The sequence below is a fragment of the Lacrimispora sanguinis genome (assembly GCF_044987295.1).
Classification (GTDB): Bacteria; Bacillota; Clostridia; order Lachnospirales; family Lachnospiraceae; genus Lacrimispora; species Lacrimispora celerecrescens_B.
Genome location: NZ_CP173277.1, coordinates 1384117 through 1441787 on the forward strand (window position 1 = coordinate 1384117; position 57671 = coordinate 1441787).

Annotated in this window: 57 protein-coding genes (2 of these 57 only partly in view); 4 read left to right on the forward strand and 53 right to left on the reverse strand. The window is 41.7% G+C overall.

Annotated elements, in window-relative coordinates; translation table 11 throughout:
• From ACHZES_RS06480 to ACHZES_RS06640, 33 genes are all read right to left on the reverse strand, one after another.
• A protein-coding gene (locus tag ACHZES_RS06480) for an FAD-dependent oxidoreductase (protein WP_395548726.1) crosses the window boundary here: on the reverse strand, window positions 1–1213 show its 5' portion. It extends 650 nt beyond the left edge of the window; only the first 1213 of its 1863 coding nucleotides appear in the window; its start codon is at window positions 1211–1213; the stop codon falls past the left edge of the window.
• A complete protein-coding gene (locus ACHZES_RS06485; protein WP_395548725.1) occupies window positions 1207–1995 on the reverse strand; it encodes a hypothetical protein in 789 nt (262 codons plus the stop codon). The genes ACHZES_RS06480 and ACHZES_RS06485 overlap by 7 nt, the downstream gene beginning before the upstream one ends.
• A 199-nt stretch (window positions 1996–2194) precedes the next feature.
• Complete coding sequence (locus ACHZES_RS06490; protein WP_195841179.1) at window positions 2195–3019, reverse strand: MurR/RpiR family transcriptional regulator; 825 nt, start codon at window positions 3017–3019, stop codon at window positions 2195–2197.
• A 61-nt stretch (window positions 3020–3080) separates the two neighbouring features.
• On the reverse strand, window positions 3081–3365 hold the full coding sequence (locus tag ACHZES_RS06495; protein WP_395548724.1) for a hypothetical protein: 285 nt from the start codon (window positions 3363–3365) through the stop codon (window positions 3081–3083).
• Window positions 3358–4461, reverse strand: coding sequence for a substrate-binding domain-containing protein (locus ACHZES_RS06500; RefSeq protein ID WP_395548723.1), 1104 nt, complete (start codon window positions 4459–4461; stop codon window positions 3358–3360). The genes ACHZES_RS06495 and ACHZES_RS06500 overlap by 8 nt, the downstream gene beginning before the upstream one ends.
• 20 nt (window positions 4462–4481) lie before the next feature.
• Entirely contained in the window at window positions 4482–5648 is a 1167-nt protein-coding gene (gene mmsB / locus ACHZES_RS06505; RefSeq protein ID WP_154525782.1) for a multiple monosaccharide ABC transporter permease, read from the reverse strand.
• Window positions 5649–5650: 2 nt separating this feature from the next.
• Window positions 5651–7198 (reverse strand): multiple monosaccharide ABC transporter ATP-binding protein, encoded by a 1548-nt coding sequence (gene mmsA / locus ACHZES_RS06510; RefSeq protein WP_038284192.1) that lies wholly within the window; start codon window positions 7196–7198, stop codon window positions 5651–5653.
• A 94-nt stretch (window positions 7199–7292) separates the two neighbouring features.
• Entirely contained in the window at window positions 7293–8465 is a 1173-nt protein-coding gene (chvE, locus tag ACHZES_RS06515; RefSeq protein WP_038284193.1) for a multiple monosaccharide ABC transporter substrate-binding protein, read from the reverse strand.
• Window positions 8466–9028: 563 nt separating this feature from the next.
• The gene (locus ACHZES_RS06520; RefSeq protein WP_395548722.1) at window positions 9029–9484 is read right to left on the reverse strand and encodes a metallophosphoesterase family protein; all 456 of its coding nucleotides are present in this window, start codon (window positions 9482–9484) and stop codon (window positions 9029–9031) included.
• A 52-nt stretch (window positions 9485–9536) separates the two neighbouring features.
• Window positions 9537–9953 carry a hypothetical protein gene (locus ACHZES_RS06525; RefSeq protein WP_395548721.1) on the reverse strand — a complete coding sequence of 139 codons (417 nt, stop codon included), beginning with the start codon at window positions 9951–9953 and terminating at the stop codon, window positions 9537–9539.
• Entirely contained in the window at window positions 9950–11473 is a 1524-nt protein-coding gene (locus ACHZES_RS06530; RefSeq protein ID WP_395548720.1) for a DNA methylase, read from the reverse strand. The genes ACHZES_RS06525 and ACHZES_RS06530 overlap by 4 nt, the downstream gene beginning before the upstream one ends.
• 58 nt (window positions 11474–11531) lie before the next feature.
• Window positions 11532–11933: a YkvA family protein gene (locus ACHZES_RS06535; RefSeq protein WP_395548719.1), complete on the reverse strand. Its 402-nt coding sequence runs from the start codon at window positions 11931–11933 to the stop codon at window positions 11532–11534.
• A gap of 407 nt (window positions 11934–12340) precedes the next feature.
• Entirely contained in the window at window positions 12341–12799 is a 459-nt protein-coding gene (locus ACHZES_RS06540) for a cupin domain-containing protein (protein WP_395548718.1), read from the reverse strand.
• A 43-nt stretch (window positions 12800–12842) separates the two neighbouring features.
• On the reverse strand, window positions 12843–13928 hold the full coding sequence (locus ACHZES_RS06545; RefSeq protein ID WP_395548717.1) for an ethanolamine utilization protein EutH: 1086 nt from the start codon (window positions 13926–13928) through the stop codon (window positions 12843–12845).
• Window positions 13929–13952: 24 nt separating this feature from the next.
• On the reverse strand, window positions 13953–14225 hold the full coding sequence (locus ACHZES_RS06550; RefSeq protein ID WP_038282859.1) for a EutN/CcmL family microcompartment protein: 273 nt from the start codon (window positions 14223–14225) through the stop codon (window positions 13953–13955).
• A 13-nt stretch (window positions 14226–14238) separates the two neighbouring features.
• The gene (locus ACHZES_RS06555; protein WP_395548716.1) at window positions 14239–14856 is read right to left on the reverse strand and encodes a hypothetical protein; all 618 of its coding nucleotides are present in this window, start codon (window positions 14854–14856) and stop codon (window positions 14239–14241) included.
• 5 nt (window positions 14857–14861) lie between these two features.
• Window positions 14862–15497 carry an ethanolamine utilization phosphate acetyltransferase EutD gene (eutD, locus tag ACHZES_RS06560; RefSeq protein WP_395548715.1) on the reverse strand — a complete coding sequence of 212 codons (636 nt, stop codon included), beginning with the start codon at window positions 15495–15497 and terminating at the stop codon, window positions 14862–14864.
• Between the two features lie 4 nt (window positions 15498–15501).
• A complete protein-coding gene (locus ACHZES_RS06565) occupies window positions 15502–16167 on the reverse strand; it encodes a hypothetical protein (RefSeq protein WP_395548714.1) in 666 nt (221 codons plus the stop codon).
• Window positions 16168–16259: 92 nt separating this feature from the next.
• A complete protein-coding gene (locus ACHZES_RS06570; RefSeq protein ID WP_038282866.1) occupies window positions 16260–16559 on the reverse strand; it encodes a BMC domain-containing protein in 300 nt (99 codons plus the stop codon).
• A gap of 57 nt (window positions 16560–16616) precedes the next feature.
• The gene (locus tag ACHZES_RS06575) at window positions 16617–18092 is read right to left on the reverse strand and encodes an acetaldehyde dehydrogenase (acetylating) (protein WP_395548713.1); all 1476 of its coding nucleotides are present in this window, start codon (window positions 18090–18092) and stop codon (window positions 16617–16619) included.
• On the reverse strand, window positions 18079–18600 hold the full coding sequence (locus tag ACHZES_RS06580; protein ID WP_154525806.1) for a BMC domain-containing protein: 522 nt from the start codon (window positions 18598–18600) through the stop codon (window positions 18079–18081). Before ACHZES_RS06580 ends, ACHZES_RS06575 begins: the two co-directional genes overlap by 14 nt.
• Before the next feature lie 11 nt (window positions 18601–18611).
• Window positions 18612–19265: an ethanolamine utilization microcompartment protein EutL gene (eutL, locus tag ACHZES_RS06585; RefSeq protein ID WP_154525808.1), complete on the reverse strand. Its 654-nt coding sequence runs from the start codon at window positions 19263–19265 to the stop codon at window positions 18612–18614.
• A 31-nt stretch (window positions 19266–19296) separates the two neighbouring features.
• Complete coding sequence (gene eutC / locus ACHZES_RS06590) at window positions 19297–20202, reverse strand: ethanolamine ammonia-lyase subunit EutC (RefSeq protein ID WP_038282871.1); 906 nt, start codon at window positions 20200–20202, stop codon at window positions 19297–19299.
• Complete coding sequence (locus ACHZES_RS06595) at window positions 20202–21581, reverse strand: ethanolamine ammonia-lyase subunit EutB (RefSeq protein ID WP_395548712.1); 1380 nt, start codon at window positions 21579–21581, stop codon at window positions 20202–20204. The genes eutC and ACHZES_RS06595 overlap by 1 nt, the downstream gene beginning before the upstream one ends.
• Before the next feature lie 19 nt (window positions 21582–21600).
• The gene (gene eutA, locus ACHZES_RS06600) at window positions 21601–23031 is read right to left on the reverse strand and encodes an ethanolamine ammonia-lyase reactivating factor EutA (RefSeq protein ID WP_395548711.1); all 1431 of its coding nucleotides are present in this window, start codon (window positions 23029–23031) and stop codon (window positions 21601–21603) included.
• Window positions 23032–23059: 28 nt separating this feature from the next.
• Window positions 23060–23401 carry a BMC domain-containing protein gene (locus ACHZES_RS06605; RefSeq protein WP_038282876.1) on the reverse strand — a complete coding sequence of 114 codons (342 nt, stop codon included), beginning with the start codon at window positions 23399–23401 and terminating at the stop codon, window positions 23060–23062.
• Window positions 23402–23425: 24 nt separating this feature from the next.
• A complete protein-coding gene (locus ACHZES_RS06610; protein WP_395548710.1) occupies window positions 23426–24565 on the reverse strand; it encodes a 1-propanol dehydrogenase PduQ in 1140 nt (379 codons plus the stop codon).
• Between the two features lie 22 nt (window positions 24566–24587).
• The gene (locus ACHZES_RS06615; RefSeq protein WP_038282879.1) at window positions 24588–25166 is read right to left on the reverse strand and encodes a cob(I)yrinic acid a,c-diamide adenosyltransferase; all 579 of its coding nucleotides are present in this window, start codon (window positions 25164–25166) and stop codon (window positions 24588–24590) included.
• Between the two features lies 1 nt (window position 25167).
• A complete protein-coding gene (locus ACHZES_RS06620) occupies window positions 25168–25608 on the reverse strand; it encodes a EutP/PduV family microcompartment system protein (protein ID WP_038282880.1) in 441 nt (146 codons plus the stop codon).
• Between the two features lie 16 nt (window positions 25609–25624).
• Window positions 25625–25969 carry a BMC domain-containing protein gene (locus ACHZES_RS06625; protein ID WP_038282881.1) on the reverse strand — a complete coding sequence of 115 codons (345 nt, stop codon included), beginning with the start codon at window positions 25967–25969 and terminating at the stop codon, window positions 25625–25627.
• Between the two features lie 217 nt (window positions 25970–26186).
• Window positions 26187–28175 carry an FAD-dependent oxidoreductase gene (locus ACHZES_RS06630; RefSeq protein ID WP_395548709.1) on the reverse strand — a complete coding sequence of 663 codons (1989 nt, stop codon included), beginning with the start codon at window positions 28173–28175 and terminating at the stop codon, window positions 26187–26189.
• A gap of 22 nt (window positions 28176–28197) precedes the next feature.
• The gene (locus ACHZES_RS06635) at window positions 28198–28638 is read right to left on the reverse strand and encodes an aconitase X swivel domain-containing protein (protein WP_154525816.1); all 441 of its coding nucleotides are present in this window, start codon (window positions 28636–28638) and stop codon (window positions 28198–28200) included.
• A gap of 2 nt (window positions 28639–28640) precedes the next feature.
• Window positions 28641–29912 carry an aconitase X gene (locus ACHZES_RS06640; RefSeq protein ID WP_395548707.1) on the reverse strand — a complete coding sequence of 424 codons (1272 nt, stop codon included), beginning with the start codon at window positions 29910–29912 and terminating at the stop codon, window positions 28641–28643.
• Between the two features lie 178 nt (window positions 29913–30090).
• On the opposite strand from ACHZES_RS06640, the gene ACHZES_RS06645 reads away from it, so the two are divergent.
• On the forward strand, window positions 30091–30690 hold the full coding sequence (locus ACHZES_RS06645; protein WP_154525820.1) for a TetR/AcrR family transcriptional regulator: 600 nt from the start codon (window positions 30091–30093) through the stop codon (window positions 30688–30690).
• Between the two features lie 97 nt (window positions 30691–30787).
• On the opposite strand, the gene ACHZES_RS06650 is transcribed toward ACHZES_RS06645, so the two are convergent.
• On the reverse strand, window positions 30788–31597 hold the full coding sequence (locus tag ACHZES_RS06650) for an AAC(3) family N-acetyltransferase (RefSeq protein ID WP_395548706.1): 810 nt from the start codon (window positions 31595–31597) through the stop codon (window positions 30788–30790).
• Window positions 31598–31991: 394 nt separating this feature from the next.
• On the opposite strand from ACHZES_RS06650, the gene ACHZES_RS06655 reads away from it, so the two are divergent.
• Complete coding sequence (locus ACHZES_RS06655; protein ID WP_395548705.1) at window positions 31992–32432, forward strand: RidA family protein; 441 nt, start codon at window positions 31992–31994, stop codon at window positions 32430–32432.
• 368 nt (window positions 32433–32800) lie between these two features.
• The gene (locus ACHZES_RS06660) at window positions 32801–33457 is read left to right on the forward strand and encodes a CatB-related O-acetyltransferase (RefSeq protein WP_038282883.1); all 657 of its coding nucleotides are present in this window, start codon (window positions 32801–32803) and stop codon (window positions 33455–33457) included.
• An 86-nt stretch (window positions 33458–33543) separates the two neighbouring features.
• Here ACHZES_RS06660 and ACHZES_RS06665 read toward each other — a convergent pair whose 3' ends face one another.
• The 8 genes from ACHZES_RS06665 to ACHZES_RS06700 all read right to left on the reverse strand — a co-directional run bounded on the left by ACHZES_RS06665 (window position 33544) and on the right by ACHZES_RS06700 (window position 42201).
• A complete protein-coding gene (locus ACHZES_RS06665; RefSeq protein ID WP_038282885.1) occupies window positions 33544–35007 on the reverse strand; it encodes an extracellular solute-binding protein in 1464 nt (487 codons plus the stop codon).
• Window positions 35008–35075: 68 nt separating this feature from the next.
• Window positions 35076–35969 carry a carbohydrate ABC transporter permease gene (locus ACHZES_RS06670; RefSeq protein WP_089987703.1) on the reverse strand — a complete coding sequence of 298 codons (894 nt, stop codon included), beginning with the start codon at window positions 35967–35969 and terminating at the stop codon, window positions 35076–35078.
• Window positions 35969–36934 carry a sugar ABC transporter permease gene (locus ACHZES_RS06675; RefSeq protein ID WP_154525828.1) on the reverse strand — a complete coding sequence of 322 codons (966 nt, stop codon included), beginning with the start codon at window positions 36932–36934 and terminating at the stop codon, window positions 35969–35971. The genes ACHZES_RS06670 and ACHZES_RS06675 overlap by 1 nt, the downstream gene beginning before the upstream one ends.
• A gap of 26 nt (window positions 36935–36960) precedes the next feature.
• On the reverse strand, window positions 36961–38217 hold the full coding sequence (locus tag ACHZES_RS06680) for a Gfo/Idh/MocA family protein (protein WP_395548704.1): 1257 nt from the start codon (window positions 38215–38217) through the stop codon (window positions 36961–36963).
• 40 nt (window positions 38218–38257) lie between these two features.
• Window positions 38258–39340 carry a DUF4832 domain-containing protein gene (locus tag ACHZES_RS06685; RefSeq protein ID WP_038282889.1) on the reverse strand — a complete coding sequence of 361 codons (1083 nt, stop codon included), beginning with the start codon at window positions 39338–39340 and terminating at the stop codon, window positions 38258–38260.
• 13 nt (window positions 39341–39353) lie between these two features.
• Window positions 39354–40643 (reverse strand): acyltransferase domain-containing protein, encoded by a 1290-nt coding sequence (locus ACHZES_RS06690; protein ID WP_395548703.1) that lies wholly within the window; start codon window positions 40641–40643, stop codon window positions 39354–39356.
• A 10-nt stretch (window positions 40644–40653) separates the two neighbouring features.
• The gene (locus tag ACHZES_RS06695; protein ID WP_395548702.1) at window positions 40654–41976 is read right to left on the reverse strand and encodes a DUF4832 domain-containing protein; all 1323 of its coding nucleotides are present in this window, start codon (window positions 41974–41976) and stop codon (window positions 40654–40656) included.
• A 12-nt stretch (window positions 41977–41988) separates the two neighbouring features.
• On the reverse strand, window positions 41989–42201 hold the full coding sequence (locus tag ACHZES_RS06700; protein ID WP_025232274.1) for a hypothetical protein: 213 nt from the start codon (window positions 42199–42201) through the stop codon (window positions 41989–41991).
• Between the two features lie 461 nt (window positions 42202–42662).
• On the opposite strand from ACHZES_RS06700, the gene ACHZES_RS06705 reads away from it, so the two are divergent.
• Window positions 42663–43685 carry a LacI family DNA-binding transcriptional regulator gene (locus ACHZES_RS06705; RefSeq protein ID WP_154525838.1) on the forward strand — a complete coding sequence of 341 codons (1023 nt, stop codon included), beginning with the start codon at window positions 42663–42665 and terminating at the stop codon, window positions 43683–43685.
• A 219-nt stretch (window positions 43686–43904) separates the two neighbouring features.
• Here ACHZES_RS06705 and fsa read toward each other — a convergent pair whose 3' ends face one another.
• The 11 genes from fsa to ACHZES_RS06760 form a co-directional block, all read right to left on the reverse strand.
• Entirely contained in the window at window positions 43905–44558 is a 654-nt protein-coding gene (fsa, locus tag ACHZES_RS06710) for a fructose-6-phosphate aldolase (protein ID WP_038282897.1), read from the reverse strand.
• Between the two features lie 202 nt (window positions 44559–44760).
• Window positions 44761–45960: an ROK family protein gene (locus ACHZES_RS06715; RefSeq protein ID WP_038282898.1), complete on the reverse strand. Its 1200-nt coding sequence runs from the start codon at window positions 45958–45960 to the stop codon at window positions 44761–44763.
• Window positions 45961–46098: 138 nt separating this feature from the next.
• Window positions 46099–47412 carry a LysM peptidoglycan-binding domain-containing protein gene (locus ACHZES_RS06720; RefSeq protein ID WP_395548701.1) on the reverse strand — a complete coding sequence of 438 codons (1314 nt, stop codon included), beginning with the start codon at window positions 47410–47412 and terminating at the stop codon, window positions 46099–46101.
• An 89-nt stretch (window positions 47413–47501) separates the two neighbouring features.
• Window positions 47502–48068 (reverse strand): flavodoxin family protein, encoded by a 567-nt coding sequence (locus ACHZES_RS06725; protein WP_395548700.1) that lies wholly within the window; start codon window positions 48066–48068, stop codon window positions 47502–47504.
• Between the two features lie 14 nt (window positions 48069–48082).
• Window positions 48083–48619 (reverse strand): flavodoxin family protein, encoded by a 537-nt coding sequence (locus tag ACHZES_RS06730; protein WP_395548699.1) that lies wholly within the window; start codon window positions 48617–48619, stop codon window positions 48083–48085.
• A gap of 202 nt (window positions 48620–48821) precedes the next feature.
• Window positions 48822–49724 carry a glycyl-radical enzyme activating protein gene (locus ACHZES_RS06735; protein ID WP_395548698.1) on the reverse strand — a complete coding sequence of 301 codons (903 nt, stop codon included), beginning with the start codon at window positions 49722–49724 and terminating at the stop codon, window positions 48822–48824.
• Complete coding sequence (locus ACHZES_RS06740) at window positions 49717–51987, reverse strand: pyruvate formate lyase family protein (RefSeq protein ID WP_395548697.1); 2271 nt, start codon at window positions 51985–51987, stop codon at window positions 49717–49719. Before ACHZES_RS06740 ends, ACHZES_RS06735 begins: the two co-directional genes overlap by 8 nt.
• Window positions 51988–52091: 104 nt before the next feature.
• Window positions 52092–52856 (reverse strand): DeoR/GlpR family DNA-binding transcription regulator, encoded by a 765-nt coding sequence (locus tag ACHZES_RS06745; RefSeq protein ID WP_154525852.1) that lies wholly within the window; start codon window positions 52854–52856, stop codon window positions 52092–52094.
• Window positions 52857–52968: 112 nt separating this feature from the next.
• Window positions 52969–54873 (reverse strand): fructose-specific PTS transporter subunit EIIC, encoded by a 1905-nt coding sequence (locus ACHZES_RS06750; RefSeq protein ID WP_395548696.1) that lies wholly within the window; start codon window positions 54871–54873, stop codon window positions 52969–52971.
• Between the two features lie 386 nt (window positions 54874–55259).
• Complete coding sequence (locus ACHZES_RS06755) at window positions 55260–56156, reverse strand: PHP domain-containing protein (protein WP_395548695.1); 897 nt, start codon at window positions 56154–56156, stop codon at window positions 55260–55262.
• Between the two features lie 896 nt (window positions 56157–57052).
• On the reverse strand, window positions 57053–57671 hold the 3' portion of the coding sequence (locus ACHZES_RS06760; protein ID WP_154525858.1) for a DUF262 domain-containing protein. Its footprint extends 1169 nt past the window's final position; only the last 619 of its 1788 coding nucleotides appear in the window; its start codon lies beyond the right edge, outside the window — the gene reads right to left on this strand; its stop codon occupies window positions 57053–57055.

Genomic DNA, 57671 nt, shown 5'->3' on the forward strand with positions numbered 1-57671 from the left:
GAGGATTGTCTTTTAATACATAATGATTTTCCAAAGAAAGGCAGCCTGTTTGAGTCAGCTTCTCCTTCAGTGCCTGGTAGGGCACATCCTGCAGCGGAAGTTCCAGGCAAAGGGCCTCTTCCACAACAGTTGCTGCCGCTTCACCTGACTTTTGGCAATCGCGCATCATTCGCGTATGCGAAGCCATGTCGTGATCCAGTGATAAAATCCGCCCGGCTGCGATCACATTATCCAGTGCTTTTGGAATCATCACTTCCTTATCGATTGGCACCGAAACCAGGGTGGACCACATACTAAGTCCAACGACCCAATCACATAGAGTCTGACTTTCAAAAGCCATATCCTTCACATGGTTATCAATGTTTGTACTGGAAAAAAACAACGGTTCTGTAAGTTCCTTATCTTGTATTACCTGATCCATGCACAGCTGCCGGATTCCATCTATGGCAAATCCCTCACGAACTCCCAAAAGCGGGGACATTCCCATGGTGATCTGATCTTTCTGCCAGTTGCTGTAAACGGGATTATTAAGGGATGCGATGATGTGGCCGGCATATTCTTCCGGCAGCTCCTGGCGGACATAACCCGCATCTATGTTATCAAAAGTTACGCGGCAAGTATCTTTTTCGAAAAACTGCCGTACATTGGAAAATGGCTGTGACAGGCCATCGAATTCTCTTCCGCTCTTTTTAGCGGATCCGGCCATTCGGCAAAGGACCGCTTCGGCAGAGGCATCAATAAAGTAATCCCCTGAAGCTTCTTTCAGCCCGAAAGGAGTAAGGTACTGAATGCCTGCAATTGTTCTGCCATCTGTATAAATACCGGTCAAAGCGGAATCAAAGCTGATCTGACAGTTTGTATCCTCCAGTTCCTGTTCGTACACGTACATACGCATCAGTGGGTGAGACCCAAACACCTCAGGAAGACGATACTGCTTTTTTTGCTGTTCGATCTGTGCGTCATACTCTTCATAGATCCCGCCGGGTGACCCCTGATAGTAATGGAACATGGCCCCGCTGTGTACACCGCCCAGGAAATTCTGCTTTTCTACGATCAGAATGTGCCGTCCTTTTTTAGCAAGGCAGATTGCCGCAATGCTTCCGGCGGTACCGCCCCCGAGGATGACCGCGTCATAATGGTTAGAAAAAGAGACATTATCTCGTTGTTCCTTTGTTATTTCTCCATGTTCGAGAATCTGTTGAAACATCAGCATAAGTAATCCCTCCAGAATTGTTCCCCACGTTCTATCGCGTGCAGCAGATCTTCCGATAAGCAGGAACACAAGATGAAACCATTTGAATCAGAAATAACCGATGACTGCCTGCCCCTGACGCATATCCGATCCGCTGCCTTCAGCAAAAGATCGCTGCTGTCGGTTCGCGTGCAAGAAAACAACTCAAGGGCTTGTTTTCGCAGTTGCGGATATGTCATTTCGGTGTCTACCGGCATTTCAAGAATGTAATATCCGCCAGTCGGAAAATCATGAATCGCGGCATGAGGGCATATCACCGGGTCCTTTCCGTTCTTCCAGATCAGAAGGTTCAGACTTTCGGTTACGATTCCATCAGCAGCCTGCTGTGCAAATGCTTCGGTAGTGTCAACATAATTTTCTGCCTGTATGTGATAGATCTCATCTCGGCAGATCCCTGTGAGTGTGAGGTGATTCATATTTTGTTTACGGGATATGATGGAGAAATCGAATAATATCTGTAATTTCTGGTTTTCCACATATCTTCCCAAAGCGGGCATCCCTTCGGTTATTGCAAAATGTCCATCTTGAACAAGAGATGGATACTGTTCCATGCCGGCCCTGAATTTACGGGCTGCCTCTCCCTGTATCACTCTCTCCGGCATGGGATCTGCCCGCATACTGGCATAAAAATCACTTGCCAGCTGGTTTCCCCGATCCACAATCAGCGTTCCTTCCGGATCACATGAAGCAATTGCCAGTCCAGCCATGGTCGCACCATTCACAATGGTCTTATATTGTTTCAAAATTTAGGATCTCCTCTCTATATTTTTGCTTTTCTGTTAACAATATTATATAATTTTCACAAGTGCACTGCAACGCTTTGGGCCCAGCTTGTTCCTTATCTCAAAAGTTGGACTTTATACCTTTATCTGTGATTTATCACATAAAAAAAGCATACCCCGAAGGATCTGCTTTATGAATCGATATCTATCTGAACGGCAATCACTCATCCGATTTGGGATCGTTAGGAGATTCCGGCAGGGCTTTTTCTTGTTCTGTTCTCATACTTGCTTTATACTGCTGATATTGTAAAAACAAGGTTTCAATGGCAATAAAGTATCCGACGGCAGACTCGGTCCGATAGCCGTGATACTCGGAATAAAATTGAAAGTCCATTGTGTGTACATAGATGTTCTCGTTGCAGATTGAGGACAGTAAATTGTCCTTTAAGCGGGTGATCGAAATCACAGGAACATTTCTAGCACAAAGGTTCCGCGCGAACTCTAATGCAACCGGTGTTTCGCCGCTGAAAGAAATGATAAAAACCAGGTCCTGAGGGGTAACATTCTTCAGCAGGTAGGATAATTCACTCCCGCCCTGTATGCTGATGATATAATCACCGCTGCATTGGAACAACCGCCGCATTTCTCCAAGAACGTTGTTTTGCATATTACCTGTGCCATAGGCGAAAATATGCTTAGCACCGTAAATCAACTGGTTGATTTTGGTAAAGTCTTTGTTTTGCATCTCGGAAACGATCTGATGATAGAGCGAAATTAAGTCTTTTGGATCGTTGATGTAAATCGTAGACTTCTGCTTATAATCTAGCTTTAATAAGGTCTTCAGTTCTGCATAGCCGCTTAATGAGAGCTTCTGAGCAAAGCGCAGCACCGTTGTACGTGACACATTACAGGCGTCAGCCAATTCATAGATGGTGTAATCACAGCATGCTTTTCGATGAGTTGAAATATATTTCCAGATGATAAGGTCCGTTTCTTTCAGTTTATGATAATTCTTATTGACAAGCTCCTCAATTTCGATAATCATAGTTGCATTCCTCCTTGGGATCAGATTAGCCATAATCATATTATACTATGCATCAGAGGTATTACAACAAATTTTCCTTATCGTCTTCGTTTTTCCGGTCCGCTTCAGCCTCCCCCGGGCGCACAAATTCCTTTCGCAGCAGCTTTATCGCAGTCCATCCCACTAGCAATACGCCCACCACTAAGAATGTGACCATAGCTATCATTTGAACCAGATTTCGGCCCCCGGAAGACATGGAAAGCTCCGGTATCAACTGGTACCCAAGATAAACCAGATAGCCTCCGCCCACAAGCCGGAGGATGAGGGTGCTCTGAGGCGGATTGGATGAACCCTTCTTCTCACTCATTGGAATTCTCCTTTCGCATAAATTTCACAGATTCCCTTTCAACAGCCTCCGAATCAAAGAGGTAATTCCCATCAAAGCTTGGATTCTCTATGAGCTTTATCATATTTTCCGCTACTTTTCTCCCCAGAGCCTCCATGGGATGGGGAAAGGAGGTGATAGGAACCTCTCCCAAAGTCGCCAGATCAGAATTGTCAATGCTGACAAGAGATAAGTCTTCCGGTATGCGGATTCCCCTTTTAAAGCAGATGCCAGACAACAGGTTTGCCACCTCATCATTATAGCAGACAACCCCCGTGCAGCCCTCCAGCCGCTGGAAGAGATAATCCGCCCATGACTCCATATCTTTTAAGCTCTCGGAATCAATCCAAAGAATCCTCTTTCCGTCCAGCTTTAAATCTGCCTTCTCCATGCTCTGTGCAAAACCAGAATATCTCAAATGTCCCTGGCCGTCATCGCATTTAAAAATTCCCCCAATTTCCTTGTGCCCCGCTTGAATCAGATATTCTGCTGCTTTCTCTCCTACCTGCGCATCATTCAGTGATACGCAGGGAAGATTTAACTCCGGATAGCGGCTGTTAAAAAACAAAATCGGAACCTGCTGCCCCATCAGCTTCTTATAATAATGTAGATTCGGATTGGGCAGGGCACTTTTTGCTGGTTCCACAATCAAACCGTCAATCAGCCCTTTATCCAGAATCTTATCTAACGCCTCTCGTTCCCGCTCCGTCCGGTTTCCGGTAAATGCCACCTGCATGGTATAACCGGACTTGGAAAGCACCCGTTCAATCCCCTTAAGCACGGCCGGAAAAATATAGCTGTCCACATAGGTGCTGATAACCGCTATATTAAAATATTTTTCCTGACTTCCTCCACGGGCACAGACACCTGCATAAGTTCCGCTTCCCTGTATCCGCGTCACAAGCTTTCGCTGCTCCAGCACGTCGATCGCATGGCGTATCGTCTGCCTGCTTAAATGAAACTGAAGGCTCATCTCGTTTTCAGAGGGAAGCTTATCGCCCATCCCGATGCTGCCGTTTTCAATCTGTTCCTGTACCCATTGGACAACCGTCATATATTTTGCTTCCCGTGCCTGCATACTTCATCCCTATCTTTCAGCTATTTTTTTCTCTTTGATAATAAGTCTATCGTAACTGCCCCCAAAAGTACAGCACCTTTTACGATTTTCTGAATATCGGTGGACCAGCCGTAAAGGGACATGCCATTGTTTAAAATACCCATGATAAATGCACCGACAACGGCTCCGATAATCGTGCCCACTCCGCCTGTGGTCGCGGCTCCTCCGATATAACAGGAAGCGATGGCATCCATCTCAAACTGATCTCCCGCTTTTGGAGTTGCGGAAGCGTTTCTGGCGGAAAGAACGATTCCGGCAATGGCGCACAGGATGCCCATATTGGTATATACCCAGAAAAATACCTTTCCCGTATTGATCCCGGAAAGCTTTGCCGCTTTCGCATTGCCGCCCAAAGCATAGATCTGCCGCCCGGCCACAGTCTTGCTGGTAATGAAATGATAAAGGGCAACCAACGCGCCCATGATAACCAGAACGAACGGAATGCCGTTATAACGGGACAGTTTATAGAAGAAAAACCAGACAATCACAAGAATCACGCCCACCTTTAAAACGGACTGCCACAGGGGGTTGACCGGAAATCCATATTTCTTCTTTGTCCGTATGCTCCTTATTTCGGAGAATATAATAAGGGCAAAGGCAGCAAGAGCAACTCCAATGGATACAATATCCAAAGTCCCTTTGCCAAACGGGATTTTAACGGTAGGCAGAAAGCCTGCACCTATGTACGTATAGTCTGTGGGAAGGGGACCTTTTGTCTGAGCCTTTAAAAGGGTATAGGTAAGACCCCTGCCCATTAACATGGTTGCCAGTGTCACAATAAAGGGGGGAATAGAAAGCTTTGAGACAAAAAATCCAACAAACATGCCAGATAATGTTCCGATTGCCAGAGCTGCCAGAATCGCCACCCACATACTGGCCTTATAGTCCACGATCATAATGCCCACAGCAGCACCGCAGACCGCAACGATCGAGCCTACGCCTAGGTCAATATTTCCGGTCAACACGCACAGCAGCATACCGACCGCAAGGATGACAATATAACTGTTCTGCATAATCAGGTTATTAATGTTTGCCGGAGACATGTTCTTTCCGCCTGTCATTGCCGCAAAAATGAGAAATACCGCAATCAGGGCCAGTACCATGCCGTATTCTTTCATATTAATATTAACCGTCTTTTTCTTGTCCATCTCTATTCATCCTTTCCGTTATCTGCCATAATACATTTCATAATCTTTTCCTGGGAAACTTCCTCACTGGATAATTCACCGGATATGTGCCCCTCATTAATAACGTAGATGCGGTCACAGATGCCAATGATTTCCTGAAGCTCAGAAGAGATCACAATAATTGCCTTACCCGCTTTTGCCAGATCGTTGATTACGCAGTATATCTCGTACTTTGCTCCGATATCGATGCCCCGGGTCGGTTCATCCAGAATCAGCACATCCGGCTGGGTCATCATCCATTTTGCCAGCACCACCTTCTGCTGGTTTCCACCGGAAAGGGAACTGACCGTCTGGTTAATGGAATTGGCTTTTACGTTGATTTTCTTTCTAAAATCCTCCGCTGAAAGGTTTTCGGCATTGCCGTTTACGATGCCTCTTTTGGAAAAGAAGTTGCGAAGCGCTGCCAGGGTCATATTTCCGCGCACGCTGTCAATTAAGATAAGGCCATAACTTTTCCGGTCCTCGGAGACGTAGGCCAATTTGTTGTTGATGGCATCCCTTACGTTCCGGATTAGGACCTGCTTTCCGTTTATCTTAATGGTTCCGGTAATCTTCTGCCCGTAGGATCTTCCGAAAAGACTCATGGCCAGCTCTGTTCTTCCCGCTCCCATCAGTCCCGCAAAGCCTACCACTTCCCCTGATCTCACATGAAAGGATACATCTCTTATCATCTTCCGGTTCGGATCATCGGGATGATAAACATTCCAGTTCTCAACCTCAAAAATATTACTTCCGATCTCACAATTTCTTTCCGGAAAACGGTTCGTCAGCTCCCGCCCCACCATACCCTTGATGATTCGGTCCTCGCTGATCTCATCCTTTCCCTTTACCAGGGTTTCTATGGTCTTCCCATCCCGGATGACGGTAATGGAATCCGCCACATAGCTGACTTCATTGAGCTTATGGGAAATTATGATGCAGGTAATGCCATGCTTTTTTAAATCCAGCATAATATCTAAAAGCCGCCTGCTTTCCTCGTCATTGAGGGCTGCGGTGGGCTCATCCAAAATCAAAAGCTCCACCTGCTTTGCCATAGCACGGGCAATTTCAATGAGCTGCTGCTTGCCTACGCCCAGGCTGCTGACAGGTACGTTTAAATTTTCGTTTTCAAGACCTACTTTCTCAAGCATTTCCTGAGCCCGTTTATTGGTTTTTGTCCAATCCACCACTCCTTTAACCGTTGTCTGTTCATTTCCCAGAAATACGTTTTCCGCCACGGACAAGTAAGGGCTTAAGGCCAGCTCCTGGTGGATGATTACGATTCCCTTTGCCTCGCTTTGCTTAATGCTGTGAAACTGATTTACATTTCCATTGTATACAATATCACCGCTGTAGGTCCCATAGGGATAAACGCCAGATAGCACGTTCATCAAAGTGGATTTTCCCGCTCCGTTTTCTCCGCAGAGTGCATGAATCTCGCCCCGCTTCACCTTGATATTCACGTCATCCAAAGCCTTCACCCCGTAGAACTCTTTGGTGATATGGTTCATCTCCAAGATATGTTCAGACATCTCATCAACTCCTTTACTTTCTTATGTTACATGAAAGCAGGCGGCGGCTTTTCCGCCGCCGCCTGTCAATATTTCCATTCCGTTATTTCTTCTGTTACTGTGCAAGCTGTGCTTCCGTATAATAACCGCCGTCAACAATGACTTTCTTGTAATTGTCCTTATCAACTGCAACTGGAGTGCATAGATAGGACGGAACTACGATCTTGCCGTTATTGTACTGGGTGGTATCGTTGATTTCCGGCTTAGCTCCCTGGAGAACAGCCTGAACCATGGTCACGCACTTTTCAGCCAGCAGACGGGTATCCTTGTAAATGGACATGGTCTGGAAGCCTGAGATAATATTTTTCGTTGCCATCAGCTCCGCATCCTGTCCCGTAATAAGAGGCCAGTCTTCGCCAACTTTGTAGCCTGCGCCTTCAAGAGCCGCTTTGCAGCCATAGGCAAAGCCGTCAAAGGCGGAAGCACAGATGTCCAGCTTCTTGTCTGCGTAAAAGCCGGTCAGATAGTTCTCGCAGTTCTGCTGCGCTGTTTCCTGTGACCATCTTAAAATACAGGTATCCTCAAAGGAAGTACGTCCTGACTCACATACCAGGGTTCCATCATCCAGATAAGGCTTTAAAACTTCCATCAAACCGTTATATAAGAACAATGCGTTGTTGTCATCCGGAGAGCCCATGAAAAATTCAATGGTGTAAGATTTCCCCTCTGCCTTTGCTTTATCCAGTTCCTTTTTGTCTTTTATGTACTGTCCGATTGCCGTACCTACTCCCTTATTATCAAAGGTCGCATAATAGGAAACAGCGTCCGTATCCATTAAGAGACGGTCATAGGCAATGATAGGAATACCTGCGTTCTTTGCCTGCACTTCCACATTTACCAATGCAGAGGAATCAATGGAGGCAATAACCAGACAGTTAACACCGGATGCAATCATGTTTTCGATCTGTGAAACCTGCATCTGCACGTCGTCCTCTGCATACTGAAGATCCACTTGGTAGCCCAGGGCTTCCAGCTGCTTCTTCATGTTGGCTCCGTCGTTGATCCAACGCTCTGATGACTGGGTGGGCATTGCTACGCCGACCTTTCCGCCGCTACCTGTGGCTTTCGCTGCCTCGGTTGCCGCCTCTTTGGCCGTTGTGGTGACATCTGCTTTGGCTTCAGACGCCGGTGCGGCCGTGGTTGCCGTGGTCTGGGAACCGCCGCAACCTGTCAGCATGGCAGCGGAAAGGGCCGTTCCGAGAATGAGACTTAGAATTCTTCGTTTCATAATTTTACCCTCCTGTGGTATTGTTTTGTATATACAAGTTGCATCGTTGGCAACTTTGCATTTTTATTTACTTTTTCGGTTTTTATTATATATATAATTGACATTCATGTTATTTTGCTTAATTTATTCTTATATATGATTATGTTTTTAGTAATATTTTATAACTATAAAATAACTATATATTTTTGTTCATATTTTGTCAATACATATTTTGTCTTTTTTTCCATTTTCCGTTAAAGTTGTATGTACAGGTTGTTCCAAATCCATCAAGACATGTTTTCAGTGTTTATTCAACTGAGCCACATATGTCAAACCAATCTGGGACTAAGCCGCACAAAGACTGGTCCGAAGGACAAACAAAAAACACCGATTCGAGAAAAACTCGAACGGTGTCGTTTACTAAAAGTGGATTGGCGCTGGTAATACTTTATGCCATGCCTGAACTTTGAAAAGGGAAGCACTAAACTCTTATCCATTCATATACTTCGTTACTTTTTTCACCTTCAACTTATATTCTCCATTTTCACTGTAAAAGAATATTTCATCGCAGGCCAGGCGTATTCTTACTTATAAGGAATCATCACTTTTTCATACCGGTAGCTCCCTGCCTCCACAGTCATGCGGCACATTGTGATTTCCAAATCAAAACGCCGTTTCCCGCAGCTGCCGGGATTGAGAAACAGGACTCCCTTCACAATTTCTGCAGAATATTTGTGGGAGTGACCATAGACCACTACGTCCACATTTGTTAAGAATTTTGGGATATCTTTCTTGTCATGAACGATAAAGAATCTTACACCTTCAATTGTGACGGCAATGCTCTTAGGCAGGGCTTCTGCCCATTCTTTATCATTGTTACCGCGCACCATATAGGTCTCTCCGAACTGTCGTATAGACTCCACAATGGACGGTGTGTCAATATCACCAGCATGAATGGAACAATCAGCTTCAGCAAGTTCAGTTATAACATGTTCTCGCAGCAGACCGTGAGTATCGGATAGGATTGCAATCTGTTTCATGAGTTTCTCTTTCTTGATTTTGTTAATAGTCTTAGCTCTATTTATCCGTTATTCATTCATCACACGAATGAATATCTATGCTAATTATTTCATCAACAGGGATCACTTTGCCATCGGTCATAACGACAATCCGTTCATATACATCGATCTTTTTAACCGTATTGATAACAGTTACATATGCGCCGCCATTCTTCTTCGCATCCGGCTGAAAGTAGGTGATCGCGATCTCGGGGTGCTCTTTAAGCCGGTCTGCAATCATTTGCAGATTATTGCTCAAAGCATCCTTCATGGATTCGTCCAATTCCACTCTCTTATCCGTCAGCCTTGCAGTTTCTTTAATGGCGGCATCATAGCCGGTCAATGCGGCGAAAGGGGAAAACTGAGCTGCCCGGTCAATGGCTGCCATATGAGGGTGTGTCGCAGAGACATGGTGAGGCAGATGGATGATGTCATCATATGTTTTTGTCATGCCTTGTGCCCTCCAATCTGCTTATTCCGATCAACCGTGGTGGCGCCTTCCTCCAGATTCATCCCCTTTAAGATAGCGTTCTTGCCATATTTCTTTTTTATCTCTAACATTGCTTTCTGCATACTTTTCTCTCGTGCAAGTTCGGCTTCTTCAGCCTCTTCTTTCGCCTGCTCAGCCGCATAGTCTGTAAAGAGATCAAGCTGTTCAAAGCGATCCATCTTTTGAACGGTTGCCTCATCAACAACATGATTTGCCGTGATGTTGAGTCTCCTGACCAGAAGTTTTTTATCAACAATACGGTCAAACAACTTTGTGACGGCATCCAGGATTAACTTTGTAGAAGATGTCTGTCTGTCGAGATTTGTCGTGCCATGAGCAGATTTTGGAACGGCGCGGCCATAGTGGTCAATGGTAATTTCCCCTTGATATGATTTCTTTATATTCTGGTCCGACAGATTTTCAATATCATATCCCACTGTCAGTACAAGCTGATCGGTCACAAGCCTTTTATCCACCAGATCAAGCACCAGCAGATCAGTCATTTCCCTCACGATCAGCTTCGCCTTATCAAAGGTATAGGCACAATGCAGTACCTGTCCTGATCCAATGCTGTTTGTGCTTGGCTTATACGCTTTAATATCAGCGATCGTGCATGGTTCCCACCCCCATGCGTGGTCAATTAATAGTTCCGCATTGATGCCGAACAATTTGTACAGTAAATCTTCTTTATAATAATCGGTCAGCTTACCTAGTGAGCATCTTGCAATATCTCCCATGGTAAGGAGGCCATGTTCCTCCAGCTTCTTCGTATATCCTCTGCCAATGCGCCAAAAGTCTGTCAGCGGCCGATGTGACCACAACAAGCGTCGGTAGCTCATTTCATCCAGCTCAGCGATCTGCACGCCGTTTTGATCCACCGGAATACGCTTTGCCTGAATATCCATGGCGATCTTGCAAAGGTACAAGTTTGTGCCAATTCCCGCTGATGCTGTGATACCGGTGGTTTTAAGAACATCCAGAATCATTTTAGTAGCAAGATCACGGGCCGAAAGATTGTAGGTGTTCAGATAATCGGTGGCATCGATGAATACCTCGTCGATGGAGTAGACATGAATATCTTCGGGTGCGATGTATTTTAAGTAGATATTATAAATCCGTGTGCTGTACTCGATATAAAGCGCCATTCTCGGCGGAGCTATAACATAGTCCAGCGAGATACTCGGTGAAGATTTCAATTCCGTATCGCTAAAAGAAGCTCCGGAAAAGGATCGTCCTGGCGCCTTGCTTAGCCGTGCCGCATTTACTTCCTTGACCTTCTGCACGACCTCAAACAGCCTCGCTCTACCGGATATGCCGTATGCTTTGAGAGAGGGAGAAACGGCGAGGCAGATGGTTTTTTCGGTGCGGCTTGCATCAGCAACAACAAGGTTAGTGGTCAACGGATCAAGCCCTCGTTCCATACATTCGACCGAAGCATAAAAGGACTTTAAATCGATTGCAAAATAGGTTCTGTTCTTCATTTTATTCTCCGGTCTCCTCCTTATTAATATTAATTATAACATAGTGCCTTTCACTTTTTCAAAAGAACATTGTTTTTACAATTAACCAGATAATCAACAGCCATATCGACGCAATAGGAATTGCGTAATACCATTTTTTCGGCTTTTCATTTTTCCACAATCCTTCAGCCTCTTTTCGATAACGGTCAAAAACATCTTTCGGAATGAATTTGATGGTCAGCGCAATGAGCGCTGGCAATAAAATAATGTCGTCCAAATATCCCAGAACCGGAATGAAATCGGGAATCAAATCAATCGGCGAAAAAGCGTAGGTGACTGCTATTCCAGCCAGAATTTTGGCGACCAGTGGTGTATCCTTACTTTTCATGCACAAAAACACAGCGGGAATATCTGTTTTTAATTGTTTTGCTCGTTCCTTTATGTTCATATCATCTGCCTCGTAAACTTCAATTTGATTCATTATAGCATATTATTTGGATAAGGATATAAAAAATCACAAAGCGTTTGTTTGCTTTGTGGTTATAATCTGCCTTGATTTCTTCTATCCCCTGGTCGAACACTGGGTATTCATCATTTACTATAAATATGGTATACTTGATGATGTATGAAGAGGTTTAAGGAGGTGAAGGCTTTGGATACTAATTTACTATTTGATGGTTTTATAACTATTATCAATCTTTTGCTTATAATTGTCGGCCCAATATTATTTTTTTTAATTTTGTATTTTGTTATAAAAGCGGCAGTGAAGAATGCAATCCGTGAATCAAGGGACTCTAAATAGAGTTCCTTTTGTATATGTAAATAAAAAGAGTGAGCGAATAACCCCTACTCTTTTCATAAAAAGATTGGTCAGTATTTATAAAGCAATTATTTATTCTGCCAATCAGCCGGATAAGTTACATAGATAAATCTTGCCTTTCCTTCAACTGAAAACTGAATACTTGAACCACTTGGAATCAAAATCAATTCTCCTGCGCCTGCAGTTATGCGACGGCCATCTATGATAATAGTTAGCGTTCCTTCAATAATATAATCAATTTCATCATACCCTAAAGTCCAATCGAAGGTAGTATCTTCCATTACCATTAGTCCACAACCTAGTCTGGGACTTTCAGTAAGTGATACTAAATCTTTCGTATACACTTTATGATTCGGGTTGCCAGTGTCCAATCGATCTTCTTCACTTACAGAAAACAATGGCAGCGAAATGGACATTACACCACTAGAGTCAACATGTCTCTTTGAAGAAACATATAATTTATTGCTATATTCTTCCATTATGATACCACGAACTAACTTTTCAATTTCTGCTCTGTTTATATTCAACGTCTAAACCTCCATCCGTACTTAAATCTCTATCGTATTTACTTTATTCAATCCTAAATACACGTTTCGATAAAAATATGGCAACAAAAATGGCAGAAATACCACCGACTAGCTTGCCAATAATCATTGGAGTAATCAACTCCGGGGCAACACCAGCGGTAAATCCTAAATGATCACCAAATGTAAACGATGCTGAAACTGCAAAAGCGATATTAATCACCTTTCCACGTTTATCCATATCTTTTACTGTTTGGAACATGGCAATATTGTTGGCAAGAGATGCAATGAGACCTGCTGCTGCAATATCATTCATTCCTAACAAATGACCTAGTTTCATCAATGGTTTCTTGAATATCTTTGTAATCAGGAACACCAATCCATAAGCACCAGCTAAAGTAATGGCAATACCACCAACTGTTTGGAATCCAACTTCAAGTGTATCTTGATTTCCAAATACTTTGATACCTAATAGCAAGTCTAACCCGCCAATTGCCAACCCAATGGCTCCAACAGCCACTATGATTTTCCCAAAAACATTGAACCCTTTAATCATTCCTTCAGGAATTTTAAATAGTCCAATTGAAATTAAAACCGCTACAACTATGATAGGAATTAAATTCATAAAGACTTTAATGATTGGCATACCCATCATGATTCCTGAAACTAATGCTCCAATTGGAATTGTCACGATCCCACATAATACTCCTTGTGCCAGATACTTTGTATCTTCATTATTTATAATCCCCAATCCAACTGGGATTGTAAATACAAGTGTTGATCCCATCATGGCACCTAAAATACCACCTGAGAAAAGTACAATTGATGGGTCAGAAGTCATTTGCTGTGCTAAGAAAAAACCACCCATATCATTTGCTAACAGAGTTCCTGCAAACATTGCCGGATCTGCACCTAACAATTTGTATACAGGAACAATGATAGGACTCAGCCAATCTGATAACTTCGGTGCTAAAACAATGATACCAGCCATAGATAGTGCTAAGGAACCCATTGCCAGGATACCTTCTTCAAATTGTTTACCTAAACCAGTTTTATTACCCAGTGAACGGTCGATTGCACCAATGACCATTATAATTACCATAAGCCAAATTATGATTTCATTTATACTCATTTATTTCACTCCATTCAGTTTTTATTATTCCTTTGGATAGTCCACCGTGTCAATAATACCGACAATAACCATATCAACAGGAATACTTTTACCTTCAAAAGATAGACGACCAGAGCTGCCAGTCGTAATCAGTACAGATTCTCCAATACCCGCACCTACATGGTCAACTGCAACAACCAGAGCAGGATCAGCCTCATGTTCGTTTCGTTGTTTTTCAATAAGCAGGAACTTTAAACCATTTAACTTTTCATCCTTGCGAGTAGCCCATAAGCTGCCTACAACTTTTCCAATGAACATAGCATGCTCCTTTCTATACGATCTCAACACCTAGATCACGCAAATAATCCCTGGCCAATGCTGTAACAATGACGTTCTTATCCGTTTCAAAGATGTCTCCTGCATGTAAGTTCAGTTTCCGTACTTTTGCTACAGTAATAAGCTCTTTCCTATCACTTTTATCAACTTTATCGTTTACTTCCTGATTGATCGCGCCATTAATTTTTTCAAAATGCTTTAGCGGAAGTATAGAAGCACCATATCTCACCAATTGGTTTTTATAATTCTCAAGGACTTGCAGCAATGCCCGCGGGGCTACATGCTGACTTGCATGTAGTTCCATTCCCTCTTCTAAGAAAAAAACTTTCTTCCCATTTAATAAATGTTGAAAAATAATTACTTCATCTTCTGTTTGAGGAAGTCCCTGTGCAATGCGATTCATATTTAAAATAGTCAGCTCAGTAACGATTATGATATCCGTATCAGATTTATCTTTTACCGGCGCTATTTCATAGCCTCTATTTTCATAGTAAGTCCGAATACTTGAATATTCTTTTCCCAAAAAAACAACGGTCTTTCTATGTTCTTCCTTCTGCAAACGTTGTATGATAATATCAGTGATTTTTTGCACTACTGTTTCAATATTGTCCATCCATATCACCTCTTAACAATACACCCACGTACACCTTTACTATGACCGCAAGCATTTGCTTCATCGTAATCAATGTGCATATAAGTCTCAAACTTAGGACTTATTCTTACCATAACATCCTCAAATATAAGTGGTCTTTTGCTAAAAACCCGAACAGATACACTCTCATGATCTTTAACACCTAACTTTTCAGCGTCAGTATCCTTTACATGAATATGGCGTTTTGCAACAATCACACCACTATCCAAAACAATAGACTTAGAGCCATTCCTCACAATAATCCCCGGAGTGTTTTCAATATTTCCACTTAATTGAACTGGCGCATTTACACCCAGAGAACGTGCATCTGTTAATGAAACCTCCACTTGACAGTTTTTTCGCTCTGGTCCAAGAACTATCACATCCTGAATCGTGCCTTTCGGTCCTTCAATACACACCCGTTCTTCTGATGCAAATTCGCCTGGCTGTGATAAATATTTCGTTGGGTGTAATTGATACCCCTCATGAAAGAGGGTATCGATTGCCTCCCGATTTAGATGGATATGGCGTCCACTTGCTTCAATTTCAAAAGATTGATCCATTACTTTTTGTATACGAGAGACAACTGTGTCTACAATTGTGTCAATACTATAATCAGTCATATTATCACCCCTGTTTTACTGAACTTTCTATCATCTGCACCATCAAAACCCAACAATAATCCTTCAAAGTAGCTGCCATCGAAATACCTTTTATATAATCCTCATATTTCAGGCCTTCCTTCATTTCTTTCGCAATAAAATGCTCTAAATCTTGTAAATATGCATGTATCTCAAATAAAGCTATGACACACTCTTCATCTTTATAGGTTGGAACATAGGAATCTTCTGGATAGATGCTGTCAACGTATGGCTTTTTATCTTTCAATAACTTTTCAATTTCCTGTATTAGCTCTAACCTGTACGAAGCTAAAGTCTCCATTGTTATTGTTTTGACTACAATTAGGATCGTATTTAAAGCCACTACCAGCTCCGTATTCCCCATATCGTGACTCTTCTTTTGTAAAGTAACGATATGGCTTATAGCAATATTAATTTTAATTCTCAATTGATAAGTTAATTGACTTTTCCACTGGGTCACTGGGAAGGTTGCTTCTAGATTCTTAGTCTCAGATACTTCTGGTATTTTCATATATTCTATCGTAATACCCTTTAAATATTCTTTTGCGGAAGGTGTAATTACAGTCCCAGGTTCTAAAGCTAAGATTTTTGTTTCTTTTAAGTTCGTCGTACGTAGCAGTCTTTTTATTTTACTTTCCGTTAAAATGGCCATTAGTACTCACTTCCCCTCAATAAAGGAAAGGCTGGGCATACACTTTTATGATGCCTCAGCCTCACTTTAAATCTTGCACCTTTAAGCGTTCATCATGAGTTTGAAGCCTGTGAATCGTATTTTGGCAGGATTACATCTACTTCCGCATGCGGACGAGGAATTACATGAACAGATATTAATTCACCAACTGCTTCCGCCGCTGCAGCTCCGGCATCTGTTGCAGCCTTAACAGCTCCTACATCCCCACGAACCATAACTGTTACCAGTCCGCCACCTACTTGCTCTTTTCCGATTAACGTTACATTTGCCGCTTTAACCATTGCATCTGCTGCCTCTACTGCTGCTACCAATCCTTTTGTTTCAATCATTCCTAATGCGTTTGTATTAGCCATTGTCTCTTCCTCCTGGACTATATTTTATTAGTTATCAGTGATTGTGTTGCTCTTTGCCTATTTTAGCTTTTGCAGAACACGTTCAACGAGTAAGTCGATTAATTGATCCTTATTAAGTCCCAAATCTTCAACATTTTTCCCACTACCATCAAATTTATCTTCCCCGCGTATTTCATCTAATGTCCTGACGCCATAAACAACTCGGCGAAGATTAAATAAATTCTGCGGACCAACATTGTCAGAAGTAGAACTTCCTCCAATCGCTCCACAACCTAATGTCAAGGCAGGTCTAAGGTTTGTCGTTGCTCCGATTCCGCCTAATGTTGCCGAACAGTTTATAAGCAGTCGCGAAACCGGTACTTTTAAGGCAAAATCTTCTACAATTTTATTGTTTGCTGTGTGAATGACCATCGTGTGCCCTGCGCCTTCAAAATTTAAAATCTTAATACTTAAATCGCGGGCTTCATCCCAAGTATTTACCGTATAGAAGGCTAATATTGGTGTTAATTTTTCCCTTGAAAAAGGTGCAAGATCACCAACACGTGTTTCTTCGGCAATAAGAACTTTTGCATCTTCCGGTACAGAAATACCAGCTAATTCAGCAATAGCCTGTGCCGTCCTTCCAACAATCTTAGGATTCATGGTACCGTTTGGCCGTAGAATATACTTTTCAAGTTTTAGTGCATCATTTTTTGATAAGAAATATCCACCTTGTTTCTTGAATTCTGAAATCACTTTTTCTCTACTGATTTCTTCAACAATAATGGACTGTTCCGATGCACAGATTGTACCATTATCAAATGTCTTAGATTCAAGAATAAGCTCAACTGCTTTCGGGATATCTGCACTTCGCTCTATAAATGCGGGGCCATTCCCTGGTCCTACCCCAATTGCCGGCGTTCCGGAGGAATATGCTGCACGAACCATTGCAGAACCACCAGTAGCAAGAATTAATTTTGTATTTTCATTTTTCATTAATTCATTTGTTGCCTGAGTTGTAATTGTTGTAATTACACTAATAGCACCATCCGGTAACCCAACGCTTTTTCCTGCTTCATTTATGATGCGAACTGTTTCCTTGATACAATTTAATGCACTTGGATGAGGTGAAAATACAATCGCATTTCCTGCCTTAATGCTAATTAGTGCCTTATAGATCACTGTTGATGTCGGATTTGTTGAAGGAATCAGGCCTGCAACGACTCCAACAGGAACAGCTACTTCCATATATTTTGCTTCTCTATTGTTTGTAATTATACCTACTGTCTTCATATCTTTTATTGAGTTTAATAAATCCCTTGATGCAAAGGCATTTTTAAGGACTTTGTCCTGCCATTTACCAAACCCTGTTTCTTCTTGTGCCATTTTAGCCAGCTTCAAACGATTGTCAAAAGCTGCTTTTGCCATAGCCTTACAAATGGTGTCGATCTCTTCTTGAGATAATTTGGCTATTTCTATTTGCGCTTCTTTTGCTTTCTTTAGTAAATCCCTGGTTTCTTGAACTGAAACAAGATCTTTATCAATCAATCCCATTATGCTTAACTCCTTTATTCAGCAATGTTTCAATAAGCACTGCTTTGTTAGCAGATTTAATTTCTGACCTCTTTATGGTAGAAAGATTTGATTTATATGCAAGGGTACGTAAATCGGTCACTCTCATTTTTTCCAGCTGCCCTTTATCATAGGGCGAATCTTCATCTTTCTCTATTTCTTCTATAATCGGTTGATTTGATTCATCTGTATCCGAAGGATTATCTTCCTTTTTACCAAATGATTTCATCAACATCTGCTCAACTTGGTCATCCAAGCGTGGGATAACATGACTACTGATTAGACAATTCTTATCTGCCACAGCAACTTCACCTGCCTTAACCGCTGCTTTTACTGCCGCAATATCTCCAATAATATGAATTGTTGTCAATCCTCCACGGATTGTTTCACTTCCAAGTAGATTTATATCTGCCTCCTTTGCAGCTGCATCTGCTGCCAGGATTGCTCCTAATTTTCCACGTACTTCAATTAAACCTAAAGCTTTAGCCATATGAGAGCCGCCTAGTAACTAGTTGGGTTGTCTGCAACGGCTTCTACCGCCTTAGCAAATGATTCACATGCTGATCTGCAAGCAGATTGAGACCCTGTCAGTAATGCTCCTGCAAAGTTTGTTTCAGATGGAGGCCCATAAAATACACTCATTTTTACATCAGCAGCTTTCAGAGCCGAATCGATAGCTACCATCGCTTCAAGGGGTGGTGCTATTAAATAAGCAATGGCTTCTCCTTCCTTCACATTTGCTCCTTTTGAAAGATAAGAACCAGTTCTCGATACACAATGGGCAAAATAAATGATTGAGTTATCATCATTTGCACTAAAAAAGCTAGCTTCATTATTTATTACCTCAATCGCACGATCCAGACCGCTTCGTACCTCTGCCGGACTGGGACCAGCTAAAATACCGATAACTTCTCCTGCTAATTTTGTAGAAGCATTCGCAGCTCCGGCATACATACTTCTTGCATATACAACGGCTACATCGGATGCCTTCGTTGCTTCATCTAATGCCACATAGGTTACATCATCAGAATCAGAAGTAATAATCCCTAGACTTTTTTGATTTGATGCTAATTTTAATTCCTTTGCCAATCCATCATCCACATTTGGAATGATTTTTACGCTTAGAACATTTGCACCTAATCGTTCATTTTTCATTAGGAAACCTCCTTTTTAAATCAAACGTTTTTTATTTTTCTTTCAAATCTAATCCAGATACCTTTTTATCTAACATTCTCTTGATAATTTCAGCAATATATGCTCCTGCTTCTACCGCCGGCGTTCCTTGTCTGTGAATATTGGAAACTACTGTTCTTCTAGCTTCCGGCATACCAACAGTAGGTTTATAAGCGATATACGCACTCATAGATTCTGCTGTAACAAGGCCTGGTCTTTCTCCGATAAAAAGACAGACGACTTCAGCTCCTGTTGCTTCACCAATTGGATCCATAGCTGGGACGCGACAATGTTTTATAAAAACAACTTGTCCAAAGTCAAGTCCAAACATCTTGAGCCCTTGTTGTAAAGAAGGTAAAACATCTCTGATATTTGCCTCTATTGCTGCTGAACTTAAACCATCACCAACGATAACTTGAACTTTCTGATTTGGTTTCACAGCATTTTTTATTGTATTGATTGCTTCATTTGAAAACTTTCGGCCTAAGTCCGGACGTGTAACATATTCGTCTTTATCCTTGCATTCTGTAGCAACCTCTACAAATCCCATCTGTTTAATTAAGTCTTCATTCACATAGGAGAAAACAGCATCCTGGGCAGCCGCATGGTCAGCACGGAATCGAAGACTGGGCTCCGTCAAATATCTTGTACCTGTCCTCCACAATCCCAGACGAGCTGGTGTATAGGATTTCATTTTTAAATAACCTTCTTTATCCGCTGCATTTGGAACTAAAAACTGCTTGCGTATGTCTACTTCTGTAATATCTGGTATAAATCCCTCTTCAACAACACAGGAATTAGCAGTTTGCCTGGTGTTTACAGTTGCTTCTTTTGATGGACTGTTGATAACTGGCGGTACTTCATTTACCATTTCATTTAAAATCGATTTAATCATTTCTTTTAAGTTTAATTCGTCCATTAGTTACCCCTCCTCTGCTTCAAAAATACAGATGCATCACCAGCTTTAGAAGTTAAATGTCCATTTTCGCTGAATCCCATTTTTTCTAACCATTGTTCAAATTCTTTTATTGTCCGTTTATTTAACAATTCTCGAATGGAAGCACCTTCTTGGTATCCTGTGGTTTGATAATTTAACATAATATCATCACCAGCTGGAATAGACATAATAAAGTTAACACCAGCTGTTGCAAGTAAAACGGTTAAGTTCTCAGCATCATTTTGATCAGCCTTCATATGGTTCGTGTAACAAACATCGCACCCCATAGAAATACCAGTTAATTTACCCATAAAATGATCTTCCAGACCTGCGCGGATTACTTGTTTAGAGTCATACAAATACTCTGGTCCGATAAAACCAACAACTGTATTAACAAGGAAGGGATCAAAATATTTTGCAAATCCATAACATCTGGCTTCCATAGTCAGCTGATCTACACCATTGTGAGCATCGGATGAAAGCTCAGAACCTTGTCCTGTCTCAAAGTACATAACATTTGGACCAACTGCCGTACCTAGCTTTAAAGCCATGTCCTTTGCTTCTGAAAGCATCTTAGCCGTAATTCCAAAAGCTGTATTTCCTTTTTCAGATCCTGCAATCGATTGGAATACCAATCCGGTTGGTGCTCCTTGTTCCATTGCTTCCATCTGAGTGGCTACGTGAGCTAAGACAACATGTTGTGTTGGTATCTCCCACTCATTAATAAAATCATTGAATTTATGAAGAATACGCTTTACACTTTCTGTCGTGTCGTCTACCGGGTTTAGACCTATGACTGCATCACCAGATCCCATAGACAGACCTTCCATAACGGAAGCCATGATGCCGTCCACATTGTCAGTCGTATGATTGGGCTGCAGACGAGTTGAAAAAGTTCCCGGGATACCAATTGTCGTATTAGCAGTCTTAGTTACTATGATCTTCTGAGCACCCACTATCAAATCTAAATTGGACATAATTTTCGCAACTGCTGCAACCATTTCAGAAGTTAAACCATTAGATATACGATGAATATCATAGTTTGTCGTATTGCAATCCAAAATCCATTCTCTTAATTGAGCCACTGTCCAGTTTTTAATCGTTTCATAAGTTCTAAGATTCACATGATCAATAATAATGCGTGTTACCTCATCCTTTTCATATGGCACAGCAGGATTGTTAAATAAATCTGAAAGTGTTAAGTGTGATAAGACAACTTTAGCTGCAACTCTTTCTTCCGCGCTGCCTGCTGCAACTCCAGCTAATTTGTCCCCTGATTTTTCTTCATTTGCCTTACCCATAACTTCCATAACCGATGAAAATTGATAGGTTTTGCCAAAAAGTTTAGTTTTTAAAATCATTGTGCAACTCCTTTTATCATTAATTAAATACTAATGTTTTTACGATTACTGGTAAAACAGAGCCTTCTGCAATCGGCATTCCGATATCGATATAATCCCCATTTCGTACATGAACGCTATCAATACATACAAAAGGATAATCTTTTGGAAGATTTGCATAAAGGCTATGTCCTAATGCCTTTGCCATATCTTCTTTTACAATAATTACTAGCGGCAATTTCTCCTTAATCAACAAATCCAAACCTTTTATCATTTCTTTAGCCAGGCTTTGAATAAACTGGAAGGAAGGGCTATGTGCACCTTCTATCCCTAATCCAATCGTTTGTACTTCTCCATCCACCATAAACCATTTTACTTTTTCTTCAATAATACTCCCTAAGTTCCCACTATTATCGGCGCTTTCATCATCTTTCGATAACTGTAAGATGGGGATATTCTTAAGCGGAAGTATATCCTCTTTATAGGTGATTGTACTCCCGGAAACATCGGTGGTGTGTGATCCTGCTCCTACTACAGTTGCACGAATCGTCTCTACTGTTGGTATCAATTTTAAGTCAGTCATAAGAAGGGAACCACTTATTTTCTTGCCTAACAAAAGTCCAATATCACCATATTTAAATGGATTTTGTATCGGTTCTTTTGTAATACCATCTGCTACTCCACCCGAAAATGAAATACACTTCATTTGAATCTTTGTGCTCAATGCTTTGTTGGTTATCAGCAAGTCAAAATAAGGACTTTTTTCACCTAATCCAATGCTATTTTCCAGTACTTGTACAAATATAGCTAAGAGTTTATCTAATTCTTTAAGATTTATCTTTTCATTTAGATGAATTTCTAAAGCTTCTCTTTTAATGATTTCCTTCACTTTCGGTGAAATATAACGAATGATTTCACTTGTATCTACCTTTATTAAGCGGCCTCCAATATCAAAGCAAGCCGTATCCTCAATATCTCCATTGTTAAAGACCACCAGATTTGTTGTCCCGCCTCCAATATCGAAGTTTACCGCCGTTGTGTATTGGCTTTCCGAATAGGAATAAGTCCCTGCTCCTTTCCCGGCAATAATACTCTCTAAATCAGGACCAGCCGTTGCCACTACAAAATCACCAGCAAAACCACTTAACGCTTTCGCAACTGCCTGGGCATTCTCCTTTCGAACTGTTTCCCCGGTTATAATGACAGCACCAGTCTGAATATCTGACTTTGTAATACCTGCTTTTTTGTATTGCTGCTCTACAAATGCTTTTATACCGTCGGAATCTATTAGATTATTTTCTAATATAGGAGTAAAGATAATATCACTTTTAAATATCACTTTTTTATCTTTAATGGAAACTCTTGGAATTGTAAAAACTGATGCTATATTTTCAATTGAAAGTTCTGATAAAATTAATTGTGTTGTTGATGTTCCTATATCAATACCAACGCTTAATAACGTTTCAGTCATCTTATCTACTCCCTTTGAATATGTTTCATTAAGTGCTAGATAGAGGCACAACTGTAAAATCTAAAAGACTTTCCATCGTTTTCAAAATGTTTTCTAACGCAATCTTAACCGAGGAAACATCCCCAATAATAACCACTGCACCTGAAAATCTGTCAACAAAACCAATTTCAACTTCAGCGGCTTTTGTTGCTATATCTACAACGATAATCGCTGCTTCACTTGGTGTTATCGTTAAAATACCGACTGCTTCATTTTCAGATTGTATCCCAATCTTTTGATATAATTCTGCATCAGGTTTTGCAATAACATGTGCAACGGTGATTTGTTTACCAGGAACATATTCCTGTATAATTCTCTCATTTACCTCCAAGTAATCACCTCATTTATTCATAATTTATATAAATGATTTCCCTAGAATGCTAATTATATCCTCTTTCGTTGGAACGATCGGGTTTGTTGCTGTGCAGCGATCTGCAAGAGCGGCTTCTGCAATTACACTTTTATCTAATTCAAATTGATCCTTGTTCACTCCGTATTCAGAAAGACTCTTTGGAATGGAAAGTGCCTTTTCAAGTGAAAGGATTGCGTTAACTAAACTTCGTACACCCATTTGTGGATTTCCAGCATTTAATCCTAAGAATTTAGCTATTTTAGAATAACGACTTGCAACAGGGGTAGTATTTTTACTGTAATCTCCTTCAATAATTCCTGCATTATAACGAATAATATTTGGTAATAAGATACCATTTATTCTTCCATGTGGAATATGCCAACGTGCTCCTGCTGCATGTGCTATACCATGGTTTAACCCTAGTGAGGCTGTATGAAAGGCCATTCCAGCCATTGTTGATGCTATATGCATTTTTTCACGCGCCACTTTATCATTTCCATCTTTATAAGCTCTCTCTAAATAAGTGAATACATAGCATATGGCTTTTTCACTTAAGGCATCAGAGATATCATTGGCTTTCGTGGAAACATAAGCTTCTATCGCGTGGGTAAGAACATCAATACCCGTATCAGCAGTTTGCTTAGGTGGTAATCCTGCAATAAGGCCAGAATCTAAAATAGCTTCATCCGGCAATATTTGATCCGTAACCAAAGGATATTTTGTTCCCTTTTCAGCATCAGTAATAATCGAAAAATTCGTAACCTCTGAACCCGTTCCACTTGTTGTAGGAATCGTGACAAATCGAATCCCACGAAACCGATCCGTCAACTTACCAAAATAGAGCATAGCTTTTGCTGCATCGATTGCAGAGCCACCGCCTATTGCTAATAAAATTGTGGCTGAAAAACCTTTGCTGGATTCTAACCCGGCAACAATGTTATCAATTGGGGGATCTGGGATAACTTCAGAAAACACCATTGTTTCAGAACTGCTATCAATATAACTTTTAATATGTGAAAGTAACTCTGATGAAGCAATAAAAGAATCTGTTACTATCAAAATCTTTTCATTCTTGAAATCTGATAATCGTTTCAAGCTATCTTCACCAACGTACAATGTTGTTCCGAATCTTATTTCTTGCATTGCAAACTCCTCCTTTCTAATTTTATAAATCTTCTTTTTTCAAATCTATATGGAATACCTTTCCACCTCTTTCATAAAGCACATCTTTTATGCCTTCATTTACATTCGCAACACGTGCTACAGAAAAAAAGTAATCTGATAAGCGATTAACAAATATCAAAACTTCTTCATTCATATCATTCGTCCATTGGAACGTTACTATTTCTCTTTCCGCTCTCCTGGCAATTGTTCTGCAAATATGCAAAATACTTGCTGCTTGAGAGCCACCTGGCAAAATAAAAGACTCCACTTCTGGAGGAATATCTACATGTGCATCAATACATTTTTCAATCCACTCTGTTAAAGCAGATGTAACTCGGTAGGTTCCTTTTCCATTCGGCGTTGCCAAATCATTGCCACAATCAAACAAACACTGCTGGATCTGTGTTAATTCCTTTTTCAAAGAATCATTGTTTTTTATAAGTGTAACAGCATAGCCTACAAAACTATTTAATTCATCAATTGTTCCATATGCTTTAATACGTTCACTATCTTTTGCTAATTGCATGCCACCGATTATCCTAGTGTATCCTTTATCACCTGTTCTAGTATAAATTTGCAATTTATGATTCCTCCTTAGAAAGATAGGCTATCAACTCTGCTACTCCTTTATCTTCAACAGCAGAGAGACGAAAAATTTTCTCAACACCTGCTAACTCTAATCTTTTCTCAGCGCTTATAATAGCCTCTTCATTTGATGCCAGATCGATCTTTGTAATAATTCCTATACATGGTTTTGTAAAGTTTTGTGCAAAATAGGGCGAAAATGTCTGGCTTTGCTCTGTCACGCTACATATGAATCCAATGATATCTGAACTGGCAGCCATCATTTGTAACGCGCTATAAAATCTTCTATGCAATACAAACTCACCCGGTGTGTCTATCATCTGAGAATAGAATTCAACTGCTTGTGTCTTTTTATATTTAATCATCTCTCCTTGAATCCTTTGGCAAAGGGTGGTTTTCCCACTTCCTACTGATCCAATTAACATAATTTTCTTCACTTTCTATACCTACCTATTATGTTCTTGTTACTTTGGGGACAGAAAACTGCATAAATTCGCTTAAATAAATAACAACTTGTTCTATCGCAGATTGTACAGCCGCCACATCCCCCAGGATAATTACAGACCCACTGAACCGATCAACAAATCCTATTTTAATAGGTGCAGTCTTTTTAGCTATATCTACAGCGATGATTGCAACCTCTGGTGGGGTTATGGTTAAAATACCAATTGCTTGATACTTTTCTTCATTTAAGCCTAATTTCTCAAAGATTCGATCATCGGGACTTGCTATAATATGTGCTAATGTCACTTGTTTACCTGGTACCGATTCAAATATCTTTCTTTCTAATACATTCATATAGCCCCTCGTTTCATAGCGAAAGCATAACACACATGATATTCTTTGCTTTTATTGCCATATTATGTACTTTATTAGTAAATTCTAGTCTCTTAGATTTTTTTTATTTTTATTTCACTATGGTCAACTTAAAATACAGAAAAAAGCGCCTTCTGATTTCCCATGAAATCAAAAGGCGCTGCATAAAATTTATTCTATTTACGAAATATTTATAGAGTTACAGTTCTCTGGCAAGCTCGTATGAATTCCAGATGGAATACATAATATTATGTACCTTCTGGGAATCTCCAATATTGTGGACAGGTATATCCAAATCCTTCAGTTCATCATACAGTGAATGATTTTCACGGTAGCCGATGGCTGAAATAACTGTATCCACCGGGAATGAACGTTCTCCTTCCGGGGTTTCTGCAGTCACCTTACCCCCCTCTATACTCTTCACAGTACTGCTTGTAAAGACGTCCACCTCATGGAATGCCAGCAGATCCACAAGCATATCGTGATTCATATGTGGAAGCGCACCGTGACCGCCCAGAATGTCTTTCAGCATTTCGATGACTGTAACCTTGGAACCGTTCTGTGCAAGCCATAGAGCTGTTTCGCATCCAACCAATCCACCGCCGATCACAACGACATTTTTTCCTGCCTCGGCTTTTCCAAGAAGGATATCATCTGCGGTAGTCGCAAAAGCATTCGATCCAAACTTGCTCTGAATCGGCTTCGAACCGGTTGCCGTAATGATTTCATCTGGCTTGAAATTGGAGATATTTTCTGCAGTGATCTCACTGTTCATCTTGACTTCCACATTCAGAAGCTCAAGCTGTCTCTGATACCACTTAACAAGGGCTCTGTCATAGCGTTTGAAATGAGGAACACTTCCCGGAATCAGATTTCCTCCAAGGCTTCCGCTCTTTTCACATAGAGTAACGCGGTGTCCCCTTTCGGCCAGCACTCTTGCTGCTTCCATTCCTGCTATTCCGCCTCCAATAACAAGAACATGCTTCTTCTTATTAGCCGGTACGAGTCCATAAATTTTTTCTCTGCCACAGGCCGGATTCACGGCACAGCTCACAGGGGCGTTTGAAATTCTGCCCAGGCAGCCTTCATGGCAGCCGAGGCACGGTCTGATTTCATCTAGCCTTCCAGTTCTCACCTTTTCCGGATAATACGGATCAGTCAAAAGCTGTCTTCCAAGTCCGATGATATCGCAGGAATCGCCGAGGGCTTCTATTGCCATCTCCGGATTTTCCATTCTTCCGGCCAAAATAACAGGGACATCTACATTCTGCTTTACAAGTCTGCCGAATTCACGGTACATTCCATCTTCAAAATACATCGGCGGATGATTCCAATACCAGGAATCGTAGGTTCCCGCATCCACGTTCAATGCGTCATAGCCTGCTGCCACCAGAATTTTAGCAGCTTCGATTCCTTCTTCGATATCCTTACCAGCTTCTTCATAATCTTCTCCCGGCAATCCGCCGCGGCGGATTCCCTTCATGCAGCTTTTCAGACTGTAGCGAAGGCTGACAGGGAAGTCAGGTCCGCAGGCTGCTTTGATACCTTTCACAATATCCGTTGCAACCCTCAGCCGGTTTTCCAACGAGCCGCCATATTCATCCGTTCTGCGGTTGAATAGGGCGATGGCAAACTGATCCAGGAGATACCCTTCATGAACCGCATGGATCTCTACGCCGTCAAAGCCAGCTTTTTTCGCAACCACTGCGGACATGACAAATTTCTGAATCAAGTTCTTTATTTCTTCTATCGTCATTTCCCGGTGCTTGATTCGGGGATCAAATCTGTTTTCATTCTCTGACGGCGCGATAAACTTGGTAGCAAATCCGGGCAGCGCACTTCTCCCAAGACCTCCGGTAAGCTGAAGAAAAATCTTTGTGCCGTATGCATGGATTCTTTCATTCATCTGATACGCTTCATGAATAAAAGCCAGCGGATTCTGAGTCGGACATGGGAGACCGGGTTTGACCAAACCTTCAATTTCCAGATCCACACTACAGATTCCAGTAATAATCAATCCGATTCCGCCCTTGGCCCGTTCCACATAATACTCCTGCAGCCTTTGATTCATTGCTCCCAGTGCATCGGCATATCCGACAGGGCCCATTGGTGCCATGGACAATTTGTTTTTTATTTGTACGTTCCCGATATATGCAGGCTCAAAAAGCTCTTTGAATTTTGTACTCATGTGTTTCCTCCATTTCTCTCCATTAAAATAATGTTACAGCGCCATCTTCCGCGACTTCCACCGTCTGCCCATCCTGAACCGACTCCAGGAAGCGGTCACCCAACCCATCAACCGTAACGATCTTTGTGTTTTCCCAAATATCCGCCAGCAGAACACCCGAGATCGCCAGGGACTCGGCTGTTGCTGAAAACAGCATTGCTTTCGGCTGAATCCCCATAGCTGCGACGGTCTGAATCAGCATACCCGCCGTAGTGGAACCGATAACCTGTGGAATGCACAGGATGGCTCCGGAGAGATCCTTCTGAAACAGGTCCGGATTGTTCTGGTCAGTACACAGTGTCTGTTTACCGTTTGATACCAGCGCTCCCATATAGGATGAAAGCACATTGAATCCCTTTTTGGACACCATAGCGTTTCCCCTGACCTGTCCCGGTATGACTGCTCTTCCCTGAAATTTATCCATTGCTAAAAACCTCCCTTTACAACAAGATTTACAAGATCCTGGTCGTCTACGTACCGCGCTGAGGAATAAGTTCTCAGTTTATTTGAATTTGTAATAATTGGTTTTTTTGCACAAAGCGGGTTTGACATGTACATCAGAGGACAGATGTGAGACACCTTCACTCCTGTTTTCAGAAGCCGGTCATAATACTCTGTCCCTCTGAATCTTGCTATGACATCGGGTGCACTGGTTATGATGGTATCCACCACGATCTTATCCTGTCCGCTCTCCCTGAGGGCCTGTTCAAAAATTTCGGTCCATTCTGTCAGCTGGTTGAAGGAGGCATGGGGACATCCGATAAATGCCCTGTCAGGTTTTGCGTTCATATCTGCCCATAGAACCGGATAGGAGCTTACCACTCTCTGAAGCTCCGCGTCATCGATGACATAAACGGACGCATTCTCTCTGATCAGTTCTTCTCCGTATTTTTTCGCCTCCGGTGTCAGGTTTTCCGCATGGTAAAGCGCTACCGCACCGTTTGATGCAGTTGCTGCTCCCATATCCTTTAAGTAGTCCTTTACCGCCGGAGTCAATTCAGTTCCGAGAAACTGATCCAAGCCTTTTATGTATGGTACCTTTTCCACTACCTTCATTCCGATGGCGCTTCCCAGAATCTGTGGACGAGGAATTTTGGTTGTTTTCAGTTCTATGATCCAGTCAGCATTTCTTCCTTCATCGGTCAGGAAACCGAATTTCGGCGTCTTTCCGATAATCCCGCTGAAGAATTCCATAACGCCAGAGGTCCTGTTTGTTCGGGCTCCCAGTACAGAGTTGGCATAAACCACCGCCGAGGATTCCGCCCAGGCCAGATTGTCTCCGAAATTTGGAGTGTTGCCCACCTCATCAAAATAACAGGCACAGGTATAGGCATTTTCATCCTTCATTCCCAGCTTCACCAGCATGCTCTCGTATTCCTGCTGGGTGCCGTATAACAGTTGATACATCTCCTTCTCCTGCTGGTTAGCCGGTACATTCTCGTAGTCAAGAGGCTGGGGATCCGCAGTAAAAGGCAGCTTGGTCCTGATTCCGGCATCAATCATCTCTTTCATAATTCTTGACAGAGGCTTCAGGGCCGGCATTCCAAAGGAACACACAAGATGCACAGGTCCATCCAAAGGTACAAGGCATTCCGCGTCATACATTTCTCCGTACCTTACAAGTGTTTCCATCGTTTTTTGCAGAATATCTCCGTGTTTGCCATTGAGTATATCCTGCTCTTCGTTTGTTAACTTCATAATCTTCTTCTCCTTTCATTTATTTTGTTTTCAACAAGCATTTTTAACCGAACGCTGTTATGTTAATATTAGCACTTTGTTATTCTTTTGTCAATCAGGTCCAATGAGTTCACCTTGCATTTTTTTTTAAAAAAGTTTATGATTATAAAAACTGTATCTAATTGGAGCAAAATCATTTATGGCAAGAAAGAAAAGAGACGAGCAGGCCGCCCAGACAAAAAATAACATCATACGGGTCGCCTTAAATTTAATTCAAAAAAAAGGGTATCACAACATGAGCATCCGGCAGCTATGCCAGGAAGCCGGTATCTCTACGGGAGCGTTTTACCATCATTTTAGTTCCAAGGAAGAGATGATCAACAAGGGCTTTGCCCTGTACGACGATGCTTTGGATCTTCTGCTGCAGCACTATGAATTCCACAATCCCGTAGAAGACATAAAATTTATATTACTACACCAGACAAAATTTGTTATGGAAGAGTCAGCCAACCTGACAAAAGAACTGTATATCGCTCAGTTGTCAACGGATGTAAAATATTCCGTAAAGCCGGTAAGAAAATACTATCAGACAGTAGAAGAACTAGCGGGAAAAGCGTTAGAGAAAGGTATGATTCATACCGATATGACGGTGGATGAGCTCACTTCCTTTCTGATCCGAATCAACCGGGGTGTGATTATTGACTGGTGTCTCAACGATTATTCCTATGATCTTATGAAACAGGCAGAAAAGGATCTGATATTCGTTCTGGACAAGCTGACAGCTCCTTTATCCAACTAACACGACCATCAAAATATAATTTTGAAATGAGCCAGAAACTAACAGAGAGTTAGTTTCTGGCTCATTTTTTGAAACAAATCAAATTGAACATTCCAATCTAATACTTCAGGGGTTGATCATCATCAAATAAAAGTGGTTTTTCCTTCAACAGCCCTATGACCCAATCTGCCATAGGCTTCACTTCGACAATATAGGAAACAGCATCTCCAATTTTTACTTCCTTAGCAATCCCCATATGTATCATCGGAATAAGCAGCTTGTCATAATTCTTTGACACATCTCCACGAGTAGAATAATGACCACGAAAATCAATTTCACGGACATCTTTGTCTCCAAACAAAAGTTTGATTTTCTTTGATTGTGGGTTGATACGATCAGGAATATTCAGCCATTCTTCAATACTGTGAATAAATGTGTTGGTCTTAAGCGTGGCACCCAAAAATAATAATTGTGCTTCCTCATCGTAAAGTCCGCCGAAGCAACCATTTCGAGGACAAGGTGTATAAACATCTCTGTCACGCAGAACATATTCTTGTGCTCTGTTTCCCATGGCTGTCACCGAATGGGTAGGATGCATCGAGCGGATAGCCCCTGATTTTTTCATAAAAAGATTGGGCAGTATTCCTACACAGGCTGGTTCTGTTTTGGGATCATAGATACCGTCTTTTAAACTTTTGTCAGACCATGAATGGGTTGGAAATAGTAATAGTCCGTCTTTCATATATTCGATAAAAGCATCCAGAACCGAATCACCTCCACCTTCTACCACTCCAATCGCTTTCATAGAAGAATGGATGAGTAAAGTTCCATTTTTTCTAATTCCTGTTTGTTCAATATCTTTAATTATAGAGTTTTTCGTATGCATATGAGGTCCTTTCTCCTTCCAGAATTTCTTTATTATAATCATGGAATCAAACTTCCATTTCTTTTATTTCCATATTGGCTCTGTTCTTATATATCTCCGCTCCTTTTTGTAAAAGAAATTGGGAATTCTATGTATAATTTTTCTATCAACTTGTCTACAGATCTTTTATAAATAATGCTATGATATCAGATATATATAAGCTATGCAACAGGATGTAGTTATAATGATGATAAACAAATCCTAAACTAGCCAAACGCAATCATCTGTGTTTGTTTTATTGACAAATTCCACTATAATACATATAATTGTGACGTAGGAGGTGTTGGAATGGAAAGACTTATATATACCAGCAGCATTGAAAACAATAGATATTCCATCTCTGTATTTGTTAAATAAATTTCTATCAATGGATAACTTTATATTATGAAAATATATAGTGGTAGAAATTATTTTATCCCAATACAGAAAGGTCTATAATAAAATGAATCATAATGTAGTTAGCAGATTAAATTTGTCAAGAGTAAGTAAAGCAGTAGGTAATTATACTCACGTAACAAAAATAGAGCCTAATGCAGCATTTTTCACATTTTCTGGTCAAATTGGAGCAGATTTGGACGGTAATCTTCCTGAAGAATTTAATCAACAAGTAGACAATACATTTTTAAATATATCAAATCTATTAAAGAGTATCGATTTAACACCGGATAATGTTATTAAGGTTAATATATGGTCAACGGAACAAATTGACTGGGATTACTTTGATAAAGTATATGATGACTTTTTTGGTAAGCCTTATCCTTCTATGACTGTTGCCTATGTAAATGCCTTAGGGTTAGAAGAGATAAAATTAGAAATTGAAATATGGGCAGCAAAATAATTTTATTCTATACTCCCAGATGAAAATATTTTATAATAAAAAATGTCCTCGCTGATCTAAAAACAGTGAGGACATTTTCCATGCTGATTAATAAAAGTTTGCCAATCACTCATTTCTTTTTGAAGATGGCGATCCATGTACAGCCACGGAATGGGGTGGAAAAGTAAATCATATCATGATACAATTTAACCACCGAAAACAATACCATTGTTTTTTAGTTTATGCAGTGGGTAATGGCAAATAATAAATCAATTATCACTGCAGGCAAGGAGAAAATGCAATGAAAGAAATGCGTAAAAAAAGAGCGATAGCCACGGAACCGAAAAATACGTTCGGAGGTGATAATAAATAAAATAGGAGCTTTTTTTATGAACAATATTCCAAACCCAAATACGGTTTTTCCAAATGAATACAAAACATCATGTTTCTTAAAAAACGTGATTACTGCCCCCAATATTTTTGTTGGCGATTACACCTATTATGATGACCCGGTTGACCCGACTGCGTTTGAACGCAGCAATGTATTATTTAACTGGCCGGAATTTGGAGACAGCTTATATATCGGCAAGTTTTGTTCAATTGCCAGTGGCGTGCAATTTATCATGGGCAGTGCCAATCATCGCATAAGCAGTATCAGCACTTATCCATTCAATGTTTTTGGCGGTGCATGGGCGGAAAACACCCCGCCCCATCTCTCTCAACTTCCTTTCAAGGGAGACACCGTGATCGGCAACGATGTGTGGATAGGGCGGGATAGTGTCATCATGCCCGGCGTGAAAATTGGTGATGGGGCGATTATTGCTGCTTATTCCGTAGTGGTGAAAGACATAGAACCCTATACCGTCGCGGGAGGTAACCCAGCCAGGCCAATTAAAAAGCGCTTTGACGAAGAACTCATTGAATTGCTGCTTAAGCTCCAATGGTGGGACTTTGAACCAGAAAAATTGTTTGCATTCATGCCAATACTTTGCGATAATGATTTGGAATTGGTGCGGCAAAAACTAAAACAAACGTTAGAGCGATAATATAGCCCCATTATTGGGCAATGACGAACCTAAATCAAGAGGGCGAAGCAACGAATGCTTCGCCCTCTTTGAATGCTGGGTCATGTTTATTTATTCTTTGAAGCCTGGAACTCATCCATCTGCTTCTGCACCTCTGCCACGTATTCATCAATGCCTGCTTTTTTCAGTGCCTCCAAAGCCTTGGGATACTCTGTGTCAAAATCTACGAATCCGTAGAGAATCGGTGCCATCTGCTTTCCTGCCACCTCTTTGATTGCAGTTTCAATCACCTTTACCTTTTCGTTATTGAAGCGGAAGCCAAGCATATTGGAGGTGACTGCCTTATCGTCCCAGCTTTCATAGGTATCAATGTAACTCTGTTCGATTTCGGGTGCAAATAACTGATAATTCTTGTTACGGAACATCCATTCATAGAAGAATTCATCATTTACCAGCTTTTTAATTCTTCCGTCAACAATATCATAATCCTTCCCCTTCACGCCGTATAAAGCCATTAGGTAATTATCCTGTGAAGAGTAGAGCCAGTCTATGAATTTCATTGCTCCTTCCGGATTGGGAGCTGTCTGTGGTATGCAAAGAACTTCACCGCCGGTGGCTATGATATAGCGGGGATCCTCCGGTTTCAGGATATAGTTCTTTAATCTGGCATCTGGAGCATTGGCTTTCACGCTGCTGATAATCTCATTTTCTTTGCCAAGAGAGCCCTCTACCCATAAGTATAAGCCGGTCTGCATACGGGAATCCCTCTCATTGTATTTGGTCGTTAAATCATCGGAATATAAGCCTTCATGATACATCTGGCGGTTATACTGCGCAACCTTCTTGAACGCATCGGTTTCATAGTAATCATAAACCTTATTTGTGGTATCACCATATACAACGGTATCTTCATTGGCGCACCAGGTAAGCTGTTCATCGGCAAAATATCTGGTCAGGGGTTTAAAGATGGGGTCTGCCGGCCCTTTCATTTCCGGATACAAATTTTTTGCCTTTTCTGCAAATAGTTTCAAATCCTCTGTTGTCTTAATCTCTGTCATGCCACAAGCTTCCAGAATATCCTGGCGAACACATACCATCTGAAACATTCCGGAGGAAGGTGCATAAGCGGAGGGGATCCCATAAACCTCTCCGTTAATGGTAGCACCCTTTAACTGTTCTTCGGGAAGCACCTTTAACAAATTCTGGCCGTATTTCTCAATTAAGTCATTCAGAACAGAAGCCTGTTTTTTATTCACAATGGTGGCAAGATCAGGAAGTCCGTCCCAATATAAGTCGATGGGTTCCTGGGCTGCCAGCATGATATCTTTTTGTTCCCAATACTGGTCCCATGGAGTATAGACCATTTCCACCTTTATGCCTAAATCCTCTTTTATTTTCTCAGCAAACTCATTACTCATAAATTCTGACATTCTATCGCTCTCATCACCTGGATAAAGAATCGTTACGGTTTCAGTATTCGTGCCTTCTTTCGATACTCCCTTGCTGCTGCATCCCCCAAGTAAACCGATTGCCATTATCACGGCCGCCGTCATTATAAATAGTTTTTTCATTACAACACCCTCCTTTTTGTTTATGTTAAGCCTTTCACCTGGCCTGCCACTGATTTTTACTGCAAGGATTATTCCTTAACTGCACCTGTCATAATACCCTGTACGAAATATTTTTGTACAAAGGGATATAAGAAGATAATGGGTCCTATGGTTATAACCGTAACTGCCATTTTCATCGTTTCAGAGGGAAGTGTGATTCCTGCGGCAGCGCCGGAAGGAATACGCCCCGAACTAATGGCATTTACGTTTGAAAGAATCGTGTAGAGGTAGTACTGTAAAGGAAACAAATCCTTATCATTAATAAAAATCAGGGCATTCCACCAGTCATTCCAATACTGCAGGGCATACATAAGGCCTACGGTAAGCACTGCTGTTTTACTGAGGGGAAGTGCAATCCGCCAATAAATGAGCATATAACTTGCTCCGTCAATTTTTGCTGCCTCGTATAAGGAAGGTGAAATGCTCGAAAAATAGGTCCTCATAAGGAACATATTCCAGACACTGAAAATAGAAGGAAGAATCAGTGCCAGAATATTATTCTTTAAACCATAGTAATTCACACAAACCACATACCAGGGAATCAGGCCCGCAGAAAATACAATGGTGAAGTTACATAAAAAGGCAATGACATTACGGTACTTTAAGCTTTTAATCGATAATGCAAAGGCAATCATACTGGTTATGATCATAGCTCCAATCGTTCCGGCAGCCGTAACAAAAATAGTGACTCCATAAGACTTTAAAATCCGCATTCCACTGTTTGCAAAAATATAGATGTATGTATTAAGGGTAAATTTTTGCGGAATAGCTGAATAACCATGCATGACGATTTCACGTTCCGAGGAGAGGGACACTCCTAAGGTAAGAACAAGGGGATACAGACAAAGCAGCCCGAATAGGCCGATAAATAAATACGCAAGGATAGTAACCAGGTGATCGCCGAACGATTTGCTTTTTCTCATTAAAATAATCCCTCCCCGTCATTATATTTTTTTGCCAACCGGTTTGCAGCGGATACCAGAATCAGTCCCATGACCGACTGGAACAGTCCAATTGCGGTAGCATAGGAAAAGCCCAGGGTTCTCATACTCTGATATACATAAGTATCAATAACGGTTACCGCATCAATCAGCACCGGGTTGTTGCCGACAATACCGTAGATCATGCCGAAGTCACCGTAGAAAATGCGTCCAATACTCATAAGGGTCAGCACAACGGCCGTCGGTTTCAGCATCGGAATGGTGAGATACAAAATCCTCTGGAACTTGTTTGCTCCGTCCACTTTTGCAGCCTCGTATAAGGAGCCGTCAAACGTTGCCATGGCTGCCATGTAAATGATGGAGCTGTATCCGCTCCACTTCCACATACTGGCGGTAATTATGATACCCTTCCAGTACTTGGGTTCCGCATACCACTTCACCGGTTCCAATCCCAATGATCGCAGCATATTGTTGATCACGCCCACATCGGTGGAAAAAAATCCGTAGATAATTGTACCTACTACGACCCAGGAAAGGAAATACGGAAAAAACATAAAGCTTTGTGTCAGTTTCTTAAAGACATTGCTCCTGATTTCATTGAAAAATATGGAAATACTGATTGGAACAATCAATCCAAGTATAATTCCAAAGAAATTGATAAACAGTGTGTTATAAGTTACCCGCCAACCCATGCTGCTCTCGGAAAAGAAATACTTGAAGTTATTAAGGCCTACAAACTTGCTTCCAAAGATCCCATCCATTACATTAAAGTCGGTAAATGCCATCCAGGTTCCTGCAAAAGGAATGTAGCAAAACATAACCAGCACAATCAGAGCAGGCATACACATAAGATACAGGCCCTTGTTTCTTTTTATTTCACGCAGGAATTCTTTTATCCGATCTCCTTTAGGCCCCGGTGCTTTCTTTTGAATTCTTTCTGTTTTCATCAATCTTCACCACTCTTTTCCGTTTTTTAAGAGTTTCGCAGCCGGCTTTTTAATGCATCCACATCAATTATTTCACCGGTAATTCTGGATTGCTCTGCCGCATAAGCCATCACATGGCTTTCCACTGATTGGGTAATGGAGGATCTGCTGTTGTTGCTGCGTGCCTCCATCTGACTGATAAAATCATCCATCAGGGCCACATCTCCTCCTCCATGGCCTCCCTGGGGCTGACCGGTATGAATGATTCTCTGTTCAAAACCATCAATTGCATTGGAGGCAAATTTTGTCACCTCAATCTGGTTCAGACTGTCATCCCCTCTGATTTCCCCATTTTCGCACATAACCTTGATCGTCCGGCTGATTTTATTTGTAAAACCGCTTAAATTAAAGCTAACTGTTACATCATTCTTAAATTCAATTAATACCACCTGGTTGTCGCATACGTCGTTGTCACAGCGGTATACACACCGTCCATAGGGGCCCTCTGCCAAAGCTTTGTTTATCCCTTCCTCCGTCTGCTCCTGGGTAAGCACCGTAGCCGGCCAGCTTCCCACGATCGGTAAGTAGGCCTTACGGGCGTCAAAGCGGCAGTCTCCGGCAGCCTTACAGGTCAGGCACCGTTCGGAGCTGTCTATTGGAGCACTCTCTTCTTTAAAGTATTTTAAACTGCCAAAAGAAGCTATTTTTTTCGCCTCACTGCCCACCAGCCAGGCAAGGATATCCATGTCATGGCAGGATTTTTGCATCACTAAGGGGCTGGATAAATCACTTCTTCTCCAATTTCCCCTGACAAAGGAATGGGCAATGTGATAATTTCCAACATTCTCATTATGCTGGATGGTAATTACCTTCCCCAGCTCTCCGCTGTCGATAATTTCCTTAATTGCTGCAAAAAAATTCGTATACCTGAGCACATGGCACACAATAACCTTACAGCCTTTCTGATTTGCCTTATCCTGAATCATTAGACATTCCTTTGGATCGGGAGATATTGGCTTTTCAAGAAGAATATCATACCCAAGCTCCAGAGCATTAAGAACCTGCCTGCAATGGTCCTGGTCCATGGATGCAATAATGACGGCATCGGCAATTCTGCCCTTCTGGTAAAAATCCTCTATATTTTCAAACTGCATTTCAGACGGAATACCGAAATTTTCTGCTGCAGCTGATCTCCTTTCATCCTCCGGCTCCACCACCGCGACGATATCTGCCTTTTTTGTTTCATAGGCGTGTTTGGAATAAATCATGCCCCGCTGTCCTGCACCAACTAATGCAATTTTCAATTTTCTTTCCTCCTGCTTTTATTTTCTGTCGTCTATCGAATCAATCGGGAAGCTGAGGGTCCTCCAGCGGATAATAGCCATCGGGATAGAAATCATCCCAGGCATGTGCCAAATCCACTGCAGTGTCACTACACAACTCTACAGTCCCCATCCTGTAATATCCGTCCTTCTCCTCCGTCCGGATATCCAGCTCCATGGGACTGCCATCAGCAAAGAAAATCCCAACTGATAAGCAGTATTCACCAAGGGGCAGAGCCGGCAAAGCAACAATCTCATTGTGGGTGATATCTCCAACCTTCCAGGCATCTTTGTCAATGTGTAAGACAAATTCCTGCTGCTCCCCTTCCATCTCCAGCCGAAACCTCAGGCTGTAATCCAGGTAACAGGGCGCACTGCCCTTATTTACGAACCAAAACCGGAGAGGGAGAGCTCCCTTTGACGCGATCTTCTTTGGATAAGTCAGCCTTCTTATAGTAAAGTCATACCCCATATCCACGAGACGATTGGAGAGTCCGGCATGCCAGCGCAGGCTTTCCCGGCGGATATTCTCTCCTGGGTTCTCCTCTTCTATATGAAGCAGTACCGGCATACGCTGCCAGGTATTTTGAAGCCGGTACCCTGCAAATTTTTCACAGCAGCTGATCCAGTTATCTTCGCTGCAATTTACAATAAGGCCAAAAGGGTATTCATGATCCTTTAGATACTGCAGTAAGGCCTCTTGCTCAAGACTAACCAATAACGGGATGCCCTCAAAGGCTTCCAGATAAGCATTCCAGATTCCCTGGCTGTTATCTTCCGTAGAAACCGCAACACCAATAAGCTTTTTATTATTCAGGGCGCTAGCGACTCTCCTGATTAAGTGTATAAAACTTTCCTCTGAGCCCTTATTTAACCAGGCAGGTAGTACCTGTTTTATGGTAAGGACCGGATTATGTACCTCTGCCAGTGCTTCTTTTAACCGGTTTAAGTCATAGTTACCCCGATGAGGTTCCAGCTCCTCCCAGGTGAGTTCTACTATCTGGTACTGCCCTCTGCCAGGATTAACTGTGGCCTTAGAAAGTGGCATCGGCCGTATTTTATAAGTCTCATAGGGACTGAAATGTTCCAGTGCATATTTGCCCATGGGCAGCTCCTCCTTATTTTAAATGGCTGTCAGCAATCTGTCTGAAGCGTGCAATGTCTTCCTGTGTGATATAAGGCATTTGATCCGTTTGATCCGCTTCTTCCTTTAAAACCACCATACTTAAGTTATTAAAGCGCGCGCCTGTCGCCATATAAGCAGCCGCCGCTTTTTGCAGGGAGGTCTTAAGTTCCACCTTTGTTTCATCGGCTTTCCAGTCACCAAATACCTCATAACGGAGCATGGCATCTCCCTCTTTAATCGGATATAGATAAAATTGACGCTGGACCTTTATGATATTGCTGGTATCATAATCAAGCACCAGAGACAGTCTTGAATCATACAGCCAGCTTTCACTCCAAAAACCTTTGACCGGCAATTCCGGAAAATAAGTCTTGTAAAATTCCAGCGCCAGCACCATGGAATTCTTAAGTCTCTCAGGGTTATATCCCGGTCCGGAAGGCACATGGAGCGCCAGTAGCATATCTCCCTGATTTAAGGCTTCCGTCCATTCCTTCTTTATCAGCGTTACTGGATTCCTTTCCACAAATCCCATGGGACTAATGGGATTTGCTGTAATCTCCTCCTCCGTCTCCTGCCAGAGGGTAGTGAAGACTCCTGCCTTATCATAAACTCCGTTTATTCCATTGAACTGCCCGTCTCTGCGGAATTCCTCACCGCCATGCTTCAGGGCCGTTACCTTCCCAGAAACCTTATTCCGGTACATGGTAAATGTATCGCCAAAGCGGCAAGGAATAAACAGGAACCGGTCCATAAGAAAGATGGAGCAGGTATAAAAGTTCATATCCCAGGGAAAATCACTTACACTTACATCATCCCGAACCAGTTTCTCTAATTGTGATTTTATGGGCTGGAAAGGGATATCCCGGTAATAATGCTCCGGAACGCCCCGTTCCTTTAAAAGCTTTATGGAAGGAACCACACAGGCCAGCAGAAGAAGGAAAGAATAAAGCTCTCCGTACTCTGCCATGCACACAGGAGTCATATTTTTATAGTTATCTACATCACAGCGGTTTCTGGCAGAGCACATATCCCATACCAGGAATTTAGAGAAGTGAAACAGAATCGGGTCCTCTTCCACTGCTTTCGCCGCTTTTATAAGCAGCCGTTGCTCCTTCTCCGGAAGATTGAATTTCTCAAACACTTCCTTTAAAAACTTTCTTTCTATAAAATGGATATCCTCCTGCCCGGGGTAGCCGGCATAGAATTGCTCCAATCCCTCGGGCAGATTATCAAAACCGCAATAATCCACACATTCTTTGAATCCATACGATAAATGTCCCATACGCGTCCCTCTATTCTACGATTATTTTTCCCAAACAATAGTAACCTTCCTTTAAACCTTCAATTGCCAGCTTTATATTACCAAGCTCCGGTATCCCGGTCTCAATTCCTATTTCCAGAGAATACTCACCGGCCTTTCCTTCCAGGGCGAATTCTTCTTCCCAAAGGATATCCATGTCCGGCAGCCAGCTTCTGATATCCGTTTTACTGGTAAGGCTGATGACTTCCTTCTCATTTTTCAGGCGGACTACCAGGGGATACTTATGATAAATAGGAGCAACACCTGTATTGGCCCACAATCCTCTGACTCGGAGGCCTTCTCCTTTTTTTACCACCGGATTATATGAGAGCTTTCTTAATTCGAAACGGTATCCCATTTTATTGAGCCACCTTTTCACACTCTCCTTCCATGGCTCAGGGACCGTAGTGCCCTTGCTGTTAAAGGAAGAGATATGCCACTTTAAGGATTCCTCCACAATATAATCGATATCCCAGCCCTGGAGGTACCAGTCATTCATGTGCCAGCAAGCTTCAAACACTACCGGTGCCTTTTTCCATGCAGCCTCCATTTCAAAGTTGCAGATGTTTTCCGGATAAAAATCCAGCATATGAGACCATTCTTCCTGATGGAAACCTCCCATATCTCCCAGGCAATCCACCCGAAAGCCTATATTCTCTTTTCTCTCCCGAATTATCTTTACCGACTTCGGATCATGCAGGAGCGCTTGCAGCGGGGTTATCTTAAAATTGTCAACATAAGCACCCACCATCTGCCTGATGCTCTCCTCTTCCAGAAACTCGGTGCCTCCGCCTTCTCCCCAGGCTCCTACCAGTGCCATGTCTACCGAGCTTATGACCGGATGTCCGTCAAAATGCTGTGCAAATTCCGAAATAAATTCAGACCAGTATGTAACATAGGGAGAATGCAGCGGATCAACTCTCCAAAAGGGAAACTCTGGTTTCTCCCGGCATTCCCTTCGAAACCAATCCGGAATATCGTCCTCTTCTGCCAATGCATAAGGAGAACAGCGGACTATTGCCGTACAACCTAATGCTTTTGCCTCATCAAGTTTTTTCTCAAGGATATCCCACCGGTATCTGCCCTTTTCAACCTCCAGATCTTTCCACCGAACTCCGCAGTAGGTAATCCTGCTGTCTGGATGATTCCAGGTTCTGCTGTTATCGGTAAATTTGTATTTTTCCACCGGATTGCCCCGGTTATCATGTATTACTCCTTCCGGTTCCATCAAACCCGGAGCCGCAATAAAGCCAATCCCCGGATTTTCTAGGAGTTCGTCAATTATTTTAGGATATATCACATAGGTATCACTCATAGGCTTATCTCCTTAGGCTGTATAATTTGTTTGAAACAAGAGGCAGCCGCTGCTTTTATACTGTTCTGCCAGCTCCTGCAGTCTGACCGTATCACAGCAGAAGTACTCCGATAAACATTGATAGCAGTGTAACGTCCCGATTTGCTTTCCTAACAGCTTAAGGTTAAGAGCAATCTCGTTATTGCTTAATTCCTTTGCACACTTATGGCAGCGGACACTTTTCATCTCAACACTCCCCTTCTGTTTTGCTGATCAGCAGCGATCATTCTGTTAAAACTAGTTAGGTTCTTTTTATTATTGCTTTCTTTTTTGTTACTTTTTGTTACGTTTGTTTACTAAACCTTTTAGTTGGATTATAACATTTGCCCTGCCCTCTGTAAATACCATTTTTTAAATTATTATAAAAATTATTGTTAAAAACTTTACGAATGGCTTTGCAAATCTTTTAAATTCCTATCTTCTTATACCTTTTATTTCATATGTTTTTTTGAAACATTCCGGTGAATTATGACAAAAATCCTTTAATTGGAGTGATTTTCCCATAAATACCACTCAGTGGCTGGAAAATTGAGTATTGACAAACTCAGTAACATATTATTATAATTTAACTGTATGTAACATACATCCTTTTACGTAAACATACTAAACTAAAATTTCACTAGCTGTGATTAAGGGGGCAAACTAATTTGAGCACAATCAGAGATGTAGCCAATCTGGCAAAGGTGTCAATAGCTACTGTATCACGGGTATTAAATAACGATACCCAATACAAAATGACCGACGAAACCCGGGCCCGGGTATGGAAGGCTGTTACAGATTTGAACTATACGGTAAAATCCCCCGCAAACTCTTCCTCCGGTGACAATAAAGCCCATTCAGGCAATGCACTTGTAAAAATAGGCTGTGTCCTAAGTGTAACGAAAAACAAATATAACGACCCTTATTTTATGTCCATCCTGTCCGGCGTAGAAGAACAGCTTCAAAACAACGGATATGAACTTACCTTTATTAAGACCGGTGCCGAGCTGGAGGATAAAAAGGCCTTATACAGCGCCTTTAGCAATCCGGTCTCCGGTCTGATTCTGATGGAATCACTCAACAGTGAAATCTACCAGTTCATACGAAATCAGGTTCCAAACATTGTCGGAATCGATACCTGGTGGGAGGATATCGACAATGTAGGTTATGACCATTACAGGGTAGCAAGTGTGGCGGTGCAGCACTTAATTGACAAGGGACATAAAAAGATAGGCTTTATCGGCGGCAGCGGTATGAGCGGCAATATAAAATCCAGCCAGAGATACCGGGGCTATTACGCCTCCCTGCATGCTGCCGGTCTTACAGTAAATCCTGACTGGGTTATTGATTGTGCCTGGGATGAGAACCTCTGCATGGAGAAGGTCAGCCAGCTCTATCAGAAAGAAGATTCTCCCACCGCTTTCTTTGTAGCCAGTGATTTAATGGCCATGGCCGCCTTAAGCAGCCTTTATAAAATGGGAATAGCCGTACCGGACAAAGTAGCAGTAATCGGGTTGTCAAATATAGAAATATCCAAATATTCCAATCCTCCTCTGACCACAATTGAAATTCCTACAAAGGAAATCGGCATGGTTGCAGTCGATCTGCTCCTGGCAAGGATTAACGGGTATCAGCTTCTCCCAAGGAAAGTAATTCTGCCTACCAGCCTTGTTCTGCGCAACTCTACCTGATATCTTATGGGGATCCGGCATTATCATGGGAATCCGGTTTATCATGGAATTTTGTGTATTAAAAAGCCATAGGAAGAAAATCACGATCTTCCTATGGCTTTGGATTCATTTGAAGGAGTAAGGTACTAAATGTAAAAAGCGAAAGAAAAACCTTCCGGTTTCTCTTCCGCTTTTATTTTTAGATTTCTTTGTCAAACTCCGGCACCTGCCGGTATATTCTTATTCTCCAAATACAGCACGATAATCCGCCTGGAATTTTTCAATTCCCTGGTCTGTCAGCGGATGCTTCGTCATCTGCTCCAATACACTGTAGGGAACCGTGGCAATATCCGCCCCTGCAAGCGCACAATCAATGACATGAATCGGGTTCCTCACGCTGGCGGCAATAATCTCCGTTTCAATCCCTGAGATACTGAATATATCCACAATTGTCCTGATTAAATCCATTCCCGGCTGGGAGATATCATCGAGACGTCCCAAAAATGGTGAAACATAAGTGGCACCTGCACGCGCTGCCAGCAACGCCTGGTTTGCACTGAAGACTAAAGTCACATTGGTTTTGATTCCCTCTGCATTCAAAACCTTCACCGCTTTTAAGCCTTCGACTGTCATCGGAATTTTAACAACCATATTCGGATGGATTGCTGCAATTTCGCGCCCCTCTTTAATCATACCGTCAGCATCTATCGTCGTAGCTTTCACTTCCCCGCTAATTGGTCCGTCTACAATCGAAGTGATCTCCTTGATTACTTCCACAAAGTCTCTGCCTTCTTTTGCAATCAGTGACGGGTTTGTCGTTACCCCACAGATAATCCCCATATCATTTGCCTTTTTAATATCCTCTACCTTTGCTGTGTCAACAAAAAATTTCATTTTCTTTCCCCTTTCATTCGTCTTAATATTATTTTCATTTTATGTATTAATTCATTTAATTAATATATCCTATTAAACAATAACACTTTTAATAAAAATGGTCAATAGGTTATTTGAAATTGGCAAACAAAAAACAGCACCAAAGTCATAATACGCGCAAACGTTTCATGACTTTGGTGCTGCTTCAGCATAATTCCAATATTCAGTTCTGTATAAACTGTCCCGGGCTGTCAAAGACCCTGTCTATCGCCACGATCGCCGCACCGGTCAGGATGGGATCCCCCTGGTACGTACTAATGGAAAGTGTAAGTTCATCAAAAACATCAGGCAAAATTCCTTTTTGCACCGTTTCACGTACGGTCTTCTCCATTAATTCAGGGTTTGGACGTGCCATATCATCACCGATGATAATCCGGTCCGGGTTAATTACATTGACAATGTTTATGATTCCGACGCCAAGACTCTCACACGCCCTGCGGTAATGCTCTGTATAAGCGGTGTCACCGCTTCTGATTTGCTGCTCCAAATCCTCAAAATTACAGCCTTCCATACCGGCACGTTGTCCATACACTGTCTTTACAAGTTCCAGGGAGGAAGCGTAACGTTCCAGACAGCCTCTGTTTCCGCAGGCACATGGTTTCCCGTTTCTGTCTATCGTCATATGCCCAATCTCACCTGACGTCCCCAGCGCTCCTTCGTAGATTCTGCCATTCATCACGATTCCTGCGCCAATCCCCTGACCGGCGGCAATGTAAACCAGAATGTCATCATGGTAGGCTTCCTTTAAATCCCACATATGGGCATAGGCTCCGGCATTTGCGTTGTGCTCTAAGAACACCGGGATATCCATTTCCCTTTCAAAAAATGCCTTCAACTCAATATCTTTCCAGATATCCGCACCCGTTATCAATGCTATACGGCTTTTTTTCGCTATAAACGGCCCCGGCACTGCAAGCCCCGCGGCCAGCACAGAGTCCTTTCCATACTGCTGAATCAACAGGCGCATCCGCCCCACAATCTGATTTAAGATTTCTTCTGCACCAGGCTGCTTTTCCGGCTCGAAATCCACACGCTCTTTCACAATCTGCTTACCAGTCAAATCAAATAGTCCCACGCTGTAATGCTTTCTCGCAAGCCGCACGCCGATGACGCGGTAGCCGTCAGGATTAATAGACACTCCAATCGATCTGCGCCCTTTGCTGCCATTTAAAAAACCAACCTCTTTTACAATTCCCCAGTTTAAGAAATCTTTCATGATGTTGGTCACTGTCGCCTGTTTGAGCCCCGTAAGTGACGCCAGATGTGCTCTGGAGCATACGCCTTCTCTTCTTAAACTTTTCAAAAGGAGAGACCGATTCATCTCCTGTGTCACATCCTGGTTAATTCCCCGGTTCTGATTCATTCCGTCTTCCTCGCCGCTCTATAATATGCATCAGATATAGTTTCTGTCAGCTTTTCCTATTATATCACGATTTTTTAACAAACGTCAAATGCCGAAAGAGACGATAGCGAACAGTTAAACTTTGGGTATCACATATTACTAAGCAAGAACACACGACTGACAATTGATCCCCGGAAGCCTCTCTATGTAATATCTCGTATTAATAATAAACCACATTTGGGTACTGAATCTCATAATAGTCCAAATGGATACGCCTTGGAGTTCATACTCTTCTACCAATCCGGCTCTTGAATCAAAACTTCTTGCATCTTTAAACCATACTAAATGCAGAAATCCATTTTCCGTATAGAAGAAGTACGGTGACTGCGCTTCTTCATTAAATTGTATTATTATACCGTTATCCGCTGCAATTTCTATTGCACGACTATCGCTTATAGCAGCAGCTTCTGTGACACCAGGAACATAAGGAAGTACCCAATCATAACCTAGTGTTGTGATTCCAAATATAATTCTTTCTGGGGGAATAATGCTAACTGCATAATCTAACAATTCTCTTAAAACGTTAACCGGGAAAATAGAGTTTGGATAGCTATATGACAATGCCCAATCATAAGATGAAAATATAATTCCATCTACAGATTCCGTTAATTTTCCGTAGTCTATTTTTTCAAAACTGACATTTGGAGACTCAATATTCGCAATAGGCGTAACAGTGATCAGTATCTTGTAGCCCTCTGAATGAAATCTCTCAGAAGCTCTTCTCAAATATTCTGCAAAGCTATTTAAGTTTTCATAATTGATTCTTTCAACATAAATATTAATACCGCAAAAACCTTTTGTTTTCATTATTTGAAGAGCGCTCTCAATAAAATGATCCTGCACAGAAGGATTATTTAAAATAGTATTGGTCACTTCAGGATTGACTATTCCACCATCCGACAACGTGGAAACAAACATCATGGGTGCAACACCATAAGTTTTTGCCAGATCGATCAGTTCCGTGTCATCGGATATGAGAATAATCTCACCTTCATTTGTTACTCTATAATTGAATATAGTCAGATAAGTTAAAAACGGAAGCGTTTTTATTAAAATAGGTCTATCTATATAAGAAAATGTATAACCAATAGTGGTAATCGATCTAGTTCTATTCGTTTGATAACTGATAACTATCGTTTCACCGTTGTACAAAAATTTCCTGTCGGAAAGATATGGATTATTTCTTAATAATTCCATTGTCGTAGTATCATGCTGCTTAGCAATACTCTCCAGAGTATCACCAGCCTGGACGGTATAAAGTGTTTCAGGCTGAACAATCACAATCGTTTGGCCTATTGCCAAGTTGCCAGGATTTGTTAATCCGTTTTCCAATATTAATCTGTCAACAGGGATTTTATAATACTCTGATATTGAGTGGATGGTTTCACCAGGTTGGACAACATGTATGATCATGGCTTACCTCAGCTGATCTAATTAATTCTATTATATGCTGCCCTTACGTGTTCATAACTGTTCGATGGCTCAACTCAGAACTCTATAAATCAATATTGCATATCAAAACCTTCTGCCAATCGGATCGCATAAGTTTCTCCGGCCTTCTCTAATGCAGGAAGCATATAGCCTTTGTTATAACGAATTACCGGAAGCCTGTCATAAGCCCTCATACCCATATGTTTCAAAGTTTCCTCCATATTGTGAAGACATTCTACGGTTCCCAGTCCGGTACCTCCGGCACAGGCTACAAGAAGGCATCTTCTTCCCGCTAAATACTTATTGTGTGCGGCCTCACATCTGCGCAGACGATCCATGAATGCTTTCATGCACTCGGTAATATCATGCCAGTAAACAGCAGATACAAAGACAATACCATCTGCCTGAACCAGCTTTTCGTAGACAGCTGCAAAATCATCATTAATAATACACTGGCCTTTTGTTCTGCAAATTCCCCAGCCTTTTCCACAAGCTTTGCAATGCTCCATTTTCATTTGATTCAGATGAATTTCTTCTGCTTCATATCCTGCGTTTAGAATTCCTTTCATTACCTTGTCTTTTGCAGCTGCTGTAAGTCCATCTTTGTTCGGGGATGACCATACTACCATAATCGCCATAATTACATACCTCCTTATAATCTCCGCCCAAGTTCATATGCCTGGTTCGGATAATTCGTATTCTCAATATCAGACCGACGGCGGCAGCCGTAAGCCAGAATCTTACCGCAGTCCTGCCAGCCAAGATATTTGAGCGTCGTTTCGTAGGTTGCGGTTATACCATGAAATACCCATTCCTCAGGATATGCCGCAGTCACAATTAAGATAGCCTTTTTTCCCGTCCCCCGAATCAGGTTATTAATACCATGATAACGGTCTACTGCTGCTTTTAGCTGTGCCGAAACATTGTGATAGTAAAGGGGCGTTACGTAAGCAACCAGATCGGCTTCTATCAGTTTTGGGTAAAGTTCCAGCATGTCATCCTCAAATACGCAAGGCTTCTTTCCATATAGGCAATTGTCACAGCCGATACAGGGGTGTATCTTCTTAAAAGCAGTATCAAAGCGGAAAACCTCATGACCTGCTTCAACAGTCCCTTTCATGAAATTCTCCGCCATGAATGCCGATGTACCGTCCTTATGGGGACTTCCGGTTAAAACTACTATTTTCATACCTTTTAACCTCTATTGACTTTTTATGCTGCTATTGTAACATTTACAGGATATGTCAACAAGTACGCACCTTTAGTACATATACTTTACTTTAGTATAGTGTCAGGAGGGTTACGCAGAATTAATGCAGCTACGCCCATACTGGGTATGCCATGAAAAACAGGAAGGACCTCCTATCACGTTCCTTCCTGCTTTTCTGCTTCTATCCTCCGATTCTGGATTCCAACCCAATCTTCAACGCATATTGGTGATATTCCTCCAGATCTTCTTCATGAAGCATTTTTTCAGACATCTGGTAAACTCTTCCTAGTTTCTCGTATTTCGCTTTTCCTAGTGTATGATAAGGAAGAAGGTTTACGTTTTTAACTCCCAGCTGCTGTAAGTATTGTAAAGTCTTTTTTATTAATGCGGAATCAAAGTTGAATCCAGGAATAATCGGCATGCGAACAGTTAACTTATCCGGACACATCTCTACCAGATATATCAGATTTTCTTTGATCTGTTTCCCATTCCCTCCTGTAACCTTTTTTAGCACTTCGTCATCCAGATGTTTAAAATCATATAGAAAATGGTCGATATAGGCCTCAGCAGCCTGCAAGGTTTTTAAAGGATAATTTCCCGTAGTTTCTACCGCCGTATTTAATCCCTTTTCCTTACTTGACTTGAGGATAGCAATCAGCCCCTCCAGCTGTACAAATGGCTCCCCTCCGCTGATCGTGATTCCTCCACCATTGGAATTATCATAGTAATCCTTATCCTTCATCACTTCTTCCATGATGAAATCCAGTTCCATATCTTTTCCATAAAATTCGATTGCATCCTGCATACAGTTTTTCTCACAAGCCCGGCAATCGGTGCACAAATTCCTTTTATAATTGAAATTCCCGTTATTATCAAATGTAATTGCCTTTGCGCTGCATCCCTTTTCACATGAAAGGCACCCGATACACTTGGACTCGTTATATAACAATTCCGGATAAGATGTCTGTGTCTCAGGATTTGCGCACCATGGACAGTACATGGAGCATCCTTTTAAGAAAACAGTAGTTCGAATTCCCGGTCCGTCATGGGTCGCAAAGCGTTCGATATTGGTCACTCTAATCATACAATGCCCGGGTCAGCAGTTCTTCCTGAATATCCTTTGTCAAATTTACAAAGACCGCACTGTAACCGGCTACTCGAACAATTAAATCCGGATAATTATCTGGATTCTTCTGGGCATCCTCAAGAACGCCATAATCCACAACCGTTATCATGAGCTGGCAGCCTCCTTTCTTAAAGTATGTATCAAATAACATCTTAACTTTTTCTCTGTCTTTATTGAACATACGGGGGGTGAATTTAATATTCTGCACGCTTCCGCCGTGATATTTTGCGTTGAACCTAACCAGGGAATTTAAGCAGGCGGTAGGTCCGTTCTTTGCTGCTCCGCCCTGTGGATTATTGGCTGGATTTAAGTAAATACCTGTTTTCCTTCCGTCCAGGCTGGCAAATGTATCATGACCCCAATCTGTATTTGTCTGGTTATTTGAAATGACAATCAGAAAGTATCCCATGCCATAGTCAATTCCCTTCTGTCGGATCCCTTTGGCTACGAATTCAAATAAATCATTTGCCAGATTATCGCATTCCGTTTTGTCATTGCCGTATTTATCCTGATCCACTAAATCTTTTCGGATCCTTTCATACCCTTCAAAATTGGCAAGCTGTGCCTGATGCAATTCACTGAGACTATATTTTTCATCTATATATGCCAGCTTTTTGATCGCCCAAAGCGAATCGCTGGAATTGATGTTTCCGTATGTTTCATTGGTTCCGCCAAGGATTTCCACTCCCCCATCCAGCACTGCCTTCCTTCTATTGATACAATCATCCATCAAAACAGAGGTAAACAGAAATGAGACTTTTTCATTCATAATCTCATAGGAACGGTATTGAGCCTGAATACTTAAATCAAAATAATAATCTAACAATTCCTTATATTTATCATACAGTTCGTCAAAAGTCTTGAATTGGGAACATTCCGGAATCTCCACGGGTCCACTTTTTCTTTTCCCGTCCATAGGGTCTATTCCGCCGTTTAAGGTGATATTTAAGATTTTTAAAAGGTTCAGTAAAATATTTGGTGTCCCTACACTCTTCCCCTGAATGACAAATTCACCGCAGCCAAATGGTACGTACTGTTCCGCTATTTCCCTTTCCACACGCATGGAATACATAACTGCAGGTACATTCACATCATCATTGTATAAAGTAGGATAGGTAGCACCGCTTCCGATACAATCATAGGCCATATCCATCATGTATTCTGGAGTATCCTTGCTAAAGCGCAGCGTAAACTGAGGTTCTACATAACGTGTGTCTTTGCACACTCTCATACAGATTCGGGCAAATGTATCTGCTTCTCTCGGATGTTCCCGTCCTACACCGCCTACAATAATACGCCCGTTAACTGTGGTACGTCTGTTCTCAATCATTTTCCACAAGGATTTCAGGTACCGGTAAGAGTCTTCTTCGTCAATAATGCCATGATCCAAATCATGCTGTAAAAATGGTCCCAACACGTCATCCAGCCGCCCATAGTTAATTACTCCGGCACAAAGGGCGTAAATCCAAAACAACTGCAGAGCCTGGTGGAACGTGCTTGGTTTATTATTCTTAATATACCGCAAGTCATTTTCCATTAGTTCCAAATCGTTTAAACGGGATTGATCTGCACCGTTTTTTGCTTCTCTCACCAGTTCAATCTGACGTTCTATTACCTCCTGCAAAAGACAAAGGCTTTCATAACTGCATGTTAGGAATTCATTCTGTTCTTTTAAACGGATCAGTTCTTTTAAGCCTTCCAATCCATATTCCATCAGTTTTTTATAATTCAACATCATTCCCGACAACCTGGCTGTTGCCATCAAAGGATAGGAACAATCAATGAACCTTCCGACTGTATTCTCTGTCAATACCTCCTGACAGTACATTGCTTTCGTATCGTGATCCTGCCAGTATTCGTAAAGCATATCAACTCTTGCTTTTTCCTCTTCAGTCGTCAGCGTTTCTTTAAACGCTCTAAGCTTATGGAATACACAGTAATGGCCTACGCCTCCGATACTTGTTACACTGCCAAAGCCTATGGGCAAAAAATCAAGTCTACCTGCCAGCAGATCATCACTTTCAATCGAACGGAACAGAACTGGGTATATTGTTTTTAGGCAATTAATCTCTCTTCTCGCCTTATCAAACCCATCACTGTTCCTATGCGCCTCTGTATAGGCTTCCATAATAGACAACTGCGCCTGTGGTGTTTTTTCACAGGGAATTGGGATTGACACCTCAACGTTTTGAGCGCCGTCAATGTTAATTTTCTTTTTCACTGCAGAGTCTCCTCCTCTATCTAATATTACTTAAAAAATCATTTGTCGCTTTTATTTTAAAAAAGAGGGGCGCTTAACTGCGTCCCCTCTTCTGTCAATGTATTCTAACTGAGACAAACGGTAAAATTATCCGGTGCCTCACCTGTGTCAGGGAGACGATTGACATACACGTTTGTAAAATCTTCCAGACTTGCCCATGAGAACATTGCCTTAATATGATACTTGGAGTCATCAATCAGAAGATGGTTGTTCTGGCTCTTCTTCATGATCTCCTTTTTCATCGTCCCAATCTCCATGTCGAAAATGTAAACCTCGCCGCTTTCTGTATTAACCCCATTGGTACTGAAAAAAGCATGGTCAAAATTAAAATTTCGAATCATATCTATAGCCATGGATCCGGTACTCAGATCATAATCCGGTGAAAAACGACCGCCCAGCAGATAGATATCCCCCTTGTACGTAATGGGAATCTTCTTGATCAGGTAAATGCTTGGAGTTACAATTTTTACATGGTGTGCGAGCAGCTGCGGCAGCAAGTACACAGGGGTAGTCCCGGAGTCCACATATACGCAGTCTCCGTCCTTTACATTCATGACAGCCCGCTGGCAGACGATCTCCTTTGCCTCCGCACACAGACTCTCCTTGTTCACGGTGGGAACTTCGTTGAATACCGTCAATGTCGAAGAAACCTCTCTGCACATTGCCCCGCCACGCTCCCTGCTGACCAGCCCCTGTTCCTCCAGTTCAATCAAATCCCGGGTCACAGTGGATTTTGACACATTTAGCTGTTCCATCAGTTCCTTTATGGTTACAAAAGACTGTTCTTTTACAATGCTCATGATATGATAAAGCCTTTGCTGTGATAGCATAACGTCACCTCCTTCGTCATTATCATATCAGAGGAGGAAATCATATGTCAATCTATCATTCTTTCGATCGATCCTGACCTGTAAATACCTTAACTTTGCCACAGATGTTATATTATTTTTGTTTTAATCTAAGACGCTTTAAAGTCAAACATACAATTGCAGTCACTACAGTTCCTGCGGCCATACAGATCAGTCCCATAAACGGTTTGTTCACCGCACCCAGGATCAGCACAATAGGGCCGCCATGAGCAACAGAGTCCGTGATACCGAATAAGAACCCCATCGTACAGGCCACTACGGAGCCAATCATATTGGCTGGAATGACGGCCAGTGGGTCACCTGCTGCAAACGGGATAGCACCCTCGGAAATCCCCACAAGGCCCATGGCCAGAGCCGCCTTACCGTTGGCAGTCTCCTCCGGCAGAAACAGCTGGTGCTTACGGTCCAAGAATGTGGCCAGCGCCATACCCAACGGTGCAACCGGAATCGCCATAGCCTGTGCTCCCATAAACTGTGGCTGCCCCTCGGCAATTAAACCAACCGAAAACATGAATGCTACTTTACCAAAGGGACCGCCCATATCAAAGCCCTGCATAAGACCGATTGTAATGCCCAGTAAAATCATACTTCCGGCAGACATGCTTTCCAGCATGGAGTAAAGAGCCGTCATCAGAGAGGCGATAGGCGCTCCGATAATAAATATAAATACAAATGCGATGAAAAGTGATCCAATAATCGGAATAATCATGATCGGAACCAACGGCCTGATCATCTCCGGCCATCGGAATTTCTTCATCCACCTAACAAAGTATCCGGTCAGAAAACCAGCCACAATGGCTCCGATAAAGCCGGTTCCGGCTGAAGCACCGTAAAAGGATCCGTTGTTAGCAATCCAGCCGCCGATCATACCAGGAGCCAGAGCCGCCCTGTCACCAATGGCAAATGCTATGTAGCCGGCTAGAATCGGGATCATCAGTGTAAAGCCCGCACTTCCCACTGCTGAAATCTGATTCCAGAAGCTGTCTTCAGGAATTACCAAGCCCTGAGGTGTAGGTTTTCCTCCCAATGCCAGCGCGACCGCAATCAGCAGACCGCCGATTACCACAAACGGAATCATAAAGGATACGCCGTTCATCAACGCCTTGTACAGCATCTTTCCGCCAAACCCACCGGCAGGCTCCTCTTCCTTCCTGCTAGCTGCTTGAACGCGTTCTGTGGAACTCCCGCCAAAAATCGGGGTCTTTCCATCCAGAACCCTTCTGATCAGCTCCGCCGGATGGTCGATTCCTTCCTTCACAGTGGTGGTAATTACCTGTTTACCGCGGAAACGTTCCATGTCCGTCTCCTTGTCGCTGGCAATAATAATTCCCTCTGCCCTTTCGATTTCATCCCTGGTGGGAACATTTTCCGTACCGATGGAACCGTTTGTTTCCACCTTTATGGATACGCCCATCTCTTCAGCAGCTTTTGCCAACGCTTTCGCTGCCAGATACGTATGTGCTACTCCTACCGTACAGCCGGTAACCCCGATTAAAAACCGGCCTGTCTCTTTGTTCTCTGTCCGAACCTCTTCTGCGTTAAGTAACGACAAAATATCTTCCGGTCGTTTTGCCTCCTTAAGATTATCTAGGCAATCGCAATCCAACAGGCGGGAGGTAATACCGCTGAGCAGTGTGATATGTGTGTCATCCGCATTGTTCGGCATTGCGATGAGGAAAATAACACGGCTGACCGGGCTTCCCTCCTCAAACCGGATTCCCCGTTTAGATATACCGATTGCCACCGCCGGTCTCAGTACTGCGTCCGATTTTCCGTGAGGCAGTGCCACTCCATTCTCTAGGTTTGTGGGTACCTGTGCCTCTCGTTCCAATACATTCTGAATATAGTTGGCTTTATCTTTCAGTACATGTTCCTTATAGAGAAGTTCCGCCAACTCCTCTATCGCCGCATTTTTATCCTCTGCCTGCATGTCAATTTTGATCAGTTTAGGCGAGAGAAACTTTGTTATATCCCCCATTTTGAATCCTCCTGATTATAATAATAGTCTGCGGTTTCGTATCTTTCTATGTATCATGTTCCGGCTCCACCCATTTAATACTGCTGTTCGTACCTCCTTTGCTCTATTTCAGGTGCCACTTCCCCGCCGTATTCAATGAATAAACTATAGCACCATTTCGATTTATTGTCAATCATTTTGATTCATATTGATTCATTTTACTTCTTTACGGTTCATGGTAATGTCTGGTAGTGGAAAAGTGATATATTGGGGCGAAATAAAAAACTGCCGCAAACAGCTGATTTTTATTCAGCCATTTGCGGCATTCCATTTCTAGAAAACGTTCAACAGTCTATTAGGCAGGAACGGTTGGTTCATATACTTAAATTCTTACTTACTAATATTTTTCACTTAGCCATCTCAGAAAGTTTTCTCTTGAACTGATGATAAATATCTATTTCTTCATGACAATTCATACTGCCCAGTTTGATGGCCGGCTTTGTTTTTCCATGAAAATCGCTGCCTATCGTTTTCAGTAAATGAAATTTCTCCGCCTGCTCATTATAATAAGCAACCATGTTTTCATCATGATAACTACTGTATACTTCCATCCCATCAATACCACAAGCAACAATGCCTTCTAGAATCTTTTGATTCTGTCCGATATTAATCCCAGGATGAGCAAGAACAGCTAAGCCTCTTGCTTTTCTAATCAATTGTATGGCTTCGTTCAGTCCCATAAACTGAATAGGTACATATGCTGGCTTCCCTTGGGAGCAAAAGTCCCAATAAAAATTTACATAAGGATTATCGCTGCGCTTCCCGTTCTTTCTATATGGCTCCAGAAGGGGATTGTTTTGATTTCTTAGATCCGCAAGAGCAGCTTCAGCAATCATTTCACCCGTCACTACACCTTCTATGGCAAGATCTAAAACCTTTTCTATTTCGAAATGAATTCCTAAATCTTGTACTAATTCTATAAGTTTAGAAGAAGCATCCTGTTCTTTCTTTAAGATATCCATTTCATTTTTTTCAAATTCAGTTAATGTTGGATCAATCCCATATCCTAATAGATGCAGATTTACTCCTTCAAATTGGCAATCAAGCTCAATAGCACAAATAAATTCAATCCCTAATTCATTTGATGATTTTTGAGCCTCTGCTATCCCTCGTACGGAATTATGGTCAGCTAATGCAACGGTCTTTAGACCATGTTGCTGACACAGCTGCATGAGTTGTGAGGGTGTGTACTCACCATCGTTACTAATATTAGAATGCATATGTAAATCTAACTGATTAGCCATTTCAATCCCTCCTTGCCACTTTTATTAATTTTCTTAATCAGGTTAGAGTTCATCCATGTTGCTCTGATAAAGTAATCAAGCTAAACCTTATAACTTAACTTTACTAAAAATCCGTTTTGTTTGCAAGCTATATCTTCCTACCTGGATCTGCCTGCCGTGGCTCAGCTTTGAACAGCTCCCGAAAATCCATGTTCTACGAAGATCACCGTTGTATTAATATGAAAAAAAGCACCTTCTGATATTTTCTAATCAAAAGGCACTATTCTCAAAACTGAAATCATACCTTCTTTGCACTTGATTCTTCAAGTGTCCCGTCTCTATAAAGTTATAATTTAAGCCACAGGCTTTATGCCTGTGGCTTATTGTTTAAGTGGAGATAGTGGGATTCGAACCCATGACCTCTTAAATGCCATTCTAGCGATCTCCCAACTGAGTTATACCTTTCATTTTCTACCTATCTATGATAGTAATTTAGAAAGTTTACCTTCAGCTTATCCTATGTCATCTGTGGAAACAAAGAAAAAATAGGGCTAAAAATCGCATTTTTTCTCTGTTTTTTCTTATATTTAAATCAAAAATCACAACATCTTGTGGCTTAATCCTACTTTTTATACTCGTTAAATACGTCATCAAAATCACTGTTTTAACATTCCTTGAGGTTGTGATAAGATGCCAGGAGGGCATAGTTGGGCCTTGGCAGAACTTATCCTCTTGGCATATCAAACAAATTATGTTTTTTCCTGGTAATAACATGAGAAGAATCCCAAAAACGATATAGCTATAGGATTTGGATGTTCGCAATTTATTTTTATTCTCCTCTAACTATCTAGTATTTTATGCATTTTAGAGGTTCTTGCAAACATATCCATTAATTACTTTTAAAAATCTGACGTGTTCTACCCTTTATTTTTCAAAATGTTAAACATTTCATCTTTATGTCTATTTGCTTTTTCTTCTGTCCATTTCCCATCACCAAGTCTTGTCATTTTTTCCATGACCTTTAATTTAAGACTTTGACTGATGATACTCGGATATGAATTGATTTTTCCAGCAGGTGGTAAGTTAGAAAACTTAGAATTCCCCGAAACAGTTATTAAAGCTAGATTCCCGAATCCGTTCAAGTCATCTTGTTCCCAACATTCTCCCTCAACCGGATGTTGCGGTTGGAAATGCTCAATAGAACTTCTAAACTGGAATTGCCAATCCTCTTGAAATGGTGATATAATTTCTTTTCTGTTATAAGAATAACCATCTCGATAAATCAAATAATCAAGATATGAAAATACAATTCGTTCAATACCAAAACCATTCTTGTTTGGGTAATCGGAATCATTTACCTTTTTATTACAATAGTTTTCTAACAATGCAACTAAGTCAGTTGCCTCGTTATCTACCAAACTTGATAATATAACGGTAATCCAGTGCATAGTTTTTGGTGATGTATAAGTAATACGTAAACAAGATTGAAGAGTTCTTAGCCTCTTATTATAATTACCCTCTTCATTAAATGTACCA

Coding starts and splice junctions, on each gene's coding strand:
- ACHZES_RS06745 (WP_154525852.1), bottom strand. CDS start 52,856: ATGCTATCACAGCAAAGGCTTTATCATATCATGAGCATTGTAAAAGAA.
- ACHZES_RS06730 (WP_395548699.1), bottom strand. CDS start 48,619: ATGAAAATAGTAGTTTTAACCGGAAGTCCCCATAAGGACGGTACATCG.
- ACHZES_RS06645 (WP_154525820.1), top strand. CDS start 30,091: ATGGCAAGAAAGAAAAGAGACGAGCAGGCCGCCCAGACAAAAAATAAC.
- ACHZES_RS06635 (WP_154525816.1), bottom strand. CDS start 28,638: ATGGATAAATTTCAGGGAAGAGCAGTCATACCGGGACAGGTCAGGGGA.
- ACHZES_RS06525 (WP_395548721.1), bottom strand. CDS start 9,953: ATGACAAAAACATATGATGACATCATCCATCTGCCTCACCATGTCTCT.
- ACHZES_RS06520 (WP_395548722.1), bottom strand. CDS start 9,484: ATGAAACAGATTGCAATCCTATCCGATACTCACGGTCTGCTGCGAGAA.
- ACHZES_RS06565 (WP_395548714.1), bottom strand. CDS start 16,167: ATGGCCATTTTAACGGAAAGTAAAATAAAAAGACTGCTACGTACGACG.
- ACHZES_RS06630 (WP_395548709.1), bottom strand. CDS start 28,175: ATGAGTACAAAATTCAAAGAGCTTTTTGAGCCTGCATATATCGGGAAC.
- mmsB (WP_154525782.1), bottom strand. CDS start 5,648: ATGGACAAGAAAAAGACGGTTAATATTAATATGAAAGAATACGGCATG.
- ACHZES_RS06570 (WP_038282866.1), bottom strand. CDS start 16,559: ATGGCTAATACAAACGCATTAGGAATGATTGAAACAAAAGGATTGGTA.
- ACHZES_RS06495 (WP_395548724.1), bottom strand. CDS start 3,365: ATGAGTGAGAAGAAGGGTTCATCCAATCCGCCTCAGAGCACCCTCATC.
- ACHZES_RS06750 (WP_395548696.1), bottom strand. CDS start 54,873: ATGGGGGATATAACAAAGTTTCTCTCGCCTAAACTGATCAAAATTGAC.
- ACHZES_RS06725 (WP_395548700.1), bottom strand. CDS start 48,068: ATGGCGATTATGGTAGTATGGTCATCCCCGAACAAAGATGGACTTACA.
- ACHZES_RS06755 (WP_395548695.1), bottom strand. CDS start 56,156: ATGGCTAATCAGTTAGATTTACATATGCATTCTAATATTAGTAACGAT.
- fsa (WP_038282897.1), bottom strand. CDS start 44,558: ATGAAATTTTTTGTTGACACAGCAAAGGTAGAGGATATTAAAAAGGCA.
- ACHZES_RS06735 (WP_395548698.1), bottom strand. CDS start 49,724: ATGATTAGAGTGACCAATATCGAACGCTTTGCGACCCATGACGGACCG.
- eutA (WP_395548711.1), bottom strand. CDS start 23,031: ATGACTGAAACGTTATTAAGCGTTGGTATTGATATAGGAACATCAACA.
- chvE (WP_038284193.1), bottom strand. CDS start 8,465: ATGAAACGAAGAATTCTAAGTCTCATTCTCGGAACGGCCCTTTCCGCT.
- ACHZES_RS06660 (WP_038282883.1), top strand. CDS start 32,801: ATGAACAATATTCCAAACCCAAATACGGTTTTTCCAAATGAATACAAA.
- ACHZES_RS06665 (WP_038282885.1), bottom strand. CDS start 35,007: ATGAAAAAACTATTTATAATGACGGCGGCCGTGATAATGGCAATCGGT.
- eutD (WP_395548715.1), bottom strand. CDS start 15,497: ATGACTGATTATAGTATTGACACAATTGTAGACACAGTTGTCTCTCGT.
- ACHZES_RS06575 (WP_395548713.1), bottom strand. CDS start 18,092: ATGGGATTGATTGATAAAGATCTTGTTTCAGTTCAAGAAACCAGGGAT.
- ACHZES_RS06490 (WP_195841179.1), bottom strand. CDS start 3,019: ATGATTATCGAAATTGAGGAGCTTGTCAATAAGAATTATCATAAACTG.
- eutL (WP_154525808.1), bottom strand. CDS start 19,265: ATGAAAAATGAACGATTAGGTGCAAATGTTCTAAGCGTAAAAATCATT.
- ACHZES_RS06610 (WP_395548710.1), bottom strand. CDS start 24,565: ATGCAAGAAATAAGATTCGGAACAACATTGTACGTTGGTGAAGATAGC.
- ACHZES_RS06670 (WP_089987703.1), bottom strand. CDS start 35,969: ATGAGAAAAAGCAAATCGTTCGGCGATCACCTGGTTACTATCCTTGCG.
- ACHZES_RS06720 (WP_395548701.1), bottom strand. CDS start 47,412: ATGATCATACATGTTGTCCAACCTGGTGAAACCATCCACTCAATATCA.
- ACHZES_RS06690 (WP_395548703.1), bottom strand. CDS start 40,643: ATGGGACATTTATCGTATGGATTCAAAGAATGTGTGGATTATTGCGGT.
- ACHZES_RS06625 (WP_038282881.1), bottom strand. CDS start 25,969: ATGAATGTATTAGAAAGAAAGATATTTGAATCGGTACCAGGTAAACAA.
- ACHZES_RS06595 (WP_395548712.1), bottom strand. CDS start 21,581: ATGATTTTAAAAACTAAACTTTTTGGCAAAACCTATCAATTTTCATCG.
- ACHZES_RS06550 (WP_038282859.1), bottom strand. CDS start 14,225: ATGTTCATTGGAAAAGTTGTAGGCAGCTTATGGGCTACTCGCAAGGAT.
- ACHZES_RS06640 (WP_395548707.1), bottom strand. CDS start 29,912: ATGAAGTTAACAAACGAAGAGCAGGATATACTCAATGGCAAACACGGA.
- ACHZES_RS06545 (WP_395548717.1), bottom strand. CDS start 13,928: ATGAGTATAAATGAAATCATAATTTGGCTTATGGTAATTATAATGGTC.
- mmsA (WP_038284192.1), bottom strand. CDS start 7,198: ATGTCTGAACATATCTTGGAGATGAACCATATCACCAAAGAGTTCTAC.
- ACHZES_RS06675 (WP_154525828.1), bottom strand. CDS start 36,934: ATGAAAACAGAAAGAATTCAAAAGAAAGCACCGGGGCCTAAAGGAGAT.
- ACHZES_RS06695 (WP_395548702.1), bottom strand. CDS start 41,976: ATGAGTGATACCTATGTGATATATCCTAAAATAATTGACGAACTCCTA.
- eutC (WP_038282871.1), bottom strand. CDS start 20,202: ATGGACGAATTAAACTTAAAAGAAATGATTAAATCGATTTTAAATGAA.
- ACHZES_RS06650 (WP_395548706.1), bottom strand. CDS start 31,597: ATGATTATAATAAAGAAATTCTGGAAGGAGAAAGGACCTCATATGCAT.
- ACHZES_RS06555 (WP_395548716.1), bottom strand. CDS start 14,856: ATGGACAATATTGAAACAGTAGTGCAAAAAATCACTGATATTATCATA.
- ACHZES_RS06715 (WP_038282898.1), bottom strand. CDS start 45,960: ATGAATCAGAACCGGGGAATTAACCAGGATGTGACACAGGAGATGAAT.
- ACHZES_RS06535 (WP_395548719.1), bottom strand. CDS start 11,933: ATGAATCAAATTGAAGTTTACGAGGCAGATGATATGAACATAAAGGAA.
- ACHZES_RS06685 (WP_038282889.1), bottom strand. CDS start 39,340: ATGGGCAAATATGCACTGGAACATTTCAGTCCCTATGAGACTTATAAA.
- ACHZES_RS06530 (WP_395548720.1), bottom strand. CDS start 11,473: ATGAAGAACAGAACCTATTTTGCAATCGATTTAAAGTCCTTTTATGCT.
- ACHZES_RS06500 (WP_395548723.1), bottom strand. CDS start 4,461: ATGCAGGCACGGGAAGCAAAATATATGACGGTTGTCCAATGGGTACAG.
- ACHZES_RS06700 (WP_025232274.1), bottom strand. CDS start 42,201: ATGAAAAGTGTCCGCTGCCATAAGTGTGCAAAGGAATTAAGCAATAAC.
- ACHZES_RS06580 (WP_154525806.1), bottom strand. CDS start 18,600: ATGGCTAAAGCTTTAGGTTTAATTGAAGTACGTGGAAAATTAGGAGCA.